Origin of the sequence: Synechococcus sp. Cu2B8-bc1011 (genome assembly GCF_047302735.1) — a bacterium.
In the GTDB taxonomy this organism is placed as follows: domain Bacteria; phylum Cyanobacteriota; class Cyanobacteriia; order PCC-6307; family Cyanobiaceae; genus Synechococcus_C.
Map to the genome: position 1 here is coordinate 1509029 of NZ_CP138915.1, position 57671 is coordinate 1566699.

A 57671-nucleotide genomic window follows, 5' to 3' on the forward strand; every position below is an offset into this window, starting at 1 on the left:
ATGGAGTCTATCTGCGTTCAGTTTTTATGTGTCTTCTTGCTCTTGGCGTGAGAGTGCTTGGATGACAGATGAAGCAGGTTTGACGCCTTCGATTGATCCTCGGTTTTGGTGAGTTTTGTAACCAGATTCCAGGTGTCCTGTGGTGATAGTTCTCCCTCGTCGCTCCACTTAAGGCTGGAAAGGTGATGCGCCGACATGATGATTTGAACCAGTTGAGAAAATTTAGTAGAAGTAGCAGTGCTCCCGTTAGCGTTTGACCACCTTGTTAACAGGAGAAATAATGAAGAACGTTCAATTGGATACAAAGAGTTCCAGAAATGTTCACGATTGACTTTATCGTTTCAAGATCTTGTTTTGTCGGCGACAATTGTCAGGGTGTAACTAGAGGCGATCGCTGTTCCTCGAACGACAGCTTTTCGTTGTTTTGGCTTCTGTAAGGTGCCGATAGTGTCTACATTGAGGCTGGATTTAAAATGGCGCGATAATTGTTTTGGCGAGAATAGTAAACCTTGCTGTGGCTCAACTCGTTTCCCAGTCAATCTCGTTATTCAGTGATGATCCTGTACTCGTAGTTGATTTTGCCTAATCGTTCTGACTGTCTGGACTGACGCAGGCGGTTCTTTTTGGCCATTGCGGGTTATGTGGTAACGGATGCCGCATCCGTCACATTCGATTGATGGGAAAATATTTCAGTGAGTCAGTTAAGGATTACACCCATGCTCGATCAGTTCTGAGCGGGCCAGATTGGCAGGCTCATATCTGGCTTCAATTCGCGCAGCCTCTGTTGACCGGCTCGAGGTGCAAGAGGAAGCTCCGTAATGACCGGTGGCGAGGGAGCGCTGATTGCCGCCGCCATCAGGCTTAACATCTCTGTAGTGCTGATGTCTGTGGTGACCTGATTAGAGAACACATTCAATAGCTCAGGTACCACTGTGAAGGCATCGATTTCAGCTAACTGCTGATGCACTCCTTGGAGAAGCAGGCGTTGTCTCGCCCGTCTCTGATGATCTTCATTGGGCTTGGGTTTATGACGCGCGAGTTGTTCTGCCTGCGCGCCATTGAGTGTTTGCAGTCCTGCTTGCAGATTCACCTTGTAACCCTGGGACTTGTCCTCGTACTTGTAGGTCTGATTCAGGGTGACTTCGATGTCTCCAAGTCCTTCTACGAATCTGCGCAAGCTTTGCCTGGAGAGGATTAAATAGCGATCTGGCTTGTTCGCCGGCAGTTCGATGAGCTCGCTAACAACGTCGGAGGTCAGCGCGATTCCACCATATTTCCAAGTTGTGGAAAGAGCTTGCATCTCCTCGATTCCTGGCAGTTGAACTGCCAGTTCTGTCGGCAATTGCAAAACTTGAACAGGTTGTTTTGAGCCGATATTGACCAACATCAAGCTGTCGGCGTTGCTGGTACCTTCCGGCGCTGCTTGGTTGGATGTGGCATTAATGGTGTCGGCATCGAGGCCCACAACCAGCACCATCACGGCTTGTTCTGGGAGCGGAGCGAGAGTTAAAGATCCGTTGGACGACTGCACATCGGCCCCTACGGGGTCTGGTTTGGGCCAAACCATGGCAAGCGCTGTGCCCGCTAAAGCCGTGCCAAACAAGGCAGCACCAATTCTCAGGAGACTGCGCCCGGGGCGGTCGCCTAACCAGCCTTTGCTCGGCTTTTGCTGCGAGTCCTCACTCAACGCTGGATCCCCCATGCGTGATGGTTTGATGATTGATCAGACAGTCTTGCTCAGTCTCGCTGAATTGGGAAACAGAGGAGAGGTCTAGGGGCGAGCTGAGATTAGATGTTGATCAGAGATGAGTGACTTGATTGAATCAGTTGTCTGTGTGAGTCTGACGGGTGTAAATTAATTCGTTAGAAGGCTGGTTTCGAGAAGATAATAATCAAGCCATCAAGATAAAGACCTTGAATGTTGTTTGTTGATTATGATTGAGTTATTTGCTGTCGCCTCTCTGGGCGATGTTTGGTGTCTTTTTAAAAAAGAGCAGCATCGCCTAGTTCTTGTCCAGCCATTCCCTCTTTGTTGACCCTTGCGAAAAACTGTTCGAGGGTGTCATCACCAAAAGAGGGGGTTGCCTCGGGGTCATAGCAATTACGTTTCTCGTTCCAAACCAGCATGGATTCACTGGCGTAATAACAACCGATACGGGCGAATTCGGCTGTGTCTTCTACCCCTGGTATCAGCATTGCCACTTTTTCTAAAATGGCAGTTGGAGCATTCATGACTGCTATCGGTAATGAGAGCATTCTGGGCGAGCGGCCTAGGACTTTAAAGAGTATTTCCCCTTGTTCGCGTGCGCTGAGCGCGGGGCCTGGCCCGCCGATGGGCAACACTTGATTGACTTTGTCAGCTTCATTTACACAATTGGCTAAGAAGCATGCAAGATCTTTTTCACTGATTGGCTTGCAACTTGTTAGCTCTCCATTTCCAAACATGACATATGGTGCGCCTTTCTTGCAGCTCTCAAATTGGGCGGCAATGCTTTTGAAAAAAGCTGTTGGGCGAACGATCGTATGAGTGATTTCTGTGTCTTCCCTGAGCCGGGTTTCGAAGGCAAGTTTCGCTTTTTGAAATTCTAAAATTGGCTTTTGTACGCAGATGGCTGAAAGCATCACGAAATGCGCTACACCAGCCTTTTTCCCTTCGTTGTAGGTGTTGAGATTGGCTTCATAATCGATTGCCCATGAATCTTTTTTGCCGCCCGTTCTCGATGCAAGGCAAGAAATCACCACATCAGTGGGTTCATTGAAGGCATGGGTTGCAAGTGAAGCCGGATTGGTCACATCGCCAAACCTGACCTCTGCGTCAGGGAAATCGGCTACGACGTCTGCTTTGCCTTTGCGTCCTCCAATTCCACTGGAGTCGCGGGCAAATGCCATCACTTGATATCCGCGCTTTACCAGTTCTCTCACGACAAATCGTCCGATGTACCCAGTGGCCCCGAAGACGGCCACCCGCACTTGATCTGGAGAACGTTCTCGAAAATCATGGCGCGGTGAGAGGGGGGCGAGCACGTCGTTAACAGATTGATCTGAATCAACGCTAGGGCGTGAATCTTCCGTTTTCAAACGAAGCGAGTTGGTAGATCTCAGTGATTGCGATGGGCTTGAGGGAAGAGCTTCGATGCTTGTTGAGACGCTCCGTAAGATCACAAAGGTCGGATCATTTGGATTCCCTTCGACCGTCCGGCACCCCGAATGATTTGCTTCGATGGTTAATCACTCCAGAAGCGAAAGGGATCGGCGGGTTGGTGTGCTCCTTCACCCCACAGCTTTGCCGGACTCACCGGTGTGTGGAAGCTTTGGACGATCAGCCCGTGAATGGTTGAAGGCTTTGGCGAGCCATGGCGTCAGCGTTTGGCAGATTTTGCCCCTTGCTCCGCCTGATGGCACGGGGTCGCCGTACAGCTCACCCTCCAGTTTTGCCTTAAATCCTTGGCTCCTGGATGCCAAAGATTTGGCAGAAGAAAGCTTTGTGGCATCCAGTGATCTTGGGCGTCTCCCCGGTGCTGATGCCAAGGCGGAATCGACCGTCGTACTGGACTTTCAACTGGCCGATGCGCGTGCTGCTGCACTGGGCCGCGCGCTTGCAGCCCATTGGCCTCAGCAATCCTCTCTGCGCCAACAACAATTTCAACGGTGGAGGGCTGACCAAAGCCATTGGCTGACAGATCACGTCAATTTCGTGGTTCTGCGTGATCAACACAACGGTTTGCCTTGGTGGTCTTGGCCCCATCCGCTCGCTGTGCAGCAACCTGCTGCCTTGGCTCAATGGCGGCTTCAGCATGGTGAGGCTCTGCTCGAGCAGGAACTTCTCCAGTGGCATCTGGATCGACAGTGGCAATGCCTGCGCGTGCAAGCTCGAGATTTAAACATCGAGATTCTTGGTGATCTGCCCTTTTATGTGGCTCGCGATAGTGCTGATGTTTGGAGTCATCGATCCTTATTTTCGATTGCTGCGGATGGACGCTTACGGCTTCAAAGCGGAGTTCCACCCGACTATTTTTCGGAGACTGGTCAGCTCTGGGGGACGCCTGTTTATAGCTGGGCTCGACATCGACGAACTGGATTTCGTTGGTGGCGTAATCGCTTAAAGCGCCAGTGGAGGCTTGCTGATCGGTTGCGCTTGGATCATTTCCGCGCTTTGGCTGGTTTTTGGGCGGTCCCCGGCGATGACGACACGGCTCAAAATGGGGTCTGGCAGCGTTCACCCGGCCATGAGTTGTTGCAACTCCTACGTCGGGACGCGGGTGGGACGCTTCCCATCGTTGCCGAAGATCTTGGCGTGATCACGCCGGATGTGGAACGGCTCCGTGATCGCTTTCATTTACCCGGAATGAAAGTTCTGCAGTTCGCCTTTGATGGCAATCCCAGCAACCCCTATTTGCCGAGCAATATCAATGGCCGCCAGTGGGTGGTGTACACCGGTACCCATGACAACCCCACAACGATGGGGTGGTGGCAGCGACTTGATGAATCGTCTAGGCGGCAGGTGGGTGAGTTGCTGGGGTGTCACGTTGAAGCACCCGGATGGCAATTGATGGAACTCGGGATGGAAACATCCGCTGAACTCGTGGTGTCTCCGTTACAGGATTTGCTGCATTTGGATGATCAAGCTCGCTTCAATACTCCAGGCACTGTTGGCGGCAATTGGTGCTGGAGGATGAGCGCTTTTGATGAGGCCTTGCAGGGTGCTCTTAAGGGTTACGGCGAAAGAGCTGCGGCCTGGGGCAGGTGATAGGAGCCCGGTTGATTGGTTTTAGGAGCGAGCTCCTGTCCGTTCCAGCTCACGGAGTCGGTCTCGCCAGGAGGCGGTTTGATGCTCAGGTCAACCGGGGGTAGAAGCTGCAAGGTCACGGTTCCGGTGGCACCCTGAAGGTTGGTTCGATCTCCTCCTTCACTGCTTAGGCTGATCTGCCGTGGTTGGTTGAGGTTGATCGCTAAAACGCCGGGTCTTGTGCGTTGATCGAGAGGTAGAGGCGTTTGGTCTGGCCAGGCCGTGACCACGTCTTCCAACGGGCGCAAGCCCTGCAAGATCTGATCAGAGTCGAGCGGTGTATTGATCGGGATTGGCCTTGGCGAGAAGGCATTGATGTTGATCAGGTGACGTTGTTGATGGTTCAAGGCCAGAATCGATCCGATCATCACAGCGCCGTAGACCACGCTCCCTTGCCAGGTGGTAAAGATATCGATGCTGCCGAGTGTGAAACGGGTTCTTCGACCATTGGTCGCGAAGCGATTCGATCCTGGTCTGTTAGGCAGGGCTCCACTAAGGCTGTTGGTTGGAAGGTCGAAATAGGATTCCAATCGCTGCAACATCGCCACGAGATAGGCGGGTTCTGGGAGGCGGTCTTGCCAGCCGCGTTCAAGGGCTTCTAGGACCGGCGTTGTGATTCTCACCTCTTTCGAAAGCTCTCTCATGCTGAGACCCTTTCGTTCCCTTTGTTCTCGCAGCAGTTGTCCTGCTTCCTCTAGAGAGTTGTTGAGGCTCTCAACAGACGTGGGCGTGTGTGGCGGGTTTTTGCGACGTCGCCAAGGGAGGGGAAACTTCATCTCGGCGATGCCGTTATGAGGAGCACTCGTTCCGTTCCAAACGGATGGAGTTCCATTCTGAACGTGTTAACTCACGCCAGTGGCCCTCCGGCAAAGAACCGAGATCAATGGAGGAGATCGCTGTTCGTTGAAGATCCAACACCGGGTGGCCAAGAGCATCGGCCACTCTGCGGATTTGGCGATTCCTTCCCTCCCTGAGAATCACTTTTAAAAGGGATTGGTTCGCTCCTTGTTTCAGCAGAGACACCTCTGCCGGTTGTGTGGGTACGCCATCCAATTCCACGCCGTTGCACCAGCGATTCAGTGTTGCGTTGGTGGGCGTACCTCTGACCTGAACCTTGTAGGTCTTGCTGTGGGCGTAGCGGGGGTGAGTGAGCTGCAAGGTGATCGCGCCTTGATTGGTTAAGAGGAGTGCTCCTCGGCTGTCTCCATCCAGCCGACCAACGGGGTGGAGACCTCGCCGGAGAGCCTGTGGGATGAGGTCGAGAACAGTTTCACGTCCTTGCGGATCACTGCAGCTGCTGATCACACCCCGGGGTTTGTTGAGCAGGAGCAGCCTGGGACTCGATGCCTGAGAGAGGGGACGGCCATCCACCTCGATGCGGTCGATGTTTGGATCGGCTTGGTCGCCAAGTCCAGCTGTGACTTGATTCACCTTGACCCTGCCTTCGCGCAAAAGCTCTTCAGCGTGTCGTCGCGAACAGATCCCTGCAGCTGCGATCAGTTTTTGCAACCGTTGGCGGGTCACCAGCTCACTCCTTGACACCGATCAGTGATCATCGTTGAACAGCGCAAAGGCCTTCGTCTCTTCCGCTGTTTTGATCCCGTCATGGCTCATTCTGTTAAGTCGAAAACGGGGGCGACAACGTGAAGAAAATCGGAAAAAGTGGTAGTTTAGGAAACGGAAGTGTTTCGTAATTGCTGATGGCGCCCTTGGCTCTGCTTCCTGATGCTGACCTTGTGCGTTCGTATTTACGAGACATCGGCCGAGTGCCGTTGTTGAGTCATCAGCAGGAGATCACCCTGGGCCGTCAGGTGCAGGAGTTGATGGATTTAGAGGCGTTAGAAGCGGAACTCAAGGATCAGCGTGGTGGAGAGGAGGTTGCCAGAGATGAGTTCGCCAAAGCTGCAGGTGTGAGTGCGGCGCAACTGAAGCGAAAGCTGCAGGCGGGCCGCCGCGCCAAGGAGCGGATGGTGGCGGCCAACCTGAGGTTGGTGGTGAGCGTCGCCAAGAAATACACCAAGAGGAATATGGAACTGCTGGATCTGATCCAGGAGGGAACGATTGGTTTGGTGCGTGGAGTGGAGAAATTTGATCCGACCCGCGGCTACAAGTTCAGTACCTATGCGTACTGGTGGATTCGTCAGGGCATCACCCGCGCGATTGCGGAGAAGAGCCGAACGATTCGCCTGCCGATCCATATCACCGAAATGCTGAACAAGCTGAAGAAAGGCCAACGGGAGTTGAGCCAAGAGCTGGGCCGCACGCCATCGGTGACGGAACTGGCGTCCTTTGTGGAACTTCCAGAGGAGGAGGTGAAGGATCTGATGTGCCGTGCCCGCCAGCCTGTGAGTTTGGAGATGAAGGTGGGGGATGGCGATGACACCGAGCTGCTGGAATTGTTGGCGGGTGATGCGGAGTTGCCGTCAGAACAGGTGGAAGGTGAATGCTTGAAGGGAGACCTGCGGGATCTGTTGAGCCAGCTGCCTGAATTGCAGGGAAAAGTGTTGCGAATGCGCTATGGAATGGATGGGGAGGAGCCGATGAGTCTCACGGGTATTGCTAAATCCATGAAGATGAGTCGCGATCGGACGCGAAGACTCGAGCGTGAAGGCTTGGAGATGCTCCGTCGCGGTGACGAACAACTCCAGGCCTATGTCCTTGTTTAAAACTTGAATTAGAAGAATTCGTCAAAGTTGTCGAAGTCAACTGCTTTGAAATTGCCTGACTCCACTTGAGTCATTAACCGTTCCAATTGCACCCATAAAGCCCCACCTGTGAGAAGAGAAAGCAGCATGGCAACTAAGTATCCAGCGCCTGAAGCAAACCCAAAGACTTGAAGCGACCCGCCGATGAACAGGGTGATGCCGAGGAGAGTACCTGCATAGCTCATCGTGACTTCTGCCGTGCCAAGGGGCAAAAGGGCGAGGCGATCTTGCTTCCAGCCATCTAATCGAATCTGGATCAGCTTCGCAAAAGTGAGGCCGCACAACACTCCGATTGCTAGCCCCAGACCTGCGACGAGATAGGGCGGTTGGTTGATGGGCGTGTATTCCAGCAAGATTTCGCTGGGATCAAGATCACCAAAGAAATCACTGAGCGCATCAAGGTCGGCTTGATCTAACTCGATGGGCATGAGGTCAGGGGCTACTCCCATAACAATGAGGTTGTGAGTTTGAGGTGAACGTGTTGGGGGACCCTAAGCGGCAGCTAGTGGGTTCAGTTGTTGCAGCATGCGCCCAGCTATGCGACGAGGGCTGAAGGTGCGTCCGATCAGGGAGGTCAGGGACCTGATGTCTTCTGTGCTGAGGCGATCGTCCCGCACAAGGGTGAGCAGCATTCGTTTGCGTAGGTCGGCGCCATCCTTACTCAGCAGTAAGCGCAAACCTGCCCCTGCAACTGGAATCAGCTCAGCGCCAGGTGTGGGAGCATCACTGCCTACGACTGCGAGCAGGCTTTCCAGTCGTTCGAGGCGAAGATGCCCTTCTGAATCAAACAAGACTTCTAACAGTTTTTCGCGCATCTCTTTGGTGTCTCCAGCTAGGAGACGTTTGGCCACGTAGGGGTAGGCCACTGCAATGATTTTGAACTCTGGATCGAGGCGAAGGGCAAGACCTTCCTGGCTCACGACTGCGCGGATGATGAGGGCGAACCGAGCTGGCACTCGGAATGGATAGTCGTACATCAATTCCGAAAAGCGATCGGTAATGGCTTTGAAATTGAAGGTTCCCACGGAGTCACCCAGGCTTCCGCCCAACACTTCTCTCAGCGGAGGAATGATCGACTCCAGATCTGCGTTAGGTGCCAAAAATCCCAACGTTTGGAAATCGTTGGCCAGGGCTGAAAAGTCTTTGTTAATGAGGTGAACGACCGCACCAGTGAGTGTTAAACGGTCGGAATTACTGATCGAATCCATCATTCCGAAGTCCACGTAGGCCACGTGACCGAGATCTCCTGTTTGACCACTCAGGGCAAATAAGTTTCCTGGGTGAGGATCTGCATGAAAGTATCCGTATTCGAGAAGTTGTTGTAGGCCGCTGATGACACCCGTGCGGATGAGGGCGGGGGGATTGAGACGTTGAGCTTTCAACTCCTGCCGATCTCTCATCTTGGTTCCATGAATCCAGGAGGTGGTGAGCACACGCCTTGCTGAAAGCAGTCGCTCTACTTTTGGAATCGTGACGGCTGGATTATCAGCAAACAGGGCTGAAAAGCGTTCGGCGTTGTCGGCTTCGCAGTAGTAATCAATTTCTTCAAACAAGCTGCGACCAAACTCATCGATGATCTCTCCCAATCCGAAGCCCAAGTTGAGAGGTAGAAAAGGTGCACCCAAAACGCCCAGGGTGCGAATCAGCACCATGTCGCGGCGCAAAATAAAGGCGAGATTGGGCCGCTGCACCTTCACGGCAACCCAATGCTGACCATGCAAACGAGCCTTGTAGACCTGACCCAGGCTGGCTGCAGCAACAGGCACGTCGGGGAAGTCTTCGAAGAGTTGCTCCACCGGAGCTCCTAGCTCCTCTTCAACGGTTTGAAGTGCGATCGCGTGATCGAAAGAGGGAAGATCGTCCTGAAGCTTGGTGAGTTCATCGAGCCAATCGCGTCGGATCAGATCAGGCCGTGTGGACAGCGCTTGTCCCACTTTGATGAAACAGGGCCCCAGATTTGTCAGGGTGCGAAGCAGGGTTCTGGCCAGTTTGCGCTGCACCTCGGAATCTTTGCTTCTGCCACGAAGTAGCAAGCTGACCACTAAACCAGTCAGTGCCCAGATGATTTGGAACAGCCGCGGTAGATAAATCCAGGGTCTCAGTAAGAGCCAGCGCGCATCTTTTCCCGGTGCGTAGCGCATCTGGGCTTTACAAACGTCTTTCGATTGGGTGTTGTTGGCCAAACTGGTTCGCTCTGCCATATCCAACACGTTTCAGTCTTAAGAGCGTGAATCTTAGGCAGGTTGTTCCTTTCAATCGTTTCATGGGCTTGTTTGCGCCCCCTGCCCTACGCGATCAGTGTTCTGAGTGATCAACGTTCGTTGCGATCAAGTTGGTAAAGCGATCGATTTGGCTGGACTGAAGAAGCGCAGGCCCTTATGCACTCCTTAATTCCGTTGCTACGGCCTGACCAGCGGCAGTCTCTGCATTTGCCGGTGCATGGTCGGGGCAGATCCTTGCCGCCAGCTCTGAAGCGTCTGCTGCGGCAGCCACCCGGTAGTTGGGATCTTCCAGAACTTCCTGAGATTGGTGGGCCTCTTGAGAAGGAAGGTGCTGTTGCAGATGCGCAAGCACGACTGGCTTCCCAGTTGGGTGTTGCCGCTTGTTGGTTCGGTGTCAACGGTTCAACCGGTTTGCTTCAAGCAGCGCTTTCTGCCCTGGCTGGACCTGGCCAGGCGGTGTTATTGCCGCGCAACGCGCATCGCAGCTTGATTGCCGCCTGCGTGTTGGGAGGGATTCGGCCTGTGTTTTTACCTGTTCCATTCCTCTCTGATCGTGGACATCCAGGTGCGATGTCTGCGCAGGGGTTGGAGAGCGCGCTCACAGCCCTTCCTTCCATTCCTGAGTCGATCGTGGGCGCCGTGTTGGTGCATCCCACCTATCACGGTTATGCGTCCGACCCAACCCCTTTAATCGCAGTCCTGCATCGTCTCGGCTTGCCCGTGCTTGTGGATGAAGCGCATGGCACCCACTTTGCTTTCGCTGGTGGGGAAGCCTTACCTCGATCCTCCCTTCATGCGGGCGCTGACCTCGTCGTGCATTCCTTGCACAAATCAGCACCTGGTCTAGGGCAGACAGCTGTGCTTTGGCTTCAAGGCACGCGTGTGAATTCTGCAGCAGTGCAAGCGTCATTGCTCAGGTTTCAGACCAGCAGCCCCAGTGCCTTGTTGTTGGCTTCCTGTGAGGCCACTTTGAATTGGATGCTGACCCCAAGGTGGGAGCGTTTGCTGCAGCGAAGATTGAAACAGGCCCGTCAGCTTGCCGCTCGACTTGATGCTGCAGGACTGCCATTGAGACGCAGTGATGACCCCTTGCGTTTGATTTTGGTGACGGCGGAGAAGGGAATCAGTGGTTTGGATGCCGATGCATGGTTGATGCAGCGTGGATTGATCGCCGAACTGCCAGAACCCTTTTGTTTGACCTTTTGCCTGGGCTTAGCGTCTCAGCGTGGGTTGGCCCAACGCATGCAACGACTTTGGCGCAGGCTCCAGGCGTCTCACCCCAGTTCTGGGCCTTTGGACCCGTTACTCTTGCCGCCATTACAGATCTGTTCAACGCCTGAACTGCTTCCAGCGCTTGCTGTTCGGGCTCCAGCGTGTGAGCTGTCTATCCACGACAGTGCTGGACGCATTGCCGCCGAAATGATTTGTCCTTATCCGCCAGGCATTCCATTGCTCATCCCTGGCGAAAGAATTGGATCGGATCGCTTGGAGTGGTTGTTGAGTCTGCACCGAAGATGGCCGGAACAGGTGCCCGGTATGGTGAAAGTTCTGGCTGAAGAGCCGCAGGCCTAACTGGGGTGATTTCAGACGTAGCAAGCAGCAGCCAAGGCAAAACCAAGAAGGGTTTTGATCGCAAGCGCTTGCTCAGTGGATTGCTTGCTGGCGCTTTTGGCTTGTTGGTGGTGGGCCTCGGCGGGTGGTGGTTCACGCTCGCGTTGGGGGTGATCGTGCATCTGGGTTTGTTGGAATTTTTCCGAATGGCCCAGTTCAAAGGCATGAGGCCTGCCACGAAAACAACGCTCGTGGCATGCCAGCTCTTGCTCTTCAGCACGCAGTGGGCCAATTCAGGAGGTCTTCCGGCTCTTTTGCCTGATGCAGTGCTGCCTTTATCGGGTGCAGCAATCTGCGGTTGGTTGCTATTGCAGCCCGTCACAGGATCGATTGCCGACATTGCCGCTTCAATCTTCGGGTTGTTTTATCTCGGTTTCCTGCCAAGCCATTGGTTAAGACTTCGCAATCTCACTGATGTTGATCTTGCTCCCATTTTGCAACGTTTAAGTCTTGATAATTCCTGGCTTTCATCGGGATTATTGATCACACTTGCTGCCTGCTTGATGGTCGTTGCGAGTGATATTGGTTCTTACATGATTGGTCGACGATTTGGACGTCATCCTTTGTCCCCTATCTCTCCGTCGAAAACGATTGAGGGGGCGATCGGAGGTGCGTTGTGCTCCGTTGTGGTGGGAGCTTTGATGGCTAGCCTCATGGGGTGGACCCTGGGATGGCTCACTGGAGGCTTGCTTGGGGCACTGGTGGCGCTATTTGCGCTCGTTGGAGATCTCACTGAGTCGATGATGAAACGCGATGCAGGCGTTAAAGACTCTGGCGATGCTCTCCCTGGCCATGGGGGAATTCTTGACCGGATTGATAGTTATTTGTTTACTCCTGCGGTGGTGTATTACGCCTTGATTTTGGTGATGCTTTGATCGCAAACTAACTCTTAAAAAAATCAGCTCAGGGACTGACAGTTGCTGTCCCTTCAAGAATTAATTGGCCAGCTTTGAGGTGAGCTTTTTGAATGTGAATGCCGGGATCCATCGGCAATAACAACGATTTTCCTGTCTCGAGATGGGTGATCTGAATGGTGCCCTCTGAGGCTTTTAGACCGAACCGAGCGCGCACAGGATCTTGCGTTGCAATCACGGCGGCCTGCAATTCAAGTAAGTCGTCGTCGATGCTCAAGGAACGAAGAGGCGTCAGCCCCATCAATTGCTCACTGAGGAGATCTCCCAGCCAGCTCCAGCGATCACTGGCAAGTGCTCGATTGAGATCGGCTCCGTTGAACACCACCTCCCCATCAATGTTGAAGGAATGGGAGAGCTGAATCGGTTGGCCAGGATGGGAGGGATTGATGTGTGCTTGGAGTGAACTCGTTTTCAGCTCAGCACGCAGAAGGGGGAGTTTCTGAAAACTCACCTTGCGGGCGGTTAGGGACACGCCTTCCAGCTTGCCCCGCAGGAGTTGCAAGGCCGATCCTTGGAGATTCAGCTTCAACTCACCCACTTCATCGCATTGTCCTCGGATCCAAATCTGCAGACCATTGGAGAGCAGTTGGAGCAGAGGCCCAGAACTGTTTGCATTCATGGAAAGCATTCTGATCCCCGCCAGCGTTTTGCCACCAAATCCGGTTGATCGAGATGGGGAAGATGCCCGCAATGGGCAACCGATTCAAGCTTGTCTCCCAATAGCTCCTCAGCGGAACGTTTTTGAGGAGCCCGCAAGATCCGATCTTGCTCACCCCAGAGCACATGCAGGGGCTGAGAGGGAAGTGGGGAACCGCAACCTGCGAACCCGCCGCTGCGGGCGAAGGCCGCTAGGGAACGCGCCCATCCAGGCACCTTGAGGTGCAGGGATGCAATCTCAATTTCTGGTTCGCCAACGCTGCTGTCTGGATCGGCAAAGGCTTGTCTGCACAACCCTCGTCTCACGCCAGGTCTGCCCAAGAACCACACCCCCAGTTGGTCCAGAACTGGAGGTAGTGGCATCGGTTTGCCGTCCAGTCCTGCGGGAGCCAGAAGCAGCAAGCGATCGATGCGGTCGGGATGCCGCCGTGCGAGTTCCATTGCAACAGAGCCACCCATCGATGCCCCGATTACCCCGATAGCTTCGTTTGTTGGCAAGTTGCCCAGCAGCGCATTGAGATGTTTGAGGACGAGCTCAGGTCCGTAGCTGGTTCGTTCTGGTCTTGGGCAAAACCCGAATCCGAAGAGATCGGGAATGATCAGTGTGTGGTTGGTTTTGAGCAAGGGCACCAGACGTCGGAATTCCAGATTGGAACTATCAAATCCATGCAGTAACAGCACTGGTGGCCCACTGCCCACTGTCACCACTGGATAGTGGTCTGCCCCCCCATCGGTGCAGGAGAGTTCCAACCAGTCCAAGCCTTTGAGCTGTTCACGGGCCAGAGGATCGAGAAGTGTGGAGGCTGCGTTCTCGAGAATGCCCTTGTTGGTCAAGCTTCAGTCTCCAGAGACGTATTGATAGGGCGACTGTCTGCGTCGGTGCTTACGAGAGCTTCAAGAAGATCGGTCTCTGTGACCTCGAAGGGGAGATGGTGTAGGTCGGATCCTGGCCGGCAGGCGAAGCTGCAAATGGCGCGTAAGTCATGCAACCCTGTTTCTCCAAGCCCAAGATCCTGAAGCGAAACGGGTAGAGCAAGCTCCTTGAGTAAGGGCAGAAGTTGGCGACGGGATTGGGCGGCCAATTGATTGCCACCAAGGCGTTCTTCAAGCCGGAGCTGCACCAGAATGCCAAATCCCACTTTTTCTCCGTGCAACTTGCCGTGACAGGAAGGCAATTGCGTTAGGCCGTTATGGACCGCGTGGGCCGCAACCGTCCTGCACTGCGCTCCTCCTAGGCCACCGATCACTCCTGCGGTCAGACCACAGGCTTCAGCAACTCGGACCCAGGCCTCACTCTCAGGACGAGCTATGGCATCAAGGGCATCAATCAAGAGTTGATCGCGTAGTACTCGGGCCATTTGAACGGCCTGTTGGATCATTCCGTCCGTACTGGATCCGCTACCCACAGAGGCTTCGTACCACTTGGCCAGGGCGTCGGCGATGCCACTCGAAAGAGTCTGAGTCGGTGCTTGACGAACCAGTCCATGATCAAAAATCAGGAGATCTGGGCAAGCATCGAGTGCCACGTCGGAAACAAACGCTCCATCTGGTGAATAGATGTTGGCGAGAGCTGTCCAACCTGCGCAGGTTGCGGCACTCAGCGGCACCGTGATGCAAGGAACTTTGAGACGGTAGGCAAGGAGTTTTCCTGCGTCTAAAACCTTGCCTCCTCCTGCTGCAATCACGGAGTCACACGCGGTTGCCTTCAGCGAGGCCTCGAGGCGAATGAGGTCATCCTCACAGCAATCGAAGTTGAGTTGAACCTCTTCAACGGACAGATCGTTTGCAATGAGATCAGCTTTTAAACCAGCACGAATGGCTTGGGTTGCGGGACTACGCCCAAGCAGTGCCGGTCTTTGACAGAGGTCAGCAATGGCTGAAAGACCACGTTTCCATGCTTGCTCTCCCCGAATGACACGGGAAGGAGCAATGGCATGTGTGTGGCAAACCAACGACGTGGTCATGCTTTGCCTCAGACCCCAGCGTTGGCCAATTGAGGTGTCACTGGGGTTGCTGTGTTGAGGTGGCGAACAACCACTTTTTTGTCATGGTCGATGTCCACTTCAGCGGAATCTCCTTCTTTGATACGGCCGGTGAGGACTTCCTCCGCCAGGCTGTCCTCGAGAAGGCGCATGACCGCGCGACGCAGGGGCCTTGCACCGTAAGCAGGGTTGTATCCCTCCTCGACAAGACGCTCTTTGAAGGCGTTGGACACCGTCAAAGTAATCCCTTTGTCACCAATTCGAGCAAAAACTTCCTTGAGCATGATTTCCGCAATGTCTTTCACCTCTTCACGATTGAGTTGACGGAAGACAATGATTTCATCGAGACGATTAAGGAATTCTGGCCTGAAGTACTGCTTCAGCTCCTCATTAACTAGCGATTTGATTCTGTTGTACTGATTTTCATCGGCGTTTTCACCAGAGAATTCGAAGCCCAAACCGCCACCACCTTTTTCAATCACTTTCGAACCGATGTTCGAGGTCATGATGATCAAAGTATTTTTGAAATCAACGGTTCTTCCTTTGGAATCGGTTAGACGCCCGTCTTCTAGAAGTTGCAAAAGCAAGTTGAAGACATCGGGATGAGCCTTCTCAATCTCGTCAAATAGCACAACCGTATAGGGACGCCGCCGCACCGCTTCTGTCAGCTGTCCTCCTTCGTTGAATCCCACGTATCCAGGAGGAGAACCGATCAGTTTGCTGACAGTATGCCTCTCCATGAATTCCGACATATCAAGACGGATCATCGCTTCTTCGCTACCAAAGAAATAGGCAGCGAGTGCCTTCGTGAGTTCTGTTTTCCCGACACCTGTAGGTCCTGAGAAAATGAAGCTTGCAATCGGCCGATTTGGATTTTTCAGGCCAACCCGCGCTCGACGAATCGCCTTGGAAACTGCTTTGACGGCTTCGTCTTGTCCGATCAAACGCTTGTGGAGAGTTTCCTCCATGTTCAACAATTTGACTGACTCACTTTCTGTAAGTTTTTGAACAGGAACCCCAGTCCATGAGGCCACAATGTGAGCGATGTCTTCCTCATCAACGACCGGAGTGGTGAGAAGTTGAGTTTGTGCTGTTGATGAATCTGTTGCATCAGAGGTCACAGCTTCACCAACAGATGCAGCTGCGCTGGTGTCAGCATCTCCTCCATTCGCTGGGGTTTCTTCACGGCTGCTCTGGAGCAACGTGCGAATCTTTTCACGCAACTCAACTTCTTTGTCGCGTAATTCTCCCGCGCGATTGAAATCTTGGTCGCGAACGGCATCCTCCTTCTCCTTCTGGACAGCGCGGAGCTCTTTATCCACTTCCTTCGCTGCAGGAGGCAGCTTGGAATTCAGCAGACGAACTCGGCTTCCAGCTTCATCAATGAGATCAATGGCTTTGTCTGGAAGGAAGCGATCGGAGATGTAGCGATCACCCAGTGTTGCTGCTGCATCGAGGGCCGCGTCTGTGATTTTGAGGCGATGGTGCTGCTCGTAGCGCTCACGCAGCCCTCTTAAAATTTCAATGGTGTCGGCAATAGAAGGCTCACCCACCATGACGGGCTGGAAACGACGCTCTAGGGCCGCATCCCTCTCGATATGTTTACGGTATTCATCAAGCGTGGTTGCGCCGATGCATTGAAGTTCGCCACGCGCTAAGGCAGGCTTCAGGATATTGGCTGCATCAATGGCACCTTCAGCTGCGCCAGCACCAATCAACGTGTGAACTTCGTCGATCACCAAGATCACATTGCCGGCAGCTTTGATCTCTTCCATGATCTTTTTGAGTCGCTCCTCAAATTCCCCGCGGTATTTCGTGCCTGCAACGAGCAAGCCAATGTCGAGGGTGAGAACACGCTTCTCTTCGAGAATGTCTGGAATGTCACCCTGCTGGATCCGTTGAGCAAGGCCCTCAGCAATTGCGGTTTTGCCAACACCAGGTTCTCCAATAAGAACCGGATTGTTTTTGGTGCGTCGGCCGAGAATTTGAATCACTCGATCGATCTCTTTGTGGCGTCCAACCACCGGGTCCAGTTTTGCCTCAGTGGCTAGTTGGGTGAGGTTGGTGCCGAATTCATCCAATGTTGGGGTTTTGGTGGATCCTTTGGATCCGCCACCACCACCAGCACCCACCTCTGCTGTTTCGCCGAGCATGCGAATCACTTGAGTGCGAACCTTCGCCAGATCCACACCGAGATTTTCGAGAACGCGCGCCGCTACGCCCTCTCCTTCGCGAATGAGGCCCAGGAGAAGGTGTTCCGTGCCGATGTAGTTGTGACCCAGCTGCCTTGCTTCTTCCAGAGACAACTCCAGGACGCGCTTGGCACGTGGGGTAAAGGGAATTTCGACTGCAACGAAACCTGAGCCTCTGCCGATGATTTTTTCAACTTCGACCCGAGCATCCTTGAGGTTGACGCCCATCGACTTGAGCACCTTGGCCGCAACGCCGGTGCCTTCACCGATCAAACCCAACAAAATCTGCTCAGTTCCAACAAAGTTGTGGCCAAGGCGCCTTGCCTCTTCTTGGGCCAGCATGATCACCTTGATGGCCTTCTCGGTAAACCGCTCGAACATCTTGAGGGCCTTTAGTGGTGAAACCAAGCTATCAGGGATAAAGAGTTGTTGTGATCACTCTCGATACCAACCCAGATCCCAGTAGTGATTTGGGGTAAGCCTCCCAAAAAGTGTTAATCAATGCAGAAATGTAGTGCGGGTTTCTGTTTGATCAGGGCGGGTATCCCTACCAGCAGCATGCTGAATTGATTCAAGTGAGTTTGACTTCTCTTTGCATCTCCAGCGACTGAATCAAGGCGTCTTTGCCATCGCGGTAGTAGCGGGCCCTGCGGCCAATGGTTTTGAAGCCCAATGCGCTGTATAGAGCCTGTGCCCCAAGGTTGTCTTCGGCCACATCAAGCCACGCTTGTTTGGCTCCAGCGTTGTTGGCATCCGCCAGTAGCTGCTTCAAAACAGTTCGCCCCAATCCGCGGCGCCGTTGCTCTGGATCAACGGCAATCAGAGTGATTTGCAGCTCATCCATGACAACCCAGCCACAGGCCATTGCTAATAGGTCGTCTGCACTGGCAGCGATTCCGACACAGAGTCTTTGAGGATCAGAGAGTTCGCGCTCCCAGTGGTCTGAATTCCAAAGACCATTGAGAGCTCGCTCATCGAGTTTCAGGCATGCCAAGACATGCGATTGATTAAGTCGGATCGTTGTTTGGGTCAGGGTTGAGAAGCATCGCTTCTTAGATTGCCCCCACTGCCCGCCTCTGACGACTCCATGGCCACCCCTTTTGAATCCGGCTGTGATCCCGTCAGCCCCAATCGGAATCTGGCTCCAGTGTCATCTGAACTCGATGATCTGGGCCGTCTGATGGTGGGGGGCTGTCGCCTGAGCGAACTTGCAGAGCGTTATGGAACCCCGCTCTACGTTCTTGATGAGGTGAGTATTCGCGCCTCGGCTCGGGAGTATCGGGAAGCTTTGAAACGTCATTACCCCGGCGATTCTCTCGCCGTTTATGCATCCAAAGCCCATAGCTCATTGGCTCTTACAGGTCTTGTGGCTTCAGAAGGACTTGGTCTGGATGCCGTTTCAGCTGGAGAGCTGCTCACCGCTTTGGATGGAGGGATGCCGCCAGAACGCATGGTGTTGCATGGAAACAACAAGTCGGTGGAGGAGCTCGCCCTCGCTTACAGCCATGGGGTGATGGTGGTGGCCGATAACCAGCACGATTTGGATTGTCTTGCTGAGCTTGTTCCTAAAGGCGGTGCACCGGTTCGCTTGATGCTGCGTTTCACTCCTGGCATTGAATGCCACACCCACGAGTACATCCGCACGGGACATCTAGACAGCAAATTTGGGTTTGATCCTGATCAGTTGCAGCCCGTGCTGACAGCGTTGGCTGGGTGTGCTTGGGCTCGTGTTGAAGGTCTACACGCGCATATCGGGTCTCAGATTTTTGAACTCGACCCGCATCGGGATTTGGCCGCTGTCATGGCTGATGCCCTCAAGTTGGCCCGGGAGCTTGGTCATCCGGTCCGAGATCTCAATGTCGGCGGGGGACTTGGAATTCGCTATGTCGAATCCGACGATCCACCGTCGATTGATGCCTGGGTCAAGGTGGTGGCAGAAGCCGTGACCCAGGCGTGCCGAGAGCGTGGTCTTGAGCTGCCTCGTTTGATGTGCGAGCCGGGCCGTTCTCTTGTGGCATCCAGTGGCGTGACGGTTTACACCGTGGGCGCCCGCAAAGTGGTTCCAGGCATTCGCACCTACGTCTCGGTTGACGGTGGGATGAGCGACAACCCGCGACCGATCACCTACCAGTCGCTCTATACGGCATATCTTGCTGACCGTCCTTTGGCGCAGGCAGACGAAACCATCACTTTGGCCGGGAAGCACTGTGAATCCGGCGACGTGTTGCTCAAGGACCTGTCGTTTCCATCGTGCCGGAGCGGTGAGGTGCTGGTGGTCCTGGCGACGGGTGCCTACAACCTCTCGATGAGCTCGAACTACAACCGGATTCCGAGGCCTGCTGCTGTGTTGGTGCATCAAGGAGTGGCTGAACTCATCCAGAGGCGTGAGCAGCCAGAGGATTTACTTCGTTATGACTTGATGCCAGATCGCCTGCGCTCGGTACAGTGAGATTGAAAGCATGAGGGGTGCGTAAACGCAATGGCGGTGTTGCAACTTCGCCTGCTGATCGACGTTTTCTGCGCCTCTGCTCTCGGTTTTCTTCTTTTCACGAGAGTCAACGAGCAGCGAACCCTTTGGCTGTTAAGGGGCTACCTGTTTCTTGTTGCTCTCGCCTGGTTCGTTAAACGGTTTTTCAATCTCCCGCTCACATCGACGTTGGTCGATGCACTGGTTCTTGCCTGTTCGCTGTCTTTGGCCATCCTTTGGCAGGGAGAATTGCGCCGGCTGATGGAACTGCTCGGCACGGGACGGCTCGCCGTTCTATTGGGCAATCCTCAAAGCAAGCTCAGAGCGACCGCTAGTACCGTCGCTCAACTAACTGATGCTGCGGGTCGCCTGTCTAAATCGCGACGGGGTGCCTTGATTGTGGTGGATTTAGGCAGTGATTTACGCCCCGAGGATTTCCTGAATCCAGGAGTGACCGTTGATGCGCAGCTGAGCAGTGAACTATTGCTCAATTTGTTTGCCTCAGACACACCTCTCCATGATGGTGGGGTGGTACTGAAGGGAAATCGGATTATCTCCGCTGGCGTCATCTTGCCTCTCTCGCGTCAAGGCATTAGCCGCTACGGCACAAGACACCTTGCGGCTCTAGGCATTACCGAGCGCTTCGACCGCTGCATCTGTGTTGTTGTGTCTGAAGAAACTGGCACGTTGTCGCTTGCGAATCAGGGCAAGCTCGAGCGTCCAATCACCAGTTCTCGTCTTCAAGATTTATTGACCGAATTGATGGCGGCTCCGGTGTCCTCAACCTCAGCGAAAACCGGGTCTTCACGTAGCGTAAAAAATCCTTCCCAGGACTCAGCGCTTTGAGTCAACGCTTGGTCACTAGTTCAGATGACTCTCGGATTGAGCTTTGTCCTGCCGAGATCAGTCCACAGCGTTTGCCGGCTCATGTGGCAGTGATCATGGATGGCAATGGACGCTGGGCCCAATCAAGGGGTTTGCCGCGTGTGATGGGTCATCGGGCAGGCGTTGAGGCCCTGAAAGCCACCTTGCGTCGATGCAGCAATTGGGGTGTGAAGGCTCTCACCGCTTACGCCTTCTCAACGGAGAACTGGTCTCGCCCTGGCGATGAGGTGAATTTTTTGATGACGCTGTTTGAGAGGGTGCTGGAACGCGAGCTTCAGGCCTTGGAGGCGGAGAGGGTGCGGATCCGTTTTCTTGGAGATCTTGAGCCCCTGCCTGCCCGTCTTCAGTCCTTGATCCAGGAGGCGACGAAGCGTACGGCGTCCAACGATGGCATTCGTTTCAACGTTTGCACCAACTACGGAGGACGGCACGAGCTGGTTGTCGCGGCCAGACGGCTGGCTGAACGCGCAGCCAGTGGGCAGCTTGATCCCTCCGAAATCGACGAGCAGACCCTTGCTGGCGAACTGTTCACCGCTGGTGAAATCGATCCCGACCTCTTGATTCGCACGAGTGGTGAACATCGAATCAGCAATTTTTTGCTGTGGCAGCTTGCTTACGCTGAAATTCACGTTACGGATGTCCTCTGGCCCGATTTCGATCGTGAGGCCTTAGTGCGTGCGTTCTTGGATTATCAAAGCCGAACCCGTCGCTTTGGGGGGCTGGTGGTCTAATTGCCGATGCTCTGGGATCCTGAGGGTTCGAGGTTCTCTATCAGGGTTGATGACGGAAGCGGTTGAAGTGCGCCATGACTGGACGCGAAGCGAGATTGAAGCGCTTCTGGATCTTCCCCTAATGGATTTGCTTTGGCGTGCCCAGGGGGTGCATCGTGCATCGAATCCTGGATATCACGTTCAGTTGGCCTCGCTGTTAAGTGTCAAAACCGGTGGGTGTGAAGAAGACTGTGCCTACTGTCCTCAATCGATGCATCACAGCAGTGATGTCACAGGCCAGCCCGAATTGCAGGTTGCTCCTGTTTTAGAGCGGGCGAAAGCGGCCAAGCAGGCGGGTGCAGACAGATTTTGCATGGGCTGGGCTTGGCGTGAAATTCGCGATGGTGCGCCTTTTGAGGCGATGTTGCAGATGGTGAGTGGCGTGCGTGCCTTGGGCATGGAAGCCTGCGTGACGGCAGGCATGCTCACCGATCACCAGGCACAACGTCTTGCTGAGGCGGGTCTTACCGCGTACAACCACAACCTCGATACCAGCCCTGAGCACTACAACAAAATCATTACCACGCGGACCTTTCAAGAACGTCTGGAGACGCTTGAACGGGTGCGTCAAGCGGGTGTGACCCTCTGCTGCGGCGGGATCATTGGCATGGGAGAAACCGTTGGGGACAGGGCTTCCATGTTGCAGGTGCTGGCGTCGATCAACCCCCACCCTGAGAGCGTCCCGATCAACGCGTTGGTGGCGGTGGAGGGCACTCCTCTCGAGGAACTCCCTCCCATCGATCCGATCGAGTTGGTTCGCATGATTGCTGTCACGCGGATCCTGATGCCTGGCAGTCGGGTTCGCCTGAGTGCCGGCAGGGAACAGCTCAGCCAGGAGGCTCAGATTTTGTGTCTGCAGGCTGGGGCGGATTCGATTTTTTATGGGGAAACGCTCCTCACGACTGGAAACCCTGCTGTGGAGGCTGATCGTGAGTTGCTTCGCACCGCCGGTGTGCAGGCCAACTGGCTTACAAGTTCAGAGAAGCTGGCCGCGTAGTTCAGTCTCTAGTTGCGCAGGCGTTGACTCCGTGCATGGATCTTCTGACATCTCTTGCTTTGGCTCGAACGAAACGACATAACGACTTTTTCCTTGTTAGATCAGTGGCTCAATATCTTTTGCGAGATGGGACACAAGTCACCGTCTCATCAGATCCCACAAGCTTTGACGTGCTCACCTATCAAACAATGTCCGGAGAAGCCGTTCATGCCGTTCTGACCATGAAGGCTGAGCGCGACATTTTGAGGTCAGTTGATCTTGGTCGGCTTGTTGCATTGAGCGATGATCTCTCTGTCTTCAACAGTGCTGTTGTTGCCTGATGGAACCTGCGATGGGAGCTGAGGGGAGCAAAGATGATCTGCTCGTCGCAGCGTTTTATGCCTTTACCCCGTTAGCTGAGGCGGATCAACAGGAGCTGCTAACCGCCCTTCCTCCCCTGGCTCAGGCTGAAACCGTTCTCGGTTCGGTCTTGATCGCTGCTGAAGGAGTGAACGGCACGGTGTGCGGTCCCGCGTCGGGAGTGGAACGATTGCTCGCCCGCTTACGCAGCCAACTTGCCCTGGGTGATGCCTATTACGAATGCCTGGAGGTGAAGCACAGCTGGAATCCCGAACAAGTGTTTCGACGCTTTAAGGCCAGGAGCAAGCGCGAAATTGTCACGCTTGGGCAGCCTCAAGTGGACCCTCGAGACAGTGTCGGCACCTATGTGGATCCGAAAGATTGGAATGCCTTGATTGATGATCCCGATACGTTGGTGATCGATGCTCGTAACACTTACGAGGTGGCGATCGGCAGTTTTGCTGGGGCTCTGAATCCGCAAACGGGGAGTTTTAGGGACTTCCCCGACTGGGTGGATCAGGAGCTTCGTCCTCGCATTGAGCGAGAGGGACCTCAGCGGATTGCCATGTTTTGCACAGGAGGTATCCGTTGCGAAAAGGCCAGCAGTTTTCTGCAAAAGCAGGGATTCGGCGAAATCCATCATTTGCGTGGAGGCATTCTTCGTTATCTCGAAGAGGTTCCAGAGGACAACAGCCGTTGGCGAGGGGAGTGTTTCGTGTTCGATCAGCGCGTTGCGCTGAACCATCAGTTGGAACGAGGTGACTACTCCCTATGCCACGCCTGCGGTTTGCCGGTGTCTTCTGAGCAGCAGAGTTTGCCGAGCTATATCAAGGGCGTGCAGTGTTTGCATTGCATCGATCAATTCACAGAGGCAGATCGCCGCAGATTTGCGATGCGCCAACAACAGATTGACCAGCTCGCTGCACGCGGCTAGTGCTTCAGTGGCCATGACTTGCTTTCAGGCCCCGCTTGCTGCCCATTCTTTACAGCTTTCGCCGTTGTCCCTATGCGATGCGAGCTCGCTGGGCCCTGCTTCAGGCAGGTTTGATGGTTCAGTGGCGTGAGATTGAACTCAAAGCCAAACCTGCCGCGATGTTGGAGGTCTCTGCTAAGGGCACGGTTCCGGTTCTGGTCCTTCCGGATGGCAGCGTCATTGATGAGAGTTTGGCGATCATGCACTGGGCTTTGCAGCAGGCTGACCCCCGTGGCGCGTTGGAGGCGGAAGACTCGGCTTTGTTGATTGAAGAAAATGATGGTCCTTTTAAGCATCATCTCGATCGTTTCAAGTACACCGATCGCTATCCCGGAGCTTTAAAGGAGGATCATCGCCAGGCCGGTCTTGTGATCCTGCGCAGCTGGAGCGAACGCATCAGTCAAAACGGCTGGTTGCTGGCTGATCGGTTGGCTTTGGCGGATGCGGCCCTATGGCCGTTTGTTCGGCAGTGGCGTCTCGCGGATGTGGGTGGATTTGATGATGATCCTCACCTGGCCCCGTTGAGGGAGTGGCTCATGCGCTTTCTCGATGACCCGATGATGGAACGGTTGATGCAACGTGCCGATCCCTGGTTGCCAGGTGGAATGCAACCGATTTTTCCTGCTGATGCCATTGCGATTCCCATGGATCAACCGCTGTTTCATCTCGCCTTGGAATCCGATTGGCAGGCTGCCGTTCAGCGAGGCGACTATCGCGTTTCAACGCGTGGCTTGTCCCTCGAGGAGGTGGGATTCATTCATTTGTCGTGGCAAGAGCAGCTGCAAGACACGTTTGACCGGTTTTATGCCGATGCTGGTTCAGTCCTCACGCTCAGAATCAATCCAAAGCTTGTGTCTGCCCCTCTGAGAGCAGATGCCATCCACACAGGCGTGCTTTTCCCTCACCTGTATGGCCCACTTCCCATTGCCTCGGTGGTCGAGGTGAGTCCTTTCTCTTCTCTGCCCGCCTGCTGATGCTCAATGACTTAGAAGCGCAGGCACGAGAACGTGGTTTGCTCCTTCGCCTCAAAGTTGGTCGCCCCCTTGGGCTGTGGAGCTTGCGCTTGGTGGTGGCTGAACAGCTGCCCGCTGATCGCTTGCAGCTCCAGGGCGAGATGAAAGCCTGGGCCTATGGCGCCACCACCGGACTGCAGCTCGACACAATGCGAGTTCGTCCTCAAGCCCCTGCTGGGACGGGAGATCTGATCTGGGCCGCCACCATGGCATGGGCTCTGGAATCCACTCCTTGCCTGAGGGCCAGGTTGTTGGCCATTCGCGATGCAGAGGGCCAGCACCGGCGCTTGGTGCGTTACTTCCAACAGCGTGGCTTCACGACGGTGCATGAGGTGGAGGCAGCTGTTTGGGACTTGCCTCTGCGGATGGTTTGGGGTGGTGCTGGTGCGCTGATGACGGCTGATTGTGCCGAGGTGCTGCAACGAGCTGCGCAGCGCTGGACGGCTCAGTCTCCTGCTGCGTGATAACTGCTGCGCACCAAAGGGCCACTGCGCACTTGCGAAAACCCAAGGTCGGTCGCGATGGCACCAAGCTCCTCGAATTCCGTGGGGTGCCAATAACGCGCGACCGGGATATGGGCCAAGGAGGGCCTGAGGTATTGGCCGAGGGTGATGCGCTGACAATCGACACTGCGTAGGTCTTTCAAAGTGTTGACCACTTCATCCTTGTTCTCACCAAGGCCAAGCATCAGGCCGCTTTTGGTGGGTATCGATGGGGCAAGATCTCTGGCCGCGGCAAGCAGCCCAAGCGAGCGGGTGTAAGTCGCCCCACGGCGGACTTCTCCTTGCAGTCGCTTCACCGTTTCAAGATTGTGGTTGAAACAAACGGGCTGTGCCTTCAGAACGCTGCTTAAACGCTTTCGTTGAGCTTGGAGGGCTTTGGCTTGATCCGCCACACCGCCCCAGAAGTCTGGGGTGAGCACCTCGATGGCGATCAAAGGATTGCGTGCCCGGATCGCCGCCATCGCGTTCGTGAACAAGCTGGCCCCATGGTCCTCAAGGTCATCGCGGGCGACGGCTGTAAGGACCACGTAGCGCAGTCCCATGCCCAGCACGGCTTCTGCCACCCGCTCCCCTTCTTCAGGGTTCACGGCTTCGGGTGCATGTCCTTTATCCACTTGGCAGAAGGCACAGCTACGGGTGCAGATCGAGCCCCCGAGTAAAAACGTTGCGGTGCCAGCTGCGTAACACTCCCCCCGATTCGGGCAGCGGCCCTCCTCGCAAATCGTGTTGAGCCCATTCTGTTTGACCAGCGTTTGCACCTGTTCGATCGCTGAGGCATTACCGATCGGTCGTCTCAACCATTCCGGTAAGCGTTCATGGGGGTGGATACCGCTGTAACGGCTCATGTTCCTTGTCATGACCGCGATCCTGGGGGTTTCATTCAACTGCTCGACGACCTTCAAGAGCCCGACTCAAGGTGACGTCGTCGGCATATTCGAGCTCGCTTCCAACCGGAAGGCCGTAGGCGATTCGGCTGACTTCCGTAAATGGTTTGAGCAGGCGAGCCAGGTAGAGGCTGGTGGTATCACCCTCCACGCTGGGGGTGAGCGCAAGGATGACTTCTTTGATCTCGTCTGCTGCGACCCTGTTGACGAGGCTGCTGATCTGCAGCATTTCGGGGCCGATGCCGTCCATCGGAGAGATCAGGCCTCCCAAAACGTGGTACCTGCCGGCATATTCCCTGGTTCGTTCGAGGGCCAGTAGATCCCTTGAATCCGCTACAACGCATAGCAATCCGATCGAGCGCTCTGGATTCCTGCAAATCTCACAGGTGGGTTCGGCACTGAGATGGAAACAGGTTTGGCATTGGCCGACCTGACTCCTTGCCGCCAAGAGAGCATCAGCAAAACTGTGGATCTGCTCTTCTGGTTGGCGAAGCAAATGGAGAGCCAGCCGTTGTGCAGTCCGTGGACCAATGCCAGGAAGGCGTTCGAACTGGTCGATCAACCGTGCTAGCGGTCGGGTGAAGCCGCTCAGAATTCTTTTGCAAGTCTCTGGAATCTAGGCAGGGAGATCTCCGGGCAGAATGGGACGGATTCATGAACGATTCGATGCGCTTACCGTTGCAAGTTCCGCTCCGATCGCTCTTCAGCGTTGTCTGTGTTGTATTGCTTACCGCCTGCAGCGGTGCTGGAGCTGGTCTTAATTCGTTCCAGAGCCCTGACGGCAGATATGCCTTTCTCTATCCCACCGGTTGGACGAGGGTGGCGGTGACGGGAGGTCCCACCGTGGTGTTTCACGATCTGATTAACAGTGATGAAACGGTGAGCCTTGTGGTTTCGGATGTAGACGGCGATAACGATTTACAGACCCTGGGCAGTGCTGTTGCCGTTGGGGAACGGTTGCGCCGTGATGTCATCGCCCCCGATGGCAGCGGACGCAATGCCGAGCTGCTTGAGGCGCGAGAACGGGAGGCCTCAGGTCATACGTTCTATGACCTGGAGTACAGCGTGCATCTTCAGGATCGTGATCGCCATGAGTTGGCCACCGTTGTTGTGGATCGCGGCCGCTTGTATACCCTTGCCACCAGCACGAATGAAAGCCGTTGGCCTCGCGTTAAAGACTTATTTGAATCTGTGATTACTTCGTTTACGTTGTTGATCTGATAAAAGCTTTAACTATTGAGATGGTCGAATCTCGAACATTGATGACAGACGATTGATGTTCGCAGATTTGTCCTTATCCATGGTGTTCATGATTTACCTGCAACAGCGACATTCCCTGTGTCTTTGACATCCTTCAAACAGTTAAAAACGCGTTGGGATGGTCTTGATGACCATCGACAGGTTGGTGCTTGTTTGGCAGGAATGGGGGGATTATTCACGGCTTGGCTTTTGTTTTGGCCAGTTCCTACTCAAGTTGAAGGTAAAGGTGTTCTGATCTATCCCGATAATGCTGGCGTTTTGAATGCCAGGTCTGCTGGTCAAGTTCTCGATGTTGATGTGCGTGTAGGTGATCGCGTTGAGAAACAGCAGGTGCTCATGACGCTGTATTTGCCTGAGCTTGAACGTGAACTAGAGCAAGAAAAAGGTAATTTAAAACAGCTTCAAAAACAAAATATCGAGTTAAATCAGCGTGATGCATTGCGCATCGAGACTGCACGACAGGCTCTCGATACCACTCTCGCCAAGCTCAAAGATGACGAGCGAAGGCTGGGTGAATTGCAAAGCACGTTTTCGGGGAAGCTTCGAAATCTTGAATGGTTGTCGCGACGTGCGGTGGTGGCTCCGCTATCCAGTGAAGTGGTGTCCGCAGAACAAGGACTGACCAGTACCAGCGTTGCCTTGGATGATCTCAAGATTCAGGGCAAACAGGTCCTCACAAGATTCCAGCAAATCAAACTTGATGTTGAGTCTGAGCAGCTTGATCGGACCTTTGTGATTGATGATCTGAAGCGCAAGATTCGCGTCAGCGAGGCGAAATTGGCCTTTGATGGCACGATTACAGCTCAGCGCGATGGCAGTGTGCTGGATCTTCAAGTGATTCCGGGTCAAACCATCAAAATGGGTGATCGTCTTGGCACGATTGGAAGGGGGGAGGTGGCACGAGGTAACGGCCCTGATCTGATCGCTGTCGCCTACTTCCGACCTGCTGATGCGCGACGACTACCGCTTGGGTTGCCTGTTGAGGTGGTCCCGCGCTGGAACCAAAGGGGCCGGTTTGGTGGAATTGAAGGGAAGGTGAAAAATGTGCTGACTTTGCCTGCAACCCAGGAAGATATCGCCACCACAACAGGCAATGCACAGCTTGCTGAAGACTTGGCCGGAGATGGTCCAGTGATGCGGGCTGAGATCAGTTTGCAGCGTCGATCAAGGTCTGATGATGGTTTTCTCTGGACGCTTTCCAATGGCAGTGGCGTCTTTCCGATCCGCGATGGTTTGACCGTCGATACCTTTGCGTATGTGGAATGGCGCTCACCGATCACCTATGTCTTGCCCGGGCTTCGATCGATCACAGGCGGTTATCGCACATTGAGGATTGATCGCGTCTTTGACCTCCCTTTCCTGCGTCAACCTGACACTCTTCCCTGATTTATTTTCCACGATGTCAATACGTCCATTGCTTAAGCAAGAGATTCCTTGGTTAATCTCCGAATTGGTTTTGTTGATCATTCTGTTAAATGCTAATCCGCCTGAATTGTGGTTTTGGTTCGTTGTCTTTTTAGTGGTCTTTGGATATCGAATTGAGCGCTGGTGGTCTTCAAGGGCTGACTAATTAAGGCTGTTTTTTAGGGAAACTAAGAGATAATTCGGTTAAGACTGGATCGTTCGGATTTTTAGGCATGGGCAAGAGTTCACGCAGCATGCGTGCATAGGTGACATTGACATTCACAGTGGCGAATAATCGTCTTACTAAGGAGTTAACGAGTTGTTCCTGGGTGATGGAAAGGTTGATTTCGTCGCTTAGTCCGGTTTGGTAGCGCAGTTGTGTGTCTCGGAAGGCCTCTTTGCTGGCGCCAACAGCACGTCTGGCCGACACTAATTTTGCCAAACTAGCTTCGTGGTTTAAAAAAGCTCGCTCCAGTCGTAAGCGAATCGCGTTGCGGGTGTTCGCATATTGCTCTGCGGTTGCTTGCTCTTGAAGTTTCAAGGCCTTCACTCTGTTTGATGTGCCACCGGCATCAAAGATCATCCATTTGAAGGCCAGCCCTACCGACCATTCGTATCCGCTGACCTGCTCGAGGGGAAGAAAAGTACCTCCGCAGCATCCACCCCCGATCAGGGCAAGATTTGACGTGCGTTCCACGGATCCCAGGCCACCGGCTGCTGCAAACAGGCTGAGCCTTGGTAGCAGCTCAGCCGCCGCTTCATCTTGGCGGCGCATGAGTGCTTGTTGTGTTGCGAGAATCGCAGTGAGTTCTGGATTGTCGTCGTAAGCCGCCAACACCGTTCTTTCTAAATTCAGGGGCCAACGTGGTTGGAGGCTGATGGGGTCGCTTGCACTGGGGATGATCTCACTGGAGAGATTGAGAATGGTCCAAAGTTCACGACGGGCTACGGCACGATCAGCCATCGCTTGGATCAAGCTTTCTTCGTCTGCAGCGAGAAGGCTGCTTCGTCTGAGCAGATCCACCCTCGGAACAAGACCAGCTTGTTTTAGGTCAAGAGTGTCTTCCAATACGACCAGATCAGTGCGAACGATCGCATCGCGTATCCGCACAAGTTGCTCAGCACGTTGAAGGTTGTAATAGGCCTCGCTCACTTCAAGCTGAATGGCTCTTAACCGATCGGCATAGAGATTTTCTTGTTGGGTGAGTCGGGCTTGCGCTGCTTGAACCCTGGGAGTTCGAGCAAAATCAATAATGTTGTAATCAAGCTGAAGCCCAGCATCTGCCGAAACTCCATTCGCAACCGCCCCTAGCCCACCTCCTTGTGGGATGTAGAAGGGTCCAGCGCTGGAGCCACTGATTTCGTTTCCATCATTGGTGAGAGCAAAATTGGGAGTTTGCCCTTTTGAATTAAAGAGTTCTCCAAACCCGAAAGTGTTGTTTCCATAGGGGTTGTAAGTGGTTGTTCCGCTTTGAAATCCATCGACATTGGCAAAAACGCTGATCGTTGGCCAGTACCGGCTCGATTCGGATGCAATGGTGGCGGCTTGAGCCTGGATTAAATCTCGCTGAGCGCCCAGGGATGGGTTGTTGCGGAAGGCGATCGTGACAGCATCTTCAAGAGAGAGAGAAAGAGTTCGCGATGCAGTGTCAGCTGAAGAAGGAAGGCGAAGAAGAGGGTCTGGCTGAGTGTCTTGATCTGTGAGTTCACCGGAAGGTGCGGCATTGATATCAATCAGCAGTGTGGGGATCTCTAGTGCTCTGAGATCGTCACTGCTCTCAATCGCTGGTGCTGGACCAGTCAATGTGTCAATGGCATCGACCTGGGTATTAAGGCGCTCCCAACTTTTCTCAAGTTGCTCTGTAGTGCCGCCTTCATCCAGTGGTGCAACGTTGGTCTGAGCTGCTACGGGAGCGAAGCTGTTGCAAATCAATCCGAGCGCGCATACGGAACGGGAGAGGACCAGATCACAGCGGGATGGTTTCAACACGTTCTTCGGATGACGACTTCTAAAACGACTTTTGGGTATGTTTACGCACTCTGGTCAATGATGAAAGGTGTCCAATGCAAAACTCTGATGAATTTGATCGCTAGCTATCAAACTGGATGGTGACCATGAGACTGTCTTGTAAGCTGAATAGTGCTGCAACAATTGACCGCAAACAGCTTCTTATACTTAGACGGACTTGATTGGTTGAAGTTTCCGCAAGCCTTGAATAAGTTTCAAGCATGCTGGGTGATTTGAAGAGCTCAATCCCTCAGTAATAGATGGTTTGTGATTGCTGACTTGGAGTGGGTGGATATTGCTTCGATAATTGCTGATCGAATGTAGTCAATTAGGGTCATTCTTAAGATTATTTGTCTCAGCTGCTGTTTATTTAAATGCTTGTCGTCAGCAGAAATTGTGCCTTCTGTTGTTTGTTCAAGCCATTGGCTGAAGCCTCGAGAAAGATCCTTGATTGCGATCATCTCCCGAGGATTGAATTGTTGATTGTTAATTGTTTTTGGGTTTTTGAGCTCAGCGCTGATGGATAGCAATTGAGCGCTCAGAATATCAAATAAGTCTGCTTCCTCGTTGTGAAGTCGTTTGACTTTCTCTGATCTAATAAAGGGTGCTGGTAAGCTTCTGATAGACTCAAGAGAGGTCATTATTTGTGAGGCTAAAAGATCGATTCTGCTCCAAATGTCATGTAGTGGATGTTGTTCGGGATTAACTCCCAGTTCTAATTGTGCAAGAACCTGCTGTTGTCTTGCTGCGTTGAGTTGTGTGATCAGTGAAATGCGTTTTGCTTGTTGTTTTCTCGGTGGACTTGAGGAAGGATTGTTTTGTCTGAGGGCATCTCCTTCATCTTGTAGCTCCACTCCGAGGGCATCTAGCAATGATGCCCATTGTTGGTGTAATTGAGGAATCGTTTGACTCGGCCAAATCCATTGACACGCCAGTAGTGAAATGACAATGCCAAGCCCAGTCCAGAAAAGACGAATGGGGCCCCAGATGGTTTCAACCTGTTCATGAACAAGCCATCCCATAACGATGATCGTGCCTGCAACTTTGTACCCCACTTGCAGGCCGAGAATTCCTCCCAAAAGTCGTGTTGAAGCTAAAGCTAATCCAAGCCCTAATGGGAGAGGGAGATCTAGGCATTTTGTAAATATGATCAAAATAATCACGCCCATTAGCGATCCCATCAGCCGCTGAATGCCCAGCTTCATGGAATTGCCGTAGGTACTTGACAGAACGGCTGCTGTCGTAAGTGGCAAATAAAAGCCATATGGAATTGAACTCAGGAGACCGAATCCAGCACTTAATCCGGTAATAAGAACAAGGCGTAATTCTTGTCTAGTAAACCAAGGCTTGCTGAGGGGTTGACGGCTATTTTTTATCATTCAAATGAGTTTTGCTTGATGGCAAAATCAAGTTTTTTCTGACTTCTAACGATTCGAAGGAATCGAGTGCCTTCTTCCTCTAAAAGAATACGCTGGGAGAGGCTAAGTCGACTGTTTGAATCTATTTGCAATCGTTTCCATCCCAAGTCATTGCTAATGTCTAACTGATCAGTAAGTTCAGGTAATTGCAAGGGCTGATGTTTTAAGGCTAGAGCGTCAAGAAGTCTTTCCATCAAAATCCATTGAGCATGTAGGCTGCGCCATAGGCTCATCCGTTGTTGCCAGCGTAGCCGCGACAATTGTTTCATGTGTTTCGCGCCAAGCTGTTCTTCAATATTAATGAGGCGTTGAATTTCTAAGAGATCTTTCGTGATCGAGCCGGGCTGTAATGGTGGTGGTGAAGACGTAAGTCCTTGGAGCGACTGGCTATGTTGATGCATACGAGTACTTAGTGAATGAAGTAATTTTTGATGAAGCTCTTCCATTCGCATCAATCGATTTTTGGGCCAAAGTAAGCGGCTGATTACAATGGCTACTAAGATTCCAACCAGAGTATCGATGCTTCTGTTTAAAATATAATACCAGTTTAACTTTGTATAACCGTGAACGCTTAAAAAGATCACCGTAATTACAACGGCTGTCGACAAGCCGCTGCCCCAGCCAAGGAGACGAAGTAAGGGGACAGTAATTAAGAGGCTGATGAAAATGCCGATCCAGCCTGAAAGCATTGTGTGGACTAAGAAAACAACAAGGCCGCCACTGACTGTTCCGAGAATCCTTCCTCTGGCGGCTTGAAGTGTGTTCTCATCTTGATCGTCGACGACTAAAATTACAGCTAAGAGCGGATAAAAAACAAAGCTAATTCGATCAAAGTGTTGTGCAATGGCGCATGTGATAAAAATGCTCAGGCCAAGTCTCAGACTTTGCTTCGTCAGATTGCTGTCTATCTTTGTAATGTTCATTGTTAGACGCGATCAGCGCTTCAGTCTGAGATCCTCGCTGTTGGATCTGCTTGTATCTTCGTCTATTGATGAATCATTGGTGGGCCATTGTGTATCAAGATAGCTCACTCCATTTTTATAAAAAGGTCGAGCGCTGAGTTGATTGGTTTGGAGTTCCGTTGTTCCCATTGCGGTGATCAACTTGCCAAAATCTAAAGGTCCAAGATCTGTGTCAAGATTACGTCCAGCTGCGCTAATCAAGGCTGGTAGGCGTATGAGATTCTGAGGTTGTATGAGTTTATTGAACAGGCTTTTTAATACAAGTTGTTGTCGGTCAAGTCGTCCAAAGTCACCCTCTCCATCGTGGCGCCAGCGCAAAAAGCCTTCAAGGTCACGTCCCTTGAGAACCTGGCGTCCTGGCTGAAGGTCGATCAGTAATCCTTGGCTTTTGTCTCGGTAGTAGAGCCGTTTTGGTACATCCACTTCGAGACCACCAAGTAAATCACTAATGGTGCGGATTCCTTCAAGATTCACCAGAATATGGTGATCAATCGGTCGTCCCATGAGGCGTGTAAGTTCTGATTTAACGGCATCTGGGCCGCCTATGGCATGGAGTGCGTTGGCCTTCATTGGACCAAAGCTACGTGATTCAATATAACTATCTCTTGGGATTTGAATAATCGAAGTCTCGCCATTCTCAACGCTGAGTACGAACATCGTGTCTGTATTCCCTCCTCCAGCATCCATGCCGAGAATGACTATATTTTCGTTGCCAAAGCTCGCCCAGCTTTCAAGTGGATTATTGATTGAAGCCGGTTTGGGGAGTTCTGTTGATGGAATGAGAGATCGACTGAGAGGTATCGATAGCAGCAATCCACCAAAAAGTCCTAGCACTGCTGCTGTGAGCAGGGATTTTTTGTTCGGACTCTGTTGACCGTTCATACGCAAATCTTAGGTCTGTTGCTGCAACCGTTGGATTGTGTTGAAGTTTGTGTAGGGACAACCATGATTAGTGGAGTGGATCGCTGATCATCAAGGCTGGGCAGCTCAACTGATGAACCAAATTGCTTGTGCGATCACTGGCTGGAATGGGGAGTCCAGCAACTCGGCGACGTTGTGATCGCAGAATCACGAGATCTTGGTTTTTGCTGAACCAGTGAATTTTGGAATCGATACCAGGTCCCTGAAGCAGTTTGATTTGAATTTGATGGCTGTCGATATTGCGTGGACACCAACTCATCAGTTGGTGTTCCATCCAGGATCGTTCGTGTCGGTTGAAGCGTGGGTCATGGATGTGCAGAAGGCTGATGGTGGTGGATGTTGGGTCTGGTGCGGTTGAGAGGAGCCGTAGGGCGAGTTCAAATTGTTCGCGTGCACTGGCTGATAGATCTTTGATTGGAACGAGGATTCGGTTCACATCCTTCAGCTCTCGTCGTCCAAGATTGGCTACCACAACTGGGCAATGGGCGGTTCTGCAGACCCCGTCGACGAGGTCGCCCAGGAGCCATTTGCGTAGCGGGTCAGGGCGTCCTGCTCCAATCAACAGAAGATCAGCGCCTTCTTCTAAAGCGCTTCTGCTCATGCCCGCAGCGATGTCATCATCCACGCGCAGGAGACAACGCGTGGTTGCGGTGAGTCTCTCTCCGTTGGTTGCGGCCTGACGCAGCCTCGCTCTCGCGGCAGACAAGGCTCGATTTAAGCCACCGCGAGCTTCTTCGAGGCTTGGACTCACCAGCGCAAGCGGCAAGAGTTGTCCGTTGTGCTCGCCTTCTCCCTGGGAGAGTCGAGCGGCCAGCTTCAACAGGCTCAACTCTGTGTCTGGATTGGCAACTGGAACCAACACTTTTAGGGGGCGGCGTACCACCTCCCCGGGGACGTCCTGATTTGCATCGAGCGTTGTTGTGCCGTAGCTGGAGCGCTCATTCGGTTCCATCAGGGCGACGACCGAGCGTGTGGTGAGGGTTGGACCGAGCGTCGCTGTGACGACCATCACGGCTAGAACGCTGTTGAGAACTGTGTTGTCGAGAAGGCCGGCTTGGAAACCAATGAACGCGGTGGCAAGCGTGGCGGCCACCTTGGGCATGGCGAGTGACCACATCAGCAGCATTTGATTGGGGCTGTAGCGGAACCAGCGACCAGCAATGACTGCTGCAAGTGCTTTGCATCCCAAGGCTCCAGTGAGCATTAGGGCTGTGAACTCAATGTTGCTGATGCTGTCGGCGAGGCTGCCTAGATCGAGCAGCAGTCCTAAATGAATGAAGAAGATGGGGATGAATAAGGCTCCCCCCACAAAGATCACTTGCTCTTTGACCTTGCCTTCTGGAAGAACGGAATTCACTGCTAGCCCAGCCAGAAAGGCGCCTACGATTTTTTCAACTCCTGCTAATTCAGCACCAAGTGAAGCCACAAATAAGGTGAGTAGGACCGCCAGAAACACTCGGTTTTCATCGATGACATTGCGCATCCATAGATGCCGCCCAATCATCCGAATGCCCCACACGACGACACACGCAAACAAGCCGATGCTGATCAGCAGTGCAGTAAAGCTGCTCGGTGTGAGGTTTCCTTTGCCCAGCCCTAGGGCTACAGCGAGCAACAACAAGGCTGCAATGTCGGTGAAAATCGTGCTTCCTACGCTCACGATCACGGATTCGTCGCGCTGTGCTCCGTAACTCCTCACGATCGGATACCCGAGCGGAGTATGGGTTGCCATCAGGGCTCCCAAGAGGAGGCTGGGGACTAAGGGGAAGCCAAAGATCTGACCGATGCCGAACCCCGTTCCCACTCCCAGTACAAAGATCAGAGCCCCAAAGGTCACGGAGCGACTTTTGACCCTGTTGAACTCCTCGAGGTCGATTTCCAGGCCAACAGTGAATAGTAGATAGATGGCTCCGATATCGGAGAGAAGGGTGATTGTTTCACTTTTAGCGTCGATCCAATGAAATACATGGGGCCCTACCAGTACGCCAGCGGCTAACAGTCCGACGAGATCAGGAAGCCTTAACCGTCTTGTTAAGGGGGGTACCAAGACGCTGATTGCAACCAGCTGAGCAAAAATGCCCAGTGGGTGATGCATCAGGTGAGACAGCGAAGCAGCCATCGGTGAAGTCTTGAATAAAAAGTTTTGGGGCTAAAGGCTCAACGCCTCGTTACTGAGTAAGCCAGCTTGAACCCTCCAGAGGTCTGTGTAAGGGCCTGTTTGGTGCAGAAGTTGATCATGGGTGCCCTGTTCCACAATGCGACCTGCATCCATCACAATGATCTGATCGGCATGCCGCACGGTGCTGAGTCGATGCGCAATCACCAGTGTGGTTCGATTCGCCGTGATTCGCATCAGTGAACGTTGAATCGCCGCCTCTGTTTCATTGTCAACCGCGGCTGTTGCTTCATCGAGGATCAACACGGGTACATTTTTCAAAATGGCTCTTGCCAGGGCGATTCTCTGGCGTTGACCCCCCGACAAACGCTGACCACGTTCACCTACAACCGTGTCAAACCCTTGAGGTAGATCTTGAATAAAAGCCAGGGCTTCAGCTTGTTCTGCTGCCCAAACAAGAGACGACCTGGTTGCTTCTGGCGAGCCATAGGCAATATTTTCGGCGATGCTTCCGTGGAAGAGGTAGACATCTTGACTTACGAGTGCAATACAACGACGAAGATCTTGTAGGTGGAGCGATGTAATCGGGTGTTGGTCAAGAACAATTCTTCCGCTACTGAGCGGATAGAGTCTCAGCAGTAATTTGACCAGTGAGCTTTTCCCTGAACCCGTAGCACCAACAATCCCAATCGTTTGGCCTGCTCTAATTCTTAGGTTGAAGTTGTTGAGAAGTGGCTCGCGATCTCTATAGGAAAAGCAAACTTGTTCATAGATTATCTCTCCTTTGATAGTACTGGGGTTGAGGCGAGTGTTTCCGCTGGCGATCTGAATCGGTGTATCGATGAGGTCGAGAACACGCTGGGTGGATGCCATCGAACGTTGGTAATCATCCAAGGTTCGTCCCAATGTGGTGAGTGGCCAGAGCAGTCGCTGCGTGATAAAGACCAAGAAGCTGTAGGTCCCGACGGCGATGAGCCCTTGCCAGGCTTGGATCCCTCCGATGAGAAGAATCGCTAAAAAGGCAAATAAGATTGCAAAGCGAATCAGGGGGATGAAGGCGGCAGAGATGCGAATTGCCTGACGATTACACTGCCGGTAGGCATCACTAGCAGTACGAAGTTGCTCGAGTTCCCATGCTTCAGTTGCGAAGCTTTTGATGGTGAGCATTCCACCTAGATTGTTAGACAGTCGGGAGGCTAAATCTCCAGCCCTTTGGCGGACGTCGCGATATCGCGGAGCGAGGCGACGTTGAAAATGGAGTGATCCCAGAAGGATGATTGGGATCGGTAGAAAGGCAAAGAGTGCTACTCCAGGTGCCATGAGTGTCATGGCGCCACCAACAAGCAGAACGGTGGTCACTAATTGCAGGATTTCGTTCGCACCTCGTTCAAGAAATCGTTCAAGCTGATGGATATCATCACCAAGAACGGTGAGTAAGCGCCCAGTGCTGTCTCGCTCGAAGAAATCCATCTCAAGTTTTTGGAGATGGTCGTAGGCTTCTAATCGCAAACTATGCTGCGTTGTTTGTGCCAGATTGCGCCATAAAACGCCGTAGAGATATTCAAAGAGTGATTCTGCGGTCCAGACCAGGAAGGACAACACTGCAAGTACGATGAGTTGGCTTGGCACCGTTGTGGCACCCAAGGCTGCCAGCCACGATGAATCCTGTTGAACAACAACATCAACGGCAAGACCAATCAGAACCGGCGGAAGTAGATCAAAGATTTTATTGATGATCGAGCAACTCACCGCCATCCATACCCGTGTTCTGTACGGCTTGAGATGGCTCAAAAGCCGTGGGAGGGCAGGCTTAATGCGTCTAGGCAGAGTTTGTTCAGCCATGACCAATGGCAAGTGAGTTTATTCAAGCGTTGTGTTGCCCACCTGCCTCAAAACTGCTGAAACGGTGTCGAGCAGAAATAGAGATTGAGGAGGCTGAATGACGCGCTCAAGAGCTTTCAATCGTTTTCATCGCTTCTTGGCACGGAAGCATCGTGATGAAATTCGGAATACAACACTTGCTGTGTCTGTTGAGGCGTGAAGCCCCGTGGATCGCATCCAACAATTGATCGATCGCCGATTCGCCCTGGATGACGTGCTTCAACATGAGGAGACGGCTCGATGAGCTGTCTCCTCAGCTGCGATCACCAGCGGTTGCCGCCGCCGTAACCACCGCCACCACCGCCATTGCCGCCGCCGCCGCCGTAACCGCCGCCGCCGCCGCCGTAACCACCGCGGCCACCGCCGCCGCCGCCGCCAGTGCGCTCACGTGGTGTTGCTTTGTTGACACGGATCATGCGGCCCATCCACTCGACGTTCTGGAGATCGTCGATGGCCTTTTGCTCATCTTCGTCTGTGGCCATTTCAACGAAGCCAAAGCCGCGCTTGCGCCCTGTTTCTCGATCGAGAGGAAGACTTGCGCTCTTCACCTCTCCGTATTGACCGAATAGATCGAGAAGATCTTCTTGTTCTGCCTGGAAAGACAGATTGCCGATGTAGATGGTCATTTCCTGAGGGGACCGTTGGACATTTGATCAGAGAAGTTTTGGTCCGAAAAGGAAAGTCCTTGATGCTGAAGCTGGAGAGCTGAAGCTTGGGGGAGCGAGCCGATCAGAGCCGAACATGAAGCTGATGCTTCACCACGCTACAGGCTTACCTGGAGCCACATCTCAACTTTTGAAGAGAAAATCGAAAAGTTTTATTTTTTTCGATGTTCTGTTGCATGGTCAGGAGATCCTCACCATTTTTCCCTATTCAAAGCTTTATTGATCGAAGCAGTGACAACGGTCGTGAACGGACTACCTCGAGGTGAGGCTTTTACTGTGTTTTCAGAAAAGGTCCGTACTTTTCAGCAGCCAAGTCTTTACAGATAGTTTGAGCTTGCAAAATATATGCAATGCCCTTCAGCTCTCTTGCAAAGCATGAACAGGTGAAATCACCCATGCCTTCTGGAGGTGTTTGTCTGGCTTGAGACATGGCCGCATTGAAGCCAGCCATGCAAAGCCTTTTGATTTCTTCCGAATCATCTGCTGCTTGCGCTAGTGATCCAGCGGTTGTGATCAGCATGGGTGAGATGCAGAGGCTGATCGAAAGGCGGAAAAGCAGATTCAAGAGTTAGGAATCCTGGCGGATTTGGAGCTCTCGGTTCATCACTTTGAGACGACGAAGAGAATTAAAAACGTTTTCTGGCATTCCTTTGGGAAGGTCGACAAGGCTGTGCGTTTCAAAGATCTGAATGCGACCAATCATTCGTCCTTCTAATCCTGATTCGTTGGCAATGGCTCCAACGAGATTGCCGGGTTTGACGCGATCGCGATGACCGACTTCAACCCTGAAGCGTTCCATGTCATCTTCTGGCGGGCGTGATGCTCGCTCTGGTCGCCTGCCGCGGTCGTTGCCTCGATCCCCGCGTCGATCATCTCGGCGGTCGTTGCGCAGTGGAGCTTTCAGCCAGCTTTCATCGCCTTGTACCAATAGGGGGCCTTCGCCAACGGCCAACCTCATGGCGGCCAAAGTGAGTTGACCTGGCTCTACCTCAAGCTCTTGGGCCACTCTTTGGATGAGCTCCTGGAGTAGGGCAGTTTCTTCCTCGGGCTTGTCTTCGCTGGTGGCTTCAATGCTCAGGCGGGTGCGAAGACGGTCAAGACGACTCTGGTTGATTTCAGCATTGCTAGGGATGTCCATCGGCTCAATGGCCTGTCCCACAGCGCGTTCGAGATTGCCAACGAACCTGCGCTCCCTGGGTGTGATGAACAGGATGGCATCGCCGCTGCGTCCAGCGCGGCCTGTACGACCGATGCGATGGACGTAGGCCTCACTATCGAACGGCATGTCGTAGTTGATGACGAGACCGATGCGGTCAACATCGAGACCGCGAGCTGCAACATCGGTGGCCACCAGAATGTTGACGGTTCCTTTGCGAAGACGTTCCACGGTGCGTTCCCGTTGGTTTTGGGGCACATCTCCGTTGAGAACTGCCACGTCGTGACCGGCGGCTTCTAGGGATTCCGCAACCGTGAGTGTGATTGCCTTGGTTCGGGCAAAAATAATCACCCCTTCGCCCGTCACCGCTTCAAGCACACGGTTGAGTGCCTCGAGCTTGTGCGAGTTCTGCATGGTGATGCAGCGATGGCGGATCCGACGTGCTTCTTTGTCCTTCGTTTTGATCGTGATCTCTGCAGGTTCACGCAAGTAGCGCTTCGAAAGCCTGCGTATTTCGTTGGGCATCGTCGCTGAAAACAGCACGACCTGACGCTCTTCGGGTAGTTGCTCGAGGATCCATTCCACATCGTCGATGAAGCCCATCCGAAGCATTTCATCGGCCTCGTCGAGGACAAGGCTGCGCAATCCGCTTGTATTCAGGGTTCCTTGTCGCATGTGATCCATGACGCGACCAGGCGTTCCCACGACAACGTCAACACCACGTCTCAAAGCGTTGATTTGGGAGCGGAAATCGGACCCTCCATAGATCGCCAGCACATTGAGGTGGGGATGCCCAGCGGAATAGGCCTTGAATGCTTCCGCTACTTGCATCGCTAGTTCGCGGGTCGGCGCCAGCACAAGCACGCTTGGGAGTGGGCTGTCGCCTTGCAATCGTTCCAGCAAAGGGAGGGCGAAGGCGGCTGTTTTTCCGGTTCCGGTTTGAGCTTGGCCTACCAGATCGCGTCCGAGCATGAGCTCTGGGATGGCCGCCTTTTGGATGGGTGAGGGTTCTTTATATCCCTTGTCAGCAAGTGTTTTGAGGAGTGCCTCACTGAAGCCAAACTCCGCAAATCCAGAGGGGGCTTTGGGCTCTTCTACGCTCTCAATCACCGTTGTAAAGACCGCTTCGGAGGTTTCCGATGCGGTGGCGTCGGAAATCTCAGACATGCTGAGATCCACTGAACAGGACCCTGCGTCCTGAGCTGGTGTATTGGTCATTCTTGAAAGGCAATTGCCTGATTAATCCTTTAAATCAGGCTTGCAACGTCCAATCGGCATGAGCCGCGCTGTATTGCTTACCTTTCGATTAAAGGTTGAAAATTTATCTTAACACTCTGCCGAAGTCATCCTCCAAGCGTTCGATATCGCTTTCTTCAAGGATCGATCCGTGCTGGACCTCAATGATCACTAGGTCTCCATCTCCACCCGAAGCACGGTGGATGGCTCCTTTGGGGATGTGCAGGGTGTCTCCGGCTAAAACATTCGACCATTGGCCTTGGCAAAACAGCTCCCCACTTCCCTTTGCCACCGTCCAGTTTTCGCTTCGGTGTTGATGGCGTTGAAGGCTCAAGCGTTGTCCTTGCCGTATCAGCAATCTTTTGAGCTTGTAACCCTGGCCACTGCCTAAATCTTCGTACCAGCCCCAAGGGCGAATCACTCTCTCGATTTCGCTCACCTAAGCGTCCCCGTCGTTGCTTTGATCCTCAGGATGCCAAGATTGTGGTGCAGCGGCCTAGAGCCAACGCTGCTGGGTCTGCAAATAACAGCACTTGCTGTTTAGCGCGGGTGATTGCTGTGTACAGAAGCGCGCTGCTTTGGCGATCGTCGAGAGTCGGCCAGAGCAGCATCACTTTGTCCATCTCGCAGCCCTGAGCCTTGTGAATTGTGAGTGCGAGAGCTGGCTCTAAGGACCGAAGACGGGCGGGATGGTAAAGCGCATGTCGACTGTCGCCAGAGGGGTCGCTGCAGAGAAACAGGGCCCGCTGCTGAACCCCCTCGCCGACCATGACCCCAAGATCTCCATTGGCGAGTCCGAGTTCCGGCTGATTTTCACTGCAAAGCACTGGCAGACCAGAGGGCCAGCGCTGAGGTTCAGAGCTATTGAGCAAGTGTTGGTGGACGGCATTAACGCCCCATGGCCCCCGTCGACGGGGGCAGAGCACCATCGAGGTATCAAGGATGTTGAGGAGCTCTTGGGCTTGTTGTTGATCGGGTTGCCCATGAGCATTGATCCCTAGTGCGCTCGCTTTGTCCTTGAGATGGTCAAGATGCTGAGTGAGTGCAGCATGCACAGCTTCAGGGATCTGCCTTGTTTGGGAATAATGAACGGTGATATTGGAGTTTTTGGGCAACGAGCTGAGTTGTGACCAGAACGGTTTCAAGCCTTGATCACGGAGCACTGCACTCATCTGAGCGAGAGCACCTCGATTGCGATAGACCTCTGTAAGGGTGATGGCCCCATCCTTGAAACGCTTGTTTTGATCAGGTTCCTGGAGATGCTGCCAAACGGCTCCTGCACCAATCGGTGGTAGCTGAGCACTATCTCCCACCAAGATCAGTTGGCAATGGGTTGGCAGTGCACTCAACAGGGCACGGCCTAGTTCTAAATCCACCATCGACATTTCATCGACGATGAGTAGGTCCAGCTCTAGCGGATTGCGTCGGTGACGGCCAAAGCCTCCAGGGCGAGCTTCAAGCAAACGATGAACAGTGGTGCAGGGCAAGGCTGCGGTGATTGGGTTGCTGCGAATGGCGTCTTGGAGGCGACGTGCGGCCTTGCCTGTGGGAGCGGCAAGCCGGGCTCGAAGCTTGGGTTGCTTCTCGTAGGCACGGAGCAGCATGTGCTGCACCGTGCTCGTTTTACCGGTTCCTGGACCTCCGCTGAGCAGAACCACGCCGTAGCGATCGATGGCACGGACAGCCGCTTGCTGTTCAGCACTGAGATCGTTGTTCTTGGACGGGTGGCTGATCGCGGCGTCTTGGTTTGTTGCATGGATTGGAGCCTGGAAACAGCGGCGCAGAAGTTCGAGTTCGAGCTCTTGCATGGCTGCTTGCCAGCGACGCCACGACAGGGTGTTGTGATTCAGGACTAAAACCGCTTGGTCACCATCCAGCCATCCACTAGCCACTAAGGCTTCCCGGTGAAGCAGGGGCCAGCCATCTGTTTCGATCCCCTCTGGAACCTCGGCGCCGTCGTGGAGTTGAAGTGAGATGTCGCCTCTGCTCAGGGCAGTTGTGAGTGCTCGTATGAGCTCGAAGAGTGGTTCACTGCTTTGCTCCGGCGGCATGCGCCGTTGAAGTGTGGCGAGCACCCCACGGTGAAGGGCAACAAGAACATCCGATGCTGAAGATTGCATTACGACAACCCCTCAAGCCAGTGGTCCAGTCGGCGGATTCGCTTTAAAGGTGCAGGCTCGATTACGACGCCTGAGCCTCCTTCGGGGCTGATGCCCCTCAAAAACACATAGGCGTAGCCGCCGAGATGGCGTTCGGGGTCGTATCCATCGAGCCTCCAGCGCAGGTAGCGATCCAGGGCCAAAAGATAGAGATGAGCCTGCAGCGGATAGTGATGGGAGAGCATTTGTTCCTCCATCGCGGCTTGGCTGTAGTGCCGCGGTCCGCAGGCGATGCCACGGCCAGAGTCGTCCCGTTCACCAATCCAATTGCTTTTCCAATCCGCTACCCACCACCTGGCTGTCGCGGGATTCTCCCCATCGGTGAACACCAGATCGATCGATCCGGTGAGAAACCCCCGACTGCGAATGTCGAGCTGGCGCAAACTTTGCGCGTAGCTCTGACCAAAACGATGGTCGCTGTCTGCTTCAAAGGCATGGGCTAAACCTGCGGAGCGCACTGGCTTGCCTTGCTGGGCTACGGGTAGGTCAAAGCTGAGCTCGTGAAGACGCCTCCCAGCGCTCAAATCGGACAGTGTCAAGTCTTGGAGAGGGCCGCCTAGGGGTGCCATCAGCAAAGTGTTGAGCGCTGTGATCACGGCATCGCAGTATTGGAGGTCGATTCCGGCTCGGCCAAGCTCTTCAGTCACGACAACCTGATTGGGAGCTTGGTCTGCAGGACCTTGAAAGCTCACCTGTTCCAGGATTCTGTGCAGGCAATCGCCCGCACCCGGACCTTTTGGAAACTCTGCAAGAGGGCCGTTTTGATCCGCTGAATCCGCTGGGCTTTCGGGGGCTTCCGTATCGGCTACAGCATCGATGTCGCGTCCTTCTTCGAGGTTGCGTGGATCAGTTGGGGCTGGCTTGTGATGTCCGTTCTGAGCGGAGATCCAAGCGGAGTAGCTACTTCGACCCCAGCTGCGGTCGAGAGTGCGTTGAGGAACGTCCGACAACTGCAAGGTCTCAAGCCTCGGAGCTGGACGCCAGAATGGCAGGGTTGTGGTCTCTGCTGGTAAGTGGCGACTCGTAAGGGGTTTTTCGAGCATGGAAAGCTCCTTGACCCAGTTCGCGAGAGGATTGGCCTCCTGTCCCGCAGCGGCGACCCAAAAGACCACGAGATGGCGCTCCGCACGGGTTAGGGCCACATAGGCCAGTCGCTCTGCTTCTGCAGCACTGTCGTCTTGATGTCGTTCTGCGGCCTTTTGTCCCTGCCCCCAATGGGGGTTGAGCGCAACTTGCCAGGTCCCCTCTGGATCATTGGGGGGGGTACGCCAAAGAGGCCCTTTGCCCTGAGCTGGTGCTTGCCATAAATAGGGGCAGATCACCACTGGGTACTGCAGGCCTTTGCTTCGGTGCACGGTGACAACGGCCACCGCGCTTTCCGCTAAATCGCTGTGGGGCTGCCTGATGTCAGGGGTGGGTTCGATCGGTTGTAAGCGCTGTCGTCTCAGCCAATCAGCGGCGCTGCCCAGGTCGAGGCCTTGTCGATGCATGGCGTCTTGCACCAGTCGCGCACATTGCTGGATGTCGCCTAACAAGCGCCCGCGGCTGGAGAGGTCAGCGAGCATTCGTCCCTCGAGGATTTGGGATAAGCAGCCGAGCAAACCCAGGAAAGGGAGGCCGTCCTGCAGGTTGCGAAGTTGCCCGGCGAGTCGGTCGAGATCACCGTTGGTTTCGGCGTCCTGCAATTGATGGCTTGTCCATTGCATCAGGGCGGAACAGGCGAGTCGCCGCAAGCGTCCGCCATCGGCGGGTGTGCTGAGGGCATCGAGAAGATGTTGCAGCTCATCCGCGCCCGTGGTGCTGAGGACATCCCCAGGACTCACGAGTCGGCTGGGGAGGCCTCTTTGCGCGAGCTGTTCGCGTACCGCTTCGGCTTGTCGATGACGGCTGACAAGAACGCAAAGATCTGATGGGGTCAGAGATGGATCGCTGTCCAGCAGTTGGAGGGCTTGGCAGGCGACCAGGGGCGGAATGGTCGATTCGAGTGCTGTGCGGGTGGGTGGGGTGTCGGAGTCATCGCGCTGTAAATCGATGAGCTGGAGAGGCTGCTCACCATCCGGGAGGTTCAAGGGAAGGGCGCTCGCACAGGGCGTGACAGGCGGCACCTCGAGGTTCGAGAGGCTGAGGCCTGGTGCCATCCATTGGTTCATCGCCTCCATCAGGGACGGGGTTGTACGCCTGTTGTCGAGGAGATTGTCGATTCGATCAGCCCGTTGCCGGGCTTGCTTGTAGGTGTTGAGGTCTCCTCCTCGAAAGCGGTAGATCGCTTGCTTGGGATCACCCACCATCAGCAAGAGATGGTTTGGCGTCGCAAAGCAGGCTTGGAGCAGGCGCCACTGCAGTGGATCCGTGTCTTGAAATTCGTCGATCAGAGCCACGCGGTAGCGCTGCTGAATCGGGGCTAGCCAGCGTTGAGGTTCGGTCTCGGTCGCTAGCGGATCAAGGGCATCGAGTAATCCAGAAAAGCTGATCACGCCCTGTTGTGCTCGGCGGGCGGCCAGGGTCTGGAGTCCGTGGTTGAGCGCATGTCGCCAAGCCTTCTCAGCTGGTCCATCCCACAAAGCTGCAATGGCTTTTTGCAGGGTTGGTTGTGGAAGGCTTGGATTGGGTTCACTGCAGCGGCGAGCTGTTTTGCTGAAACATCCGGGATGGAAGTAGTCGCCAAGGAGGCTCTGACTTCGCACGTCGCCGTAACTGATGCGTAACGTATGCGTATCTTTTTGGTGGGAAACCCAGCTGCTGAGTTCGTTGGCGCGATCCTTTTTCGGTTTCGGTGAGTAGGGCTTGGTGTCGGTTTGGCCTTGGCTTCGCCAATCCGTTGAGCAGTCGCGAAGGGCCGTTTCCAGCGTGTGTCCGCTTGCGTTCCATTCCGCTTCGAACACAGTCCAGCTCGATTGCAGCCACTGGTTAAAGCAATCGATCAAGGGACGCTCTAGGTCGTCTGATCCTTCAGTACCGGCGATCCGAACAGCGCAATCGCTGTCCAAGCGACTGAGGGCATGGCTCAACTGATCAGCGGAGAGACCGGCATGCAATAGCCCTGAGACATCGTCGGGAGGCAGGGCCAACACTTGTTGTTCCCAGTAGTCGTAGGCCACCTCCTGGCACAGATGCTGGCTGTCATTTTCAAGACAAACCTCAATGGCCGTGCCGTTCTGGAGAGCTTGTCGGCGAAGGCTGCGCCTGCAGAAGCCATGGATGGTGGTGATGTCGGCACGTTCCAGCCCTTCCAGTGCTTCCAGCAGGTTGCTGGCGATTGTTCGACGGGTGTTGGGATCTTGCCCGTGGAGGGTTAGCCACTCCTCCATCACTGCATCTGTGGGTGGGGAGTCGGTTTGGGAGGCGGAGTTGTTGGTTTGGCTTTGGAGCAGCGCTTGGAGTGCGTCGTTGAGACGACGACCAATGCGTTCACGCAATTCCGCAGCGGCGGCTTCTGTGAAGGTGACAACTAAAAGCTCTTTGAGGTTCAGCTTCCGCTCTGTGACTAGCCGTAGGACCAGGTGGGCTAAAGCAAAGGTTTTTCCCGTTCCAGCACTGGCCTCAAGGAGACGAACTCCTGCCTCAAGGGGGTATTGATTGGGTTGGAAACGGCTGCTCATGGCCGTTGCACCTCCAACATCGGCGCATACAACGCTTGAAATGCCTCCTCAAAACAGGCCGCTGTTAAAAAATGGTCCGCTTCGAAGTGGTCGCCAAAACAAAGCTGCATCTCTGCCCGTGCCCGCTCCCCCATGCCAGCGAATCCACCATCCCAACGGCTTTCAAACGCTCGATTTGCTTTGTCAAGACCTTTGTGCCACATGAGGGCCCTCGCCAACCCACTGGCAGGCGGCACCGGCCAGCACGATTCAGCTCCTGCGGCCGCGAGAGTGTGGAGAGACAAGAGAAGCTCCTTCGCTCTGTCTGCATCCAATGGTTGCCAGTGAAGGGCTAGTTGAAAGTGATCAGCCTTGGTGCTGCTGTCACATCGACTGATCACAGCCGTTGGGGTGGACACTCCCGCCGCTTGCTGGATGAGGTGGGTGAACCATCCGCCAAGTGCCGTGCGCGACTGAAGCCGGCCTGCGCTGACCAACACCGTGGTTGTCCCAGCCCTGAGCACGGAGCGTGACTCGGTCTCTGAGCGGATCAAATCACAGTGCAGAGGCCCGAGTCGCAACAGCGTTTGTTGCAGGTTTTGCCAGCGCTGCTCAAGGCGATTGGCCGCCAGTTGGCCTGCTGCGCCAGGCGGAAGCATCCCTTGGCCGCGAAGCTGTGTGCTCCATTCGCCAGGAAGGGCGTGGTCCCAGATCAAGCTCGAATCCGTCGCCAGCCAGTCGAGCTGATCGAGAAAAGACTGATTTAAAAGAGATTGACGTTCCCGCTCTTCGAGTTCGAGCGCTGAAAGGTCTTCCACGGGGGTGGACCACTCCCGTGTCTCCAATCCCCGCGCTTTGAGCCAATAGCGCTGGGGAGCCTCAAGCCAACGATTGATGGCGTCTGAGTCGAAACCCTCAGAGGGGGCACCTGCAGTCCAGCTCAGGGGGTGGGCTAAGCCCAGGGCGCTGTTGCTCGAGCGCTGATAATCGCGGCGATCGAGATTGAGCCTGGCTTCGAGGTGGTGACGATCACAACTGAAGGCTGAACCGGCACGATTGACGAGAAAATTACGGGCATCCAAGGGATTCGCGGGTTGCTCCAACACCACGCGCTCGAACTGTTCGGGCGTGAGTTGCTCGTTGAGCAAGGTGAGCCATTGTTGGACCGGAGGCGAAGGGGGAAGCTCTTCGCCCTTGCGCTCATCGCGTGCATTCCAGCTAATCAGGAGATGTTGTCGCGCCGACATCAAAGCCTCCAGCAGCACGTAACGGTCTTGATCTGTGCTTGATGGATCGCCGAGTCGGCGCTGCTGTTCCAGGAGGTGAAAGCCAGGGCGTTCCTGCTGACGTGGAAAGCTTTGCGAATCAAGCCCCATCAGCACGATCAGCCGATGGGGAATTGCTCGCATCGGCTCTAGGGCGCTGATCGTGAGGGCACCACTGCGGTGGCCAAAACGACCGCTATCGGCGGAGAGGGCCTCATCAAGAATGGAGACCACAACGGAAAGATCGAGATCAAGAGTGCACTCAGATGCCTGTTGCTGCATCCTGTCGAGTGCTTCGACGATCGCTTGTTGCTCCCAGGCCCAGTCCCCTCCATCCCCATACAGATGCTGGAGAAGCTGATTCAACTGTGTGGTCCAGGCGCTGGGACTGTGGGGTTGACGTAGCCGAATGATCCATTGCGCTAGTCCATCCAGAAGCGGCCACCATTGTTCAAGCTGCTGAATGGTGAGACCTCCCTGGAAGGGGGCACAGCCTCCCGGAGCGAGACCTGGCTCTTCAGGCAGCACGAGACCAAGCAGCCAGCGATCAAGACACCAGCTCAGGCTATGGGTGTCATCGCCTCCACGCTCCTTGCCATCCACCCCCCAACGGAAGCCCGTTTGCTGGAGGCACTGGGTGATTCGCACGGCATCCGCCGCCGTGATCCCTTGGAGGACCTGAAGGGCGGGGTTAGCGAGAAGTGCCTCGAGGCCGGATGCCGTGAAGCGCTCACTGGCCAGCTTCAAAAGAGCCATAAACCCTTGGCTCAGTCCAGGAGAGCTCTGTTGGCTTCGGTCGGTGAGTCGCCAGGGAATGCTTATCCCAGTGGCATCGTGATCACCGAAGACGGAGCTGAGGAGCGGGGCGTAGCGCTCCACATCCGGAGTCATCACCAAGACATCTCGTGGCTCAAGGCTTGAATCAGAGGCCAGCCATTGCAGAATCTGATCCCGAACCAGTTGGACCTCTCGCCAGGGTCCTGCGCAGGCCAAAAAGCGCAATGAGTTGTCTTGATCAACAGGGTTGAGGGATGGTGCGCTTCCATCCACCAGCTGTTGTTGCACTTGCTCCAGGAGCGTCGCTGGCCGCTGTTCGGATGCAGCGATCTGAATGGGCGCGGCAAAGAGATCTCCCTGATCCCATTGGCCGAGAAAGCAATCGCCGTTGCCTTCTAAAAGCAACTGAAATTCAGCCCCCATGCGTCCCAAAATCGCTTCCAGTCTTGGCGATTCCAAGAGCCAGGGCCCATCGGGTGGAGTGTTCCAGGCTTGTCCGAGCGTTTGTCTTCTCTGTTCGGAGCGTTGCCACAGCTCAGGGCAAGGTGTCAGCAGGTAAAGCTCGATCGCCATTAGCCCCGAGAGGCCTTGTAGGAGTTCTATCTGCACTGGGGCGAGATTGCTGATGCCAAACAGGCGCAATTGAGGCGGTAGCGCGGCGGCTGAAACATCACCTGCCCGCAGACGTTGAATCGCCTTTTGCACTTGAAGACCAAAAGGATCACAGGGGAGGAGTGCTGCAAGGGCACGAACGAGCTGTGGTTGCCATTGCAGCTGAGCGGGCAGGTCGGCGTCTCCGTGGCCCTCAATCCATTGGCTCAGCTCCTGCGGTCGGTAGAGGGCGTAGTCGTCCACAGCATCGGCGAGGCAGCGGGCCAGTTGCCAGTGATCACGATTGAGACGTCCAGAAACGCTTGCGTGTTGCTCCCACCAGAGCTTCAGGCTTTCAGCTGTGGGATGGTCGAGAAGACTGGGGAGAACGTTTAAAACAGACCAAACCAGTCGTTCTGCACGCCAAGGATCTTCGCTCGTTGGATCGAGATCCAAAATGCAGCGCACCAGTTGACGTAAGCGCGATCCAGGAAAGGGAAAACGCACAAGAGCGCTGATGCCATTGGCTTTGGCAAGCTGCTCTCCGAGCCATCGGCTTGTGGGCCAAGTGTTGACCACAATCTCCAGCTCTTCAAACGGACCTGGGGGGTCAAGCGTCAGCGTCTGTGCCAGAAGCGTTGCAAGAAACTCTGTGCGATTGCTGCGGTAGACCGTTAGCAAGGCACTGCCTGCTGCAATGGGGCCATCCTGTTTCGCGGAGCAGCCGTTGTCTTCTGAATTCCCTCGACTTGGATAACAGCCTCTGTCTCGGGGCAATACGCCGAAAGTTGTCCTCCATACACCGCACCCGTATCCAGCATCACGATTTGTCCATGACGTTCCACTTCCGGTCGAGGGGTATGACCAATCACCACAAGTCCATGGCTTCCGTCGTAATGCTCCCAGAAGGGTTCACGAATGGTCAGGTCGGGATGACCTGCCGCATCAAATCCTGCGTGAGTTGCCACCCAGCCATGTCCCCGAAAAACGGTAGGGAGCTGCTGTAAGCGCGGCAGCCATGGGTTGGCACTGTTGAGCTCAGGATCGCTGAGGCTCTGTAGGAGAGCCTGCTCATGATTTCCCCGCAGCCAGGTGGCCCGTCCAGCCGTGACCAATGACCAAACCAGCTGCATGGTTGAGGCGGTATCGGGCCCACGATTGATGACATCTCCGCAAAACACGACGTGATCATGTTTCGGTAAGACGCCGAGTAACCGCTGCAGTGGCTGGTAACAGCCATGTACGTCACCGACCAACCAGTGGTTGCAGGTGAGGGATGACATGCCAGGCAACAGATGGCCTCATCACATTAATTCCCTTGACTTGTGCGAATCCGATGCGTGAAAATGCTTACTCTGATGGGCCTTGAGAACACGGTGTGGACCCACGATCATTGCCAGTGGCTCGTCGCGTAAGCCTGCTCGTGAATGCCCTGGATGGAGCCCAACGCACCAATGAGGCTCTTGCTCGGTGTGCCAATGGCGAAGAAATGTTGGACGTACTCCTGGGAGCATCGATGAAATTAAGGCTTGGCCTTACGCGCGAGCAGCTCCGCGATACACCCCCGATTCGAGATTGGGTTTGGTGGAAAAATAAAGAAGCAATTGTGACTATTGGGGATTAGGAAAAGACGGATCTATTGCATTCGTTTTAAGTCTTAAGAAGCGCATGATTGGTTTTATCAAACTCTGCTGTAACCCAGCTTTGATGGATAAATCTTGAGGGGAAGTCCGAAGGACTCCATCAGCTTTTTGCAGTCATCGCCGACAGTTCCATAAACCTCAATTCTGAAGCCATCGCCAAGTTCAGCATGCTTTTGCAAGTACTCTTGAACAGGTGGGTTGGAGACGTGAGCCGTAAATGCATCGTCATTTGCATAAACTTCTGACCAGACAAACGCTTGTGGGTCGTCCGGATCTTGATCAAAGGTGTGATGAAGCATGCCAGGCTCGGACGACTGAACCGCTTTGTCAGTGATCCGGGCGAGTTCCAGATATTGATCGACGCAGCCCGGTTTGACATGGATGCGTGCCAGAAGCATGAAGGGAGTGGATTGATCGAAAATCGCCACGTTGAGCAATCAATTTGGACGATTCTCCCAAACAGCACGCTGCGTTTCTACTCATTTTAAAAATGCTCTTCTAAATGAATTGGAATGCATGCTCTGAATAGCCATTTGAAAGCTTTCATTGAGACACTTATTGCTTCTGTTCAGTATGGTCGGGCTCATGCGCACTGCGAAATGCCAAGTCTTGCTCAATGGTTAGTCAAATAGTGGAGAATGATTCGTCTCGTGTCTTGTGGAACTTCTTGATTTAATACCTGAAATTTTATAATTATGGGATTCTTCTTGGTAACGGGGAACGGTTCTAATGAACGAGTTTGACTATGCATTATTGTTGGTTGTTATGTCGCCTCTGGAATTTTGATCGAACTTCTTTTGACTGGGAGTCTCGCTTTCATCATGTTTTCATTGGGACTGTCCCTGAAACCACAAGACTTTGGAGTTGCACTTCATCAGCCAAAAGCCTTGATTGCTGGCGCAATCGCTCAACTTTTAATGCTTCCACTCATTGCTTTTGTATTGCTGAGGATCTTTAGTGTGCAAGGTGATTTCGCTCTTGGAGTTATGATTTTGAGTTGCTGTCCTGGAGGTATCACATCAAGTCTTGTCACTAAGCTGTCTCGAGGAGATGTAGCCCTTTCAATCTCTTATACCGCACTGGCCAGTCTTGTTACAGCTGCAACTCTCCCTCTTGTTTTGAGCATCGCAGCACCAATTTTTATCCCACAGCAAGAGATTGGATTGTCAATACTCCCTTTAAGCTTAAAAGTCTTTTCATTGGCAACACTTCCTGTTCTTTTGGGTGTCTTGATTCGCCAGTGGACCCCAAATCTTGCGGTTCGCTGGCAGTTGCCAAGTAGTCAAGTGGCAAATGTTTTGTTTGTTGCAGTCTTGATCGGAGTATTGATTGGTCAGTGGGATGTTTTTATCGCTTACCTTCCAGTGCTCGGACCAGTGTTGCTTCTGCTCAATCTTTTAATGCTAATCGTAGGTTTAGCGGTTGGTCATTTGCTGAGCTTAAAGAAAGCACAGATTACCTCGCTGTCTGTAGAGGCTGGTTTTCAAAATGGAACGATTGGCATTGTTGTTGGTTCGTTGATCAGTGAAGAACTTTTGCAAGGAGGATTGAGTCGCTTCAGTCTTCCTTCAGCTGTATATAGTGTTTTGATGTTAATAACGATTGTACCCTTCGTTCTTTGGAGGAGAAGTTTGTGATGAGTGAATCTGCTGAATCCCTAATGATTTGCACTTGTTGTCGATAACGGTTATTCGCTTATTCATGAAGCCACGCTAACGTTTTTCAGTTTCGACTTCTTGAATAACTACGGATCCATCTTCTAAGGCGTCAGTCATTTCTTCAACAAAGTGATCTGCATAGAACTTGAGGCTGTCTAACTTCTTGGAGGGATCCTGGTCATTGGTGATCTCATCAATCGCCTCATCTGCTATCGCCTTTCTCATCTCAGCCTTTAAAAGTAACTGTCGAGCTTCCTCGACACTCATCAATGGATTTTGTTTACCCAATGGTGTGTGTGTACTCAGCCATGACCTGCATTTGGAACACTGAAGCCCCAGTCTGTTGGCATGGTGCCCTATTGCTTTTGTCGTGCTGATAGACATACGTAAGTGTTACCTTGCTCAAGACTGTCTCAAGGAGCAGTTGTTAGCTCACGAAGTCTGCTTCTGATGCTGCTTTTACCACTTCCAGGTCGTCAAATGACGCAGGTTTCAAATGGTCAATGAAGTGAATGCGAGCTGCATCCGACTTGATCCATAGATTGAGTTGTTCCCTGCTTTGAAGCTCGGGCACATTCAAATTCACCGTGATGGTGGCACGCACAGTTATTTTTTGAGAGTAATCCATTTGTGATTTGGTTGGTGTAATACGTATGCTTGAACAGTTAATCAGTGAGCATGAAGGACTAAACTATAATGACAGCATAGGGATGCATACGGGATTCACTCCATCTGCATTGAATCAATGGTTCGCAGTTGATTGGAGCGAGCTGACGTGCAGCGCAAGATTCGTGAATGACTTGCATCTTCTGCTCTGTGGTGATGCCAACATGCTTGATTAGAATCGTACAAAGCAGGGCTGATCAATCGATCAATCGTTCCTTGAGGAGTATTATATTTGTCATTGCAGAGGCAGGACTAACATTGTTGTAATGGCTGTGGAGATGAACAGACTTCTTGAAAAATGTGGAACATGATCAAAGGATTAATAAGAATTGATGTGGCCACTGCAACTGAATGGGATGAAGGTCGCACGCAATTCATAGTTCTGCGCACTGCTCAGCCACACCCTTTCAACCGCCCGCACCTTTCCCTAGGTGTGATGTTTTTAGTGACAAAACTACGCTCTCATAGGCTTACAAGATACGATTTCGGATGATCGGAAGGAGGCGCATACCCATGATCCGCGTTCAATTCACTGCAGCAGTTTTTGCTCTTGCAACCTTTGTCGTGCCATCCAGGGCCGAGATCGTTCCCTCCCAGTGTCGTCTCATTCGTTACGGCGGCATTGACACTCCTGTAGAAAACTTTCCTTGTGATTTCCGTCAGTCAGGTGGGAATGTCACTGTGGACTCCAAGAACTGGGCATTCACTTTCTTAGAAAGGAATCAAGGCAAGACTTTTATTCGCATCAATAGCATCCCACTCACGTTTACTCGTACAGGCCGATATACCCTCCAGGTGACTCAAGGCCCCAGGATTCGTTGAGATGATTCTTACCTTGGCAAAACCCTATATTCAATATTTGATGGGACTTGGAGGCATCATGATGAATGGGCTGCCAGCTGCTTTGCTTCTTGCCGGTCCCCCTGCTCCTCCCATGCCCCCTATTGAAATTCAACAGCAAGTTCCAGAAGAACAACCTGGATTCAAAGTGGAGAACTTTCGATTTGAGATCGATCAAAAGAGCTTTGATTGCTCTGCAGGCACGCTGAACTCAGGGAATAAGGCTCCCTATGCTTACAACCCATCAACGAATGCTTTTGCAAGAGAGCTACAAATCCATGCAGCTCAATGTAAAACTCGCTTTTGAATAGTTTGGAGGTTATCCAAAAAAATAATCTGTATAACACTCACTGCCATTGGTTGAGCAACCGATTCCACTCTGTCAGTGAGTGAATGGATCCTGCAATTGCTCAGGCCGATAGCATTTTCGTCTGTTTATCCCTGGCTTGGCTATGAGATTGAAGTGAATGTCGAGATTGCTTCGGTCTTCAGCCATGATTCCACAATGGAGTTCAATCGATGTGGATGAATTCAGGTAGGGTCTAAACCGCTAAGACTCAATAAAAAAAGCCCCCACGGTTTAGAGAAGGGGGCCTTCGTTGTGATCAATTGAGATCACTTTGCATAGGGAATGCCGCGGTAGGTCAGAAGTGCTTTCTTCGATGAATCGAAACCAGCACCTTGGATCTGCACGTACTTTTTGCCGCGATAGGTGAGAGTCATTTTGGGTTCCTCAGAAATCCAGGTCCCCGTTCCGTGGCCTGGCGAGTCTGCGCCTCATGTCAATGAGGTGAACGTTGTTTGTAGCTGTTGCTACATGATCTTCATAGCAATAATGTCTCCCTTTTAGTTGTTCGAGGGGATACAAAGCGGCATGTGATTTTGAATTCTGTAGCTTTTCTATACAGAACACTCTGCCCGCTTTCTCGTTATCCACGTATACCTCACACGTGATGAGCAGTCAGCAAAGAAACGCTCATTTCAGCAGTCGTAGAGAGTGAAGAAAAGACTTTCCTGGTTCGCAAGGGTTTGGAGGTCCTTCTTATGGCCAAATTCCCTGCGTTTGCTTGTTTTCTGGCGTTGCGGGGTTGCATCTCCTTAAGAGAGTGGTTTGATATTGAAATCGATTCCTTGACTGATGTCCTTGCTTCTTAAGCGTCAGATTGAGCGGCTGGAACTTGCTATTGAGCTTTCTACAGACTGGTTAGAGATTCAATATTTGAGGGCCGAACTGGACCAACTGAAGGACTTATATGAGCAGCCACACGCAGGTGTCGCCTGATCAAAGGTTTTTGTCCAGGATGCTTGCCAACTTTTGGCAGCAGATCCATGAATCGTTTGGCCTATGCACTCCCCTGCTGTCCTGACCTCTCGGAACCGCTCCAATCAACGAAAGAAGGGATCATTTCTGATTCAATGGGATGCGCTAACTGATCTTTATGTTGATTGCTCTAGATTTGGAAAGATCTGATCCAGACGTATGACTATTTCTTGACTCGGCCATGGTGATGGCGTCTTCCGTGGCGGACGCCTCATCGCCCACAACGCGATCGCCACGTGTTCGTATAGTTTGCGTCAACAGAGGTAAGTGGTTCCTACAAGTGTTGTCCTAGTGATGAATGAGAGGGATTGGGAATTTTTACTGGATGAAACATCATCATGGACATCCTTGCTAAATCTCCCTCCATGAAAAAAGTTATTTGATTAATATCTTCAGTTCGCTCACGATTGAGACGATGACTTCGATGTAAATCACCTCAGGATGATCTTCTCAGGCGGTGTAACCCAACACCTAGAAAATATCTCCGTTCATACAGGCCTTTCAGGGATTCATTGAAGACCGACCTTATTAGCGATGATCTAAAACTGATCCCGTTGTTCTTGATTCAATTTATAGATGTTGAGCGCGAAGCATGCGGTACCGAAGCTTACAAGGAGTACGAGCAGATCTTGAGTATTCATGGTTTATCCAGTAGGGATTTTTGCCTAAGCCTCAATCTTGAGCAGCTTTTGCTTTCTTGACGACAGGCAGGTCGGAAGGCTGGGCAAGGATGTAAACGACAGCAGCGGAGACGACTGCAGTGAAGGTGATCAAGCCAAAGATGGCGGTTGAATAGTCGGTCATCGAGAGGTGGTTGAAACGCTTGTTACGAATCTTAGCAAATTTGTAACGAAAGGTAAAGCCACGGCTCGATTCCGCTGTTTTCGGAGCATCTAAGGGGATTTCGGCCTCCTTTGACGGGGATGTAGGTGGAATCAAAGCTGTTAGACGTTGTTGGTTCGCAAGGTGAGGAGATTCTTCAGCTCAGTGAATTAACAGATTCAGAGCGCATGCTTAGCAAGATTGCTGAGTCACAATTCAATGCTGAGAACGGCCCCCTTGCGCAGTGCCAATGAGCCAACGCTCCCTGCGAGAAGCCGACAGGCTCTCACTTTGGCGCAATTTTGATGTGCATCAAAAACAAATGGGCGGTTTTTGACCTCACCCCCAAATTCTCTATCCATTCAGTCCAACGCCGCTGCGGCAAGAATGATGGATCACTTGAAAAGCACATTTTGATGATACATGCTCAATTTGAGCCATGATCCGCACCACGATAATCTCATAATCCAGTCAATCCATCTAGTGACGTCGGCGTGAGGTCTTTCGTCGGCAGAGGCAGTTGATGTTGTGCGGCTCATCGCTGTTCCAAGGTCAGTCAACGATTCAAGAGCCATCTTGAAAAGGAGCCAACGCAGGGGAGCAGTGGTTCCACTTCACACGTCCAGGCAGAGGATTGAAGTGCCTCTGCTTTTTGCTGATTAAGTGATAAAGTAAAAATGCATCTAAGAGTATTTATCTGTTGACCTCACATGCGCAATCTGTGTTATAAATTTATTGAGAGTTGGTAACTCCAGCACTCCAAAGACAGAGGCTTAGAGAACCTTTGTCTTTTTTTATGTGATTCCTGGCAACAGCTGGAGTTAGCTGCTCTGGAGCTAAGGATAACTTCTCTGAGAAAAGTGACGTGATTATCAAGTGCTCCATCGCCGTTCCGCAAGGACTCTTTCTTGTTGGTGCTTTTGATGCTCAAGCATCTTCACCCATTCAGCCAATCTGAGGTAGGAATGATGCTAGTGATCTTATCTGCGTTGACTCAGAAGCTGTATTGATCCCGCATACAATTTTGCTTGATGAAGACTGGTCAGTACAGCTTGCGAGTGAAGCAGGCGATCTCTAAAGAAGCTTCTACGACTTTACCGATCAACACCATGCCAATCATGATCTGATTGCTCAGCAATTTCATTCCTGTGACTATTGATTCGTGGTTTTTGGCTTTGATCCAGGCAAGCTCTGATTCTTCCGTACAGTTCAACTTAACCCCGACTTGCCCGCTGACATGTATATTGTGAAGCAAGTGTATGGGTGACCCTTATAGAAGCTATTCGGTGCCATTCTAGACAATCTTTATGCCATGAATCAACTGCCAATAAAGTTACGATCATTCACGGCATCAGGCCAAAGAAAACTGCGCAAGATTCACGCTTTCTAGGCTTCTCTTTGGACGTATTGTCTAGTTTGTACTT

50 protein-coding genes are annotated in these 57671 nt (G+C 53.1%); 19 read left to right on the forward strand and 31 right to left on the reverse strand.

The window, feature by feature from the left end:
- Window positions 1-724: 724 nt before the first annotated feature.
- Both SIC18_RS07930 and SIC18_RS07935 read right to left on the reverse strand, forming a co-directional pair.
- Window positions 725-1702: an LCP family protein gene (locus tag SIC18_RS07930; protein WP_413429241.1), complete on the reverse strand. Its 978-nt coding sequence runs from the start codon at window positions 1700-1702 to the stop codon at window positions 725-727.
- Between the two features lie 281 nt (window positions 1703-1983).
- On the reverse strand, window positions 1984-3024 hold the full coding sequence (locus SIC18_RS07935; RefSeq protein WP_250395400.1) for an NAD(P)-dependent oxidoreductase: 1041 nt from the start codon (window positions 3022-3024) through the stop codon (window positions 1984-1986).
- A 196-nt stretch (window positions 3025-3220) separates the two neighbouring features.
- Here SIC18_RS07935 and malQ point away from each other — a divergent pair, with 196 nt between their 5' ends.
- On the forward strand, window positions 3221-4747 hold the full coding sequence (gene malQ, locus SIC18_RS07940) for a 4-alpha-glucanotransferase (protein ID WP_413429243.1): 1527 nt from the start codon (window positions 3221-3223) through the stop codon (window positions 4745-4747).
- Here malQ and SIC18_RS07945 read toward each other — a convergent pair.
- Both SIC18_RS07945 and SIC18_RS07950 read right to left on the reverse strand, forming a co-directional pair.
- Window positions 4714-5562, reverse strand: coding sequence for a helix-turn-helix domain-containing protein (locus SIC18_RS07945; RefSeq protein ID WP_413429245.1), 849 nt, complete (start codon window positions 5560-5562; stop codon window positions 4714-4716). The two genes, malQ and SIC18_RS07945, sit on opposite strands and share 34 nt — an antisense overlap.
- 13 nt (window positions 5563-5575) lie before the next feature.
- Window positions 5576-6310, reverse strand: coding sequence for a pseudouridine synthase (locus tag SIC18_RS07950; protein ID WP_413429246.1), 735 nt, complete (start codon window positions 6308-6310; stop codon window positions 5576-5578).
- Between the two features lie 176 nt (window positions 6311-6486).
- Here SIC18_RS07950 and SIC18_RS07955 point away from each other — a divergent pair, with 176 nt between their 5' ends.
- Window positions 6487-7452 (forward strand): RpoD/SigA family RNA polymerase sigma factor, encoded by a 966-nt coding sequence (locus SIC18_RS07955; RefSeq protein WP_413429247.1) that lies wholly within the window; start codon window positions 6487-6489, stop codon window positions 7450-7452.
- A gap of 8 nt (window positions 7453-7460) precedes the next feature.
- Here the strand turns inward: SIC18_RS07955 and SIC18_RS07960 are convergent, their stop codons facing one another.
- Window positions 7461-7940 (reverse strand): hypothetical protein, encoded by a 480-nt coding sequence (locus SIC18_RS07960; protein WP_048346247.1) that lies wholly within the window; start codon window positions 7938-7940, stop codon window positions 7461-7463.
- 42 nt (window positions 7941-7982) lie between these two features.
- The gene (locus SIC18_RS07965) at window positions 7983-9632 is read right to left on the reverse strand and encodes an ABC1 kinase family protein (RefSeq protein WP_413430526.1); all 1650 of its coding nucleotides are present in this window, start codon (window positions 9630-9632) and stop codon (window positions 7983-7985) included.
- 237 nt (window positions 9633-9869) lie between these two features.
- On the opposite strand from SIC18_RS07965, the gene SIC18_RS07970 reads away from it, so the two are divergent.
- Window positions 9870-11285, forward strand: a complete 1416-nt coding sequence (locus SIC18_RS07970) for an aminotransferase class I/II-fold pyridoxal phosphate-dependent enzyme (RefSeq protein WP_413429248.1) — start codon at window positions 9870-9872, stop codon at window positions 11283-11285.
- Between the two features lie 5 nt (window positions 11286-11290).
- The gene (locus SIC18_RS07975) at window positions 11291-12199 is read left to right on the forward strand and encodes a phosphatidate cytidylyltransferase (protein WP_413429249.1); all 909 of its coding nucleotides are present in this window, start codon (window positions 11291-11293) and stop codon (window positions 12197-12199) included.
- A 28-nt stretch (window positions 12200-12227) separates the two neighbouring features.
- Here SIC18_RS07975 and SIC18_RS07980 read toward each other — a convergent pair whose 3' ends face one another.
- The 5 genes from SIC18_RS07980 to rimI form a co-directional block, all read right to left on the reverse strand.
- The gene (locus tag SIC18_RS07980; protein ID WP_413429251.1) at window positions 12228-12866 is read right to left on the reverse strand and encodes a DUF2993 domain-containing protein; all 639 of its coding nucleotides are present in this window, start codon (window positions 12864-12866) and stop codon (window positions 12228-12230) included.
- Window positions 12854-13729, reverse strand: a complete 876-nt coding sequence (locus SIC18_RS07985; RefSeq protein WP_048346251.1) for an alpha/beta fold hydrolase — start codon at window positions 13727-13729, stop codon at window positions 12854-12856. The genes SIC18_RS07980 and SIC18_RS07985 overlap by 13 nt, the downstream gene beginning before the upstream one ends.
- Complete coding sequence (locus SIC18_RS07990) at window positions 13726-14859, reverse strand: iron-containing alcohol dehydrogenase family protein (protein ID WP_413429252.1); 1134 nt, start codon at window positions 14857-14859, stop codon at window positions 13726-13728. Before SIC18_RS07990 ends, SIC18_RS07985 begins: the two co-directional genes overlap by 4 nt.
- Window positions 14860-14867: 8 nt before the next feature.
- Window positions 14868-17450 carry an ATP-dependent Clp protease ATP-binding subunit gene (locus tag SIC18_RS07995; RefSeq protein ID WP_048346253.1) on the reverse strand — a complete coding sequence of 861 codons (2583 nt, stop codon included), beginning with the start codon at window positions 17448-17450 and terminating at the stop codon, window positions 14868-14870.
- Between the two features lie 190 nt (window positions 17451-17640).
- Window positions 17641-18063: a ribosomal protein S18-alanine N-acetyltransferase gene (gene rimI, locus SIC18_RS08000; RefSeq protein ID WP_413429253.1), complete on the reverse strand. Its 423-nt coding sequence runs from the start codon at window positions 18061-18063 to the stop codon at window positions 17641-17643.
- Between the two features lie 93 nt (window positions 18064-18156).
- On the opposite strand from rimI, the gene lysA reads away from it, so the two are divergent.
- From lysA to SIC18_RS08040, 8 genes are all read left to right on the forward strand, one after another.
- Entirely contained in the window at window positions 18157-19518 is a 1362-nt protein-coding gene (gene lysA, locus SIC18_RS08005) for a diaminopimelate decarboxylase (protein WP_048346255.1), read from the forward strand.
- 30 nt (window positions 19519-19548) lie between these two features.
- On the forward strand, window positions 19549-20382 hold the full coding sequence (cdaA, locus tag SIC18_RS08010; RefSeq protein WP_413429254.1) for a diadenylate cyclase CdaA: 834 nt from the start codon (window positions 19549-19551) through the stop codon (window positions 20380-20382).
- Window positions 20379-21152 (forward strand): isoprenyl transferase, encoded by a 774-nt coding sequence (locus SIC18_RS08015; protein ID WP_413429256.1) that lies wholly within the window; start codon window positions 20379-20381, stop codon window positions 21150-21152. Before cdaA ends, SIC18_RS08015 begins: the two co-directional genes overlap by 4 nt.
- A 49-nt stretch (window positions 21153-21201) precedes the next feature.
- Window positions 21202-22188 carry a biotin synthase BioB gene (bioB, locus tag SIC18_RS08020; protein WP_413429257.1) on the forward strand — a complete coding sequence of 329 codons (987 nt, stop codon included), beginning with the start codon at window positions 21202-21204 and terminating at the stop codon, window positions 22186-22188.
- Window positions 22189-22292: 104 nt separating this feature from the next.
- Window positions 22293-22508 (forward strand): hypothetical protein, encoded by a 216-nt coding sequence (locus SIC18_RS08025; protein WP_413429259.1) that lies wholly within the window; start codon window positions 22293-22295, stop codon window positions 22506-22508.
- Window positions 22508-23461 (forward strand): rhodanese-related sulfurtransferase, encoded by a 954-nt coding sequence (locus SIC18_RS08030; RefSeq protein WP_413429260.1) that lies wholly within the window; start codon window positions 22508-22510, stop codon window positions 23459-23461. The genes SIC18_RS08025 and SIC18_RS08030 overlap by 1 nt, the downstream gene beginning before the upstream one ends.
- 35 nt (window positions 23462-23496) lie before the next feature.
- Window positions 23497-24474 carry a DUF952 domain-containing protein gene (locus SIC18_RS08035; RefSeq protein ID WP_048346260.1) on the forward strand — a complete coding sequence of 326 codons (978 nt, stop codon included), beginning with the start codon at window positions 23497-23499 and terminating at the stop codon, window positions 24472-24474.
- Window positions 24474-24977 (forward strand): hypothetical protein, encoded by a 504-nt coding sequence (locus SIC18_RS08040; RefSeq protein ID WP_048346261.1) that lies wholly within the window; start codon window positions 24474-24476, stop codon window positions 24975-24977. The genes SIC18_RS08035 and SIC18_RS08040 overlap by 1 nt, the downstream gene beginning before the upstream one ends.
- On the opposite strand, the gene lipA is transcribed toward SIC18_RS08040, so the two are convergent.
- Both lipA and recR read right to left on the reverse strand, forming a co-directional pair.
- Complete coding sequence (gene lipA / locus SIC18_RS08045) at window positions 24959-25861, reverse strand: lipoyl synthase (RefSeq protein ID WP_048346262.1); 903 nt, start codon at window positions 25859-25861, stop codon at window positions 24959-24961. The two genes, SIC18_RS08040 and lipA, sit on opposite strands and share 19 nt — an antisense overlap.
- A 31-nt stretch (window positions 25862-25892) precedes the next feature.
- On the reverse strand, window positions 25893-26462 hold the full coding sequence (gene recR, locus SIC18_RS08050; protein ID WP_048346263.1) for a recombination mediator RecR: 570 nt from the start codon (window positions 26460-26462) through the stop codon (window positions 25893-25895).
- Between the two features lie 104 nt (window positions 26463-26566).
- On the opposite strand from recR, the gene psbP reads away from it, so the two are divergent.
- Together psbP and SIC18_RS08060 are read left to right on the forward strand one after the other, a co-directional pair.
- Window positions 26567-27121 carry a photosystem II reaction center PsbP gene (psbP, locus tag SIC18_RS08055; RefSeq protein ID WP_048346264.1) on the forward strand — a complete coding sequence of 185 codons (555 nt, stop codon included), beginning with the start codon at window positions 26567-26569 and terminating at the stop codon, window positions 27119-27121.
- A gap of 117 nt (window positions 27122-27238) precedes the next feature.
- On the forward strand, window positions 27239-28546 hold the full coding sequence (locus tag SIC18_RS08060) for an NHLP bacteriocin system secretion protein (RefSeq protein WP_413429262.1): 1308 nt from the start codon (window positions 27239-27241) through the stop codon (window positions 28544-28546).
- Window positions 28547-28730: 184 nt separating this feature from the next.
- Here the strand turns inward: SIC18_RS08060 and SIC18_RS08065 are convergent, their stop codons facing one another.
- From SIC18_RS08065 to SIC18_RS08130, 14 genes are all read right to left on the reverse strand, one after another.
- Entirely contained in the window at window positions 28731-30554 is a 1824-nt protein-coding gene (locus SIC18_RS08065; protein WP_250395505.1) for a TolC family protein, read from the reverse strand.
- Between the two features lie 260 nt (window positions 30555-30814).
- Window positions 30815-31951: an FUSC family protein gene (locus SIC18_RS08070; RefSeq protein WP_048346267.1), complete on the reverse strand. Its 1137-nt coding sequence runs from the start codon at window positions 31949-31951 to the stop codon at window positions 30815-30817.
- The gene (locus tag SIC18_RS08075; protein WP_048346268.1) at window positions 31948-32913 is read right to left on the reverse strand and encodes an FUSC family protein; all 966 of its coding nucleotides are present in this window, start codon (window positions 32911-32913) and stop codon (window positions 31948-31950) included. The genes SIC18_RS08070 and SIC18_RS08075 overlap by 4 nt, the downstream gene beginning before the upstream one ends.
- A gap of 12 nt (window positions 32914-32925) precedes the next feature.
- Window positions 32926-33834, reverse strand: a complete 909-nt coding sequence (locus tag SIC18_RS08080; RefSeq protein ID WP_048346269.1) for an LCP family protein — start codon at window positions 33832-33834, stop codon at window positions 32926-32928.
- A 67-nt stretch (window positions 33835-33901) separates the two neighbouring features.
- On the reverse strand, window positions 33902-35992 hold the full coding sequence (locus tag SIC18_RS08085; protein ID WP_048346270.1) for a cation:proton antiporter: 2091 nt from the start codon (window positions 35990-35992) through the stop codon (window positions 33902-33904).
- A 30-nt stretch (window positions 35993-36022) separates the two neighbouring features.
- Window positions 36023-37831, reverse strand: a complete 1809-nt coding sequence (locus tag SIC18_RS08090; protein WP_048346271.1) for an ABC transporter ATP-binding protein — start codon at window positions 37829-37831, stop codon at window positions 36023-36025.
- A 302-nt stretch (window positions 37832-38133) separates the two neighbouring features.
- Window positions 38134-38496 carry an RNA recognition motif domain-containing protein gene (locus SIC18_RS08095; protein WP_413429263.1) on the reverse strand — a complete coding sequence of 121 codons (363 nt, stop codon included), beginning with the start codon at window positions 38494-38496 and terminating at the stop codon, window positions 38134-38136.
- A gap of 310 nt (window positions 38497-38806) precedes the next feature.
- The gene (locus SIC18_RS08100) at window positions 38807-39055 is read right to left on the reverse strand and encodes a hypothetical protein (RefSeq protein ID WP_048346273.1); all 249 of its coding nucleotides are present in this window, start codon (window positions 39053-39055) and stop codon (window positions 38807-38809) included.
- A gap of 48 nt (window positions 39056-39103) precedes the next feature.
- Complete coding sequence (locus SIC18_RS08105) at window positions 39104-40909, reverse strand: DEAD/DEAH box helicase (protein WP_048346274.1); 1806 nt, start codon at window positions 40907-40909, stop codon at window positions 39104-39106.
- A gap of 103 nt (window positions 40910-41012) precedes the next feature.
- Complete coding sequence (locus SIC18_RS08110) at window positions 41013-41366, reverse strand: phosphomannose isomerase type II C-terminal cupin domain (RefSeq protein ID WP_413429264.1); 354 nt, start codon at window positions 41364-41366, stop codon at window positions 41013-41015.
- Window positions 41367-41394: 28 nt separating this feature from the next.
- Window positions 41395-43047, reverse strand: coding sequence for an ATP-dependent DNA helicase (locus tag SIC18_RS08115; RefSeq protein WP_413429265.1), 1653 nt, complete (start codon window positions 43045-43047; stop codon window positions 41395-41397).
- A complete protein-coding gene (locus SIC18_RS08120) occupies window positions 43047-46685 on the reverse strand; it encodes a UvrD-helicase domain-containing protein (RefSeq protein ID WP_413429267.1) in 3639 nt (1212 codons plus the stop codon). The genes SIC18_RS08115 and SIC18_RS08120 overlap by 1 nt, the downstream gene beginning before the upstream one ends.
- Window positions 46682-49978, reverse strand: coding sequence for an exodeoxyribonuclease V subunit gamma (locus SIC18_RS08125; protein WP_413430527.1), 3297 nt, complete (start codon window positions 49976-49978; stop codon window positions 46682-46684). Before SIC18_RS08125 ends, SIC18_RS08120 begins: the two co-directional genes overlap by 4 nt.
- Window positions 49972-50580: a metallophosphoesterase gene (locus tag SIC18_RS08130; protein ID WP_048346279.1), complete on the reverse strand. Its 609-nt coding sequence runs from the start codon at window positions 50578-50580 to the stop codon at window positions 49972-49974. The genes SIC18_RS08125 and SIC18_RS08130 overlap by 7 nt, the downstream gene beginning before the upstream one ends.
- 116 nt (window positions 50581-50696) lie before the next feature.
- Here SIC18_RS08130 and SIC18_RS08135 point away from each other — a divergent pair, with 116 nt between their 5' ends.
- A complete protein-coding gene (locus SIC18_RS08135; RefSeq protein WP_245407282.1) occupies window positions 50697-50921 on the forward strand; it encodes a hypothetical protein in 225 nt (74 codons plus the stop codon).
- Between the two features lie 57 nt (window positions 50922-50978).
- Here SIC18_RS08135 and SIC18_RS08140 read toward each other — a convergent pair whose 3' ends face one another.
- The gene (locus SIC18_RS08140; protein WP_048346281.1) at window positions 50979-51368 is read right to left on the reverse strand and encodes a putative quinol monooxygenase; all 390 of its coding nucleotides are present in this window, start codon (window positions 51366-51368) and stop codon (window positions 50979-50981) included.
- A 393-nt stretch (window positions 51369-51761) separates the two neighbouring features.
- On the opposite strand from SIC18_RS08140, the gene SIC18_RS08145 reads away from it, so the two are divergent.
- Complete coding sequence (locus SIC18_RS08145) at window positions 51762-52577, forward strand: bile acid:sodium symporter family protein (RefSeq protein WP_413430528.1); 816 nt, start codon at window positions 51762-51764, stop codon at window positions 52575-52577.
- Between the two features lie 75 nt (window positions 52578-52652).
- Here SIC18_RS08145 and SIC18_RS08150 read toward each other — a convergent pair whose 3' ends face one another.
- Window positions 52653-52865: a hypothetical protein gene (locus tag SIC18_RS08150; RefSeq protein WP_413429268.1), complete on the reverse strand. Its 213-nt coding sequence runs from the start codon at window positions 52863-52865 to the stop codon at window positions 52653-52655.
- A gap of 912 nt (window positions 52866-53777) precedes the next feature.
- Here SIC18_RS08150 and SIC18_RS08155 point away from each other — a divergent pair.
- Window positions 53778-54086: a hypothetical protein gene (locus SIC18_RS08155; RefSeq protein ID WP_413429269.1), complete on the forward strand. Its 309-nt coding sequence runs from the start codon at window positions 53778-53780 to the stop codon at window positions 54084-54086.
- A gap of 1 nt (window position 54087) precedes the next feature.
- On the forward strand, window positions 54088-54411 hold the full coding sequence (locus SIC18_RS08160) for a hypothetical protein (protein ID WP_413429270.1): 324 nt from the start codon (window positions 54088-54090) through the stop codon (window positions 54409-54411).
- Window positions 54412-54719: 308 nt separating this feature from the next.
- Here SIC18_RS08160 and SIC18_RS08165 read toward each other — a convergent pair whose 3' ends face one another.
- Entirely contained in the window at window positions 54720-54827 is a 108-nt protein-coding gene (locus tag SIC18_RS08165; RefSeq protein ID WP_157028554.1) for a DUF4278 domain-containing protein, read from the reverse strand.
- Window positions 54828-55242: 415 nt separating this feature from the next.
- Here SIC18_RS08165 and SIC18_RS08170 point away from each other — a divergent pair, with 415 nt between their 5' ends.
- On the forward strand, window positions 55243-55386 hold the full coding sequence (locus SIC18_RS08170; protein WP_413429271.1) for a hypothetical protein: 144 nt from the start codon (window positions 55243-55245) through the stop codon (window positions 55384-55386).
- 711 nt (window positions 55387-56097) lie between these two features.
- Here the strand turns inward: SIC18_RS08170 and SIC18_RS08175 are convergent.
- Window positions 56098-56229, reverse strand: coding sequence for a hypothetical protein (locus SIC18_RS08175; RefSeq protein WP_284498610.1), 132 nt, complete (start codon window positions 56227-56229; stop codon window positions 56098-56100).
- Between the last annotated feature and the right edge of the window lie 1442 nt (window positions 56230-57671).

Excerpts from the sequence above, each read along its gene's own strand:
- lysA (WP_048346255.1), top strand. The coding sequence starts at position 18,157 with ATGGCCACCCCTTTTGAATCCGGCTGTGATCCCGTCAGCCCCAATCGG.
- SIC18_RS08165 (WP_157028554.1), bottom strand. The coding sequence starts at position 54,827 with ATGACTCTCACCTATCGCGGCAAAAAGTACGTGCAGATCCAAGGTGCT.
- SIC18_RS08130 (WP_048346279.1), bottom strand. The coding sequence starts at position 50,580 with ATGTCATCCCTCACCTGCAACCACTGGTTGGTCGGTGACGTACATGGC.
- SIC18_RS08080 (WP_048346269.1), bottom strand. The coding sequence starts at position 33,834 with ATGAACGGTCAACAGAGTCCGAACAAAAAATCCCTGCTCACAGCAGCA.
- SIC18_RS07990 (WP_413429252.1), bottom strand. The coding sequence starts at position 14,859 with ATGACCACGTCGTTGGTTTGCCACACACATGCCATTGCTCCTTCCCGT.
- bioB (WP_413429257.1), top strand. The coding sequence starts at position 21,202 with ATGACGGAAGCGGTTGAAGTGCGCCATGACTGGACGCGAAGCGAGATT.
- SIC18_RS08120 (WP_413429267.1), bottom strand. The coding sequence starts at position 46,685 with ATGAGCAGCCGTTTCCAACCCAATCAATACCCCCTTGAGGCAGGAGTT.
- SIC18_RS08160 (WP_413429270.1), top strand. The coding sequence starts at position 54,088 with ATGATTCTTACCTTGGCAAAACCCTATATTCAATATTTGATGGGACTT.
- SIC18_RS08145 (WP_413430528.1), top strand. The coding sequence starts at position 51,762 with ATGTTTTCATTGGGACTGTCCCTGAAACCACAAGACTTTGGAGTTGCA.
- SIC18_RS07980 (WP_413429251.1), bottom strand. The coding sequence starts at position 12,866 with ATGCTTTCCATGAATGCAAACAGTTCTGGGCCTCTGCTCCAACTGCTC.
- SIC18_RS07955 (WP_413429247.1), top strand. The coding sequence starts at position 6,487 with ATGGCGCCCTTGGCTCTGCTTCCTGATGCTGACCTTGTGCGTTCGTAT.
- SIC18_RS08030 (WP_413429260.1), top strand. The coding sequence starts at position 22,508 with ATGGAACCTGCGATGGGAGCTGAGGGGAGCAAAGATGATCTGCTCGTC.
- SIC18_RS08070 (WP_048346267.1), bottom strand. The coding sequence starts at position 31,951 with ATGATAAAAAATAGCCGTCAACCCCTCAGCAAGCCTTGGTTTACTAGA.
- cdaA (WP_413429254.1), top strand. The coding sequence starts at position 19,549 with ATGGCGGTGTTGCAACTTCGCCTGCTGATCGACGTTTTCTGCGCCTCT.
- lipA (WP_048346262.1), bottom strand. The coding sequence starts at position 25,861 with ATGAGCCGTTACAGCGGTATCCACCCCCATGAACGCTTACCGGAATGG.
- psbP (WP_048346264.1), top strand. The coding sequence starts at position 26,567 with ATGCGCTTACCGTTGCAAGTTCCGCTCCGATCGCTCTTCAGCGTTGTC.
- SIC18_RS07945 (WP_413429245.1), bottom strand. The coding sequence starts at position 5,562 with ATGAAGTTTCCCCTCCCTTGGCGACGTCGCAAAAACCCGCCACACACG.
- SIC18_RS08175 (WP_284498610.1), bottom strand. The coding sequence starts at position 56,229 with ATGACCGACTATTCAACCGCCATCTTTGGCTTGATCACCTTCACTGCA.
- SIC18_RS07970 (WP_413429248.1), top strand. The coding sequence starts at position 9,870 with ATGCACTCCTTAATTCCGTTGCTACGGCCTGACCAGCGGCAGTCTCTG.
- SIC18_RS08155 (WP_413429269.1), top strand. The coding sequence starts at position 53,778 with ATGATCCGCGTTCAATTCACTGCAGCAGTTTTTGCTCTTGCAACCTTT.
- SIC18_RS07995 (WP_048346253.1), bottom strand. The coding sequence starts at position 17,450 with ATGTTCGAGCGGTTTACCGAGAAGGCCATCAAGGTGATCATGCTGGCC.
- SIC18_RS08170 (WP_413429271.1), top strand. The coding sequence starts at position 55,243 with ATGTCCTTGCTTCTTAAGCGTCAGATTGAGCGGCTGGAACTTGCTATT.
- SIC18_RS08090 (WP_048346271.1), bottom strand. The coding sequence starts at position 37,831 with ATGGCTGAACAAACTCTGCCTAGACGCATTAAGCCTGCCCTCCCACGG.
- SIC18_RS08150 (WP_413429268.1), bottom strand. The coding sequence starts at position 52,865 with ATGAGTGTCGAGGAAGCTCGACAGTTACTTTTAAAGGCTGAGATGAGA.
- SIC18_RS08075 (WP_048346268.1), bottom strand. The coding sequence starts at position 32,913 with ATGAACATTACAAAGATAGACAGCAATCTGACGAAGCAAAGTCTGAGA.
- SIC18_RS08095 (WP_413429263.1), bottom strand. The coding sequence starts at position 38,496 with ATGACCATCTACATCGGCAATCTGTCTTTCCAGGCAGAACAAGAAGAT.
- malQ (WP_413429243.1), top strand. The coding sequence starts at position 3,221 with ATGGTTAATCACTCCAGAAGCGAAAGGGATCGGCGGGTTGGTGTGCTC.
- SIC18_RS07960 (WP_048346247.1), bottom strand. The coding sequence starts at position 7,940 with ATGGGAGTAGCCCCTGACCTCATGCCCATCGAGTTAGATCAAGCCGAC.
- SIC18_RS07930 (WP_413429241.1), bottom strand. The coding sequence starts at position 1,702 with ATGGGGGATCCAGCGTTGAGTGAGGACTCGCAGCAAAAGCCGAGCAAA.
- SIC18_RS08085 (WP_048346270.1), bottom strand. The coding sequence starts at position 35,992 with ATGGCTGCTTCGCTGTCTCACCTGATGCATCACCCACTGGGCATTTTT.
- SIC18_RS08100 (WP_048346273.1), bottom strand. The coding sequence starts at position 39,055 with ATGCTGATCACAACCGCTGGATCACTAGCGCAAGCAGCAGATGATTCG.
- SIC18_RS08115 (WP_413429265.1), bottom strand. The coding sequence starts at position 43,047 with ATGCAATCTTCAGCATCGGATGTTCTTGTTGCCCTTCACCGTGGGGTG.
- SIC18_RS07965 (WP_413430526.1), bottom strand. The coding sequence starts at position 9,632 with ATGCGCTACGCACCGGGAAAAGATGCGCGCTGGCTCTTACTGAGACCC.
- SIC18_RS08040 (WP_048346261.1), top strand. The coding sequence starts at position 24,474 with ATGCTCAATGACTTAGAAGCGCAGGCACGAGAACGTGGTTTGCTCCTT.
- SIC18_RS08105 (WP_048346274.1), bottom strand. The coding sequence starts at position 40,909 with ATGACCAATACACCAGCTCAGGACGCAGGGTCCTGTTCAGTGGATCTC.